Genomic DNA, 57671 nt, shown 5'->3' on the forward strand with positions numbered 1-57671 from the left:
AGGCGAGAGAAGCTGTCTTGGAAGCAGTCGGAATCTACAACACCGAGCGTCCACACTTGAGTCTTGCAATGATGACACCTGAAATGCGCTTTGCAGCGTGAACACTAAATCAACTCTGTCAACTTCTGGCCGGACGATACAGAAGACGTGAGACGAGACAGTGGGGGCAGTTGACTGAAATGCGAAGGGCCGCTCACTTGAGTGGCCTTTCTTGTTTTGTACTGTCAAAGAGTTTCGCACCTACGGCGCTCAATGAGAATTGGAGAGATTTGGTTATTGATATTGCACTCCTAACGGAGTGCTGCACCGGGCCTCTATCTCCGTGGTGGCGAAATGCCATTGACCGCGAGACAACACTCAGGTCTCGCCCCTTCGGAGCCTGCAAAGGCTTGCCAAAGCTTGGTCATGCCCGCAACGCTCGTTGCGGAGCGCGCCCGTGGGCCTTGATCGTAAGACTCTCACCTTCAAGCCTACAGGCCCGTAGGGGCGAAATGTTGTTGACCATGTCATGCCATTTGATCGAGCTCCGTCAGGAGCGGAATTTCATCGATCAACAGATGACCCCCCGTCGTTCTTCACCAAACTCTCAGGTTCGGACCCTGACATGTCCGGCTGCCAGCCCCGTAGGGGCGAGATGTAACTAACCATGACATGAGACTCGATCGAGCTCCGTCAGGAGCGGCATTGCGGCACTTTCGATCGAGTTCATTCTTCGCCGGAGACGCTCTTGCGGAATCTTCGATATTTTCTGATATTGTTCGTCCATTTCACCGATTCCTCACCTTCACAAACAGGCAAAATCATATGAGAAACATCTGGTCAGTACTGCTCCTGAGTCTGTGTCTCCTTACTATTGGATTTGCAGGCGAGAAGAAATTTGGAAAGAAGATCACACTGAAAGAGAAAACCAAAATCTCCGACATCATGGCCAATCCAGAGAAATTCGACGGCAAGAAGGTCCTTGTTGAAGGCGCAATTGTCGATGTATGCCAGATGAAAGGGTGCTGGATCAAGATCGGGAGCGACAAGGAATTCGAATCGATGACCTTCAAAGTCGAAGACGGGGTCATCACCTTTCCGATGGATGTGAAAGGGAAATCTGCACTTGCGCAGGGGATTGTCTCGGCGAAGGTCTACACCGTTGAGCAGTTGATCGAACAGGGGAAAGAGACAGCGAAAGAACAGGGGAAAGAATTCGACCCCAAGTCGGTCAAGGGTCCAAAAACCGTCATCCGGATCAACGGTGAGGGTGCGATCGTTCGATGAACTGGAGACGCTGGAACAACGTTCTTCACCGGGATGTCGGATATTTTCTCGTTGGAATGACCCTGGTCTACAGCATCTCGGGTATCGCGGTCAATCACAGGGCGGACTGGAATCCGAACTATGAGCGCGAGCAGCAACTACTCGTGATCGAGCCGACATCGAAAACCGCGAGCGATGAAATTCTTGCAGAAACGCTGACGAAGCTTGCGATCGACAAACGTGAAGTGCGAAACTCGTTTAGGCCCGATGCCGAGACCCTTCAGATTTTTTTAGAGGGGAAGACGTACTCCGTAGATCTTCCAACCGGCCAGGTCCTCGTCGACAAGGTTCATCCCCGTCCGGTGCTCTTTGAGTTGAATCAACTTCATCTGAATGCCCCCAAGGGAGTCTGGACGTTTATCTCTGACTTCTTTGCGTTGTCGTTGATCCTGATCGCGATCACGGGGATGTTTGTTCTGAAGGGGCGCAACGGGATCCTGGGGCGGGGGATCTGGTTTGTCGCGGCGGGGATCCTTGTGCCCGTTGCTTATTGGGTGTATTACCTGAACTTTTGAATTGCATGCAGTCAACGTCTGGGTGGGAGAGTCGGCATTGGGGCCGCTCGCCTGCCCGGGCGTTCCTATGTACGATGCGTCGCGTGCACAAGAATCCTCACCCTTCTGCATTGCTATCCATTATCCGATGAATCCTGATGGGTCTTACGGGCTGCCTCCGGCATGCTCAAGGTGACCGTCGCCGGCGAAGTCCTGTCCTCATGGTTTTTCTTCACGTTGTTCTCTTCACTTGATCCCCGGAATCCGTCTCAACGACACCTTCGAAGGAGGGTTTGTCATTCTCGCTTGTTCAAGGTGGATCAGTAGAAGCTGTCACACGAGGAAGTGGTTGCCATCTATGAAGGATGTTTCTGAGTAATTAGCGCGGGTAGCGATTCACTCAAGGCTGGCTCACCGATTGTCATCCCTCGATGCAGCCGCCTTTTTTTTCTATGCGGTCGACTACGGTGATCCTCGGCTGGCTGCTCCGTTGGAGGTCCCCAACTGCCGGTATCGCTTCGCGAGGCGAACAGGAAAAGAGTGACGTCCCAGGCAATCTCGCTTGCGAATGACATCGGGGTTTTTTACTTTTTCCAATCCAATCGTGCACCGTGCTCCGGCCGCCTAGCCGGTTCTGAGACAGGGAATTTCCAGGATGAACATTCGATAGTCCACTTGTCGGCAGCTGTCCCCTGACGATGTGATGCGCTGTTCCGCATGCATTCCATCAGTGACAGGTCTTCATCACAAGCGGACAACAATAATTGATTCAAGCCCGACGACGTCATCGACCTCGACGAGACGAACGCGTGTCTCAGTGCAGAGGCCTGTTCATGCGTTGCCTCGAGTTCGGGAATCGAACAAGATCTTGACCGGGTGTTGCCATTCGCATCGCCTATTAATTCAATGTTCTATCTGTTTTTGCGTGCGGTACTGGGCAGAAGTCCTTCGTCCCCTTTGTCGCAGTAGGAGTGGATGCGCGCATTTCTTCTCGAAAGGCAGGAAGTATGAAAGCAATAACGAGAGCTGTCCATCATTTCACGCTTCTCTTCTTGTTCGTTGCCATGCCGTCGCTCGGGCAAACCTCGTCTACGTCCGGTTGGGAACCGATCGGGCCGGCGGGTGCTGGCCTGGCGGATCTGATACGGTTCCCCGAGACCGGTACACTGTTGGCAGCAACAAACGCAGGTCCTTCACAGATCTACAAATCTACTGACGATGGATCCACTTGGACATGGTTCTCAGAGGTCAAAACCCCGGACGGATGGTACTGTGCCTTTGCATCTCTAGTGTATAACCCACGCGACACCAATGAAATTGTGGGATTTCCAACTGGGCCAGTGTGGGCTTGGCCCAAGGATCGTTCCATGGACACCAACTGTTGCTTCTTCGCCAGAAGCACAGATGGCGGCAAGTCATGGGAGCGGCACAAATTCCGCGGCGAGTTTGGATGGTCATATACACCTGCTCGAATGCGAGTGGATGCATCAGGCGCGATCACCATCGCTGGCTATGGTGTCAACGAGTTGGACGCAACATTGGGGAGGCAACCGTTCATCGCAAGATCCACGGACGGGGGCAAGGCCTGGAGCTTTCGAAGATATCCGAATTCGCTCATTGGAGAAACAATTATCTACGCTGTTACCGTGGACCCCTCGGACTCGAACATCGTCTACGTGGGGGGGACTCTGTCCCATGGCGACGGATCGGCCGAACCAGTGCTCCTCAAAACAACCAACAATGGTGTCACATGGTCAAGCCTCCTCATGTTCCAGGGGACGACGGTGTACGACGTACGGTGCCATCCACAAACTCCTTCCACGATCTATGTGGCCACGGATGCTGTAACGTTTGTGAGCACCGATCGGGGGATATCATGGAACCCGAAGGTTGCAGGCTGGTTGAGCAGACCGGCGAGGGATATCGGGCTCGATCCTACAAATTCTTCCGTGGTGTACGCCTATAATTATCGCGAGCGAGTGACACGGAGCACCGATGGTGGTTCAACCTGGACGGTGCTCGGTACAGTTGCACTTGGGAGCAGTGTTTCAAAAATCATAATACACCCGGCGAAGGGCTACAAGCTCTACGCTGCAACGGCCGAAGGGTGCTTCAAATCGGAGAATGCTGGACAGAATTGGTATCCAGGGAACGGAGGGTTGTACAGTGCTGAGATCAGAGCCATACGATGTGTGCCGGATAATCCGCAGGTTGTGTATCTCTCCAAGTTTGGTACGGGCATATTGCGCACAGCAAACGCGACAGCCCCAGTCGGTAAAGGTGGGCTCACGTGGGAACGACTGCCAAATTTTCTCACCGCTGACAACATAGATCACATTGCAGTCACGGGAGGGACATCGCCAACGATCTACACCCTGCAATCCGACAATGGGGGGGCGAACGTTGTCACGAAGAGCACGGATGGTGGATACATGTGGCACGAAATTGACCGAACCATCGCAAGCTTCGACATCAATTGTACTCGTTCGCTGTACCTGGCAGGCGCAGGAGTCTTTCAATCGGAGCCGGTCAAGCGAATGGCATTAAGGTGGAGTTCCGATGATGGCCGCACTTGGCAGCAATCGACGATCCTGGATTCACTCAGCGTGGCGAACGCAGTGTTGCCCGACCCTGTAAACGACAGTATAATCTACGTTGGCGGTCTTCAATTCTTTCCTCAACACGTTCGAATAATGAAAACCACGGACAAAGGGGCTCACTGGAAAGCAATGGACGCGAACTATCCGCAGCCAACCAGTTGGGTCGTTGCTTTGGTGAGCGACAAAGCCCATCCGAACCGCATCATCGCAGGGAGTGCAGGCGAGATATGTCGGTCAACGGATGCCGGGGAGACCTGGTCGATGGTGCGGAGTTTGACATCACTTACCTGCATCGTCAATGACAAATCCAACCCGGACTTGATGTATGCGGGATGCCACACGGGCGTGATTGTGCGGTCCACAGATGGTGGAGCGACCTGGAACGATTTCAGCGAAGGTATCCGTGGTCTGGACATCACGTCGATGGATCTGGATTCTCAAAACCAGGTACTCTATGCCGGAACACGAACAAACGGTGCCTTTCGGCGGCAGCTGCCGATAAGTGCAGGTGGCGGAGCCGTTACCCATCGCGTTGCGCTTCCCCCGGGCTGGAACATGATCTCGAGCTATGTCATGCCAAAGGACTCAACTATTGATTCAGTGATGGTTCACCTTCACACGAAACCACTGGTCATGAAGAACGGTGCCGGCCAGGTATATTGGCCCGCGTTGGGGATCAATACAATCGGCAAGTGGAATTATCGTTCAGGGTATCAGCTCTTCATGAACGCACCGGATACGATTGTCATGACCGGTCCAGAAGTCGCCCCCCAGTCGACTCCGATCCCTCTCACAAAAGGATGGAGCATGATCAGCTATTTACGTAATAGCCCGATGCGCGCAGACTCTGTTTTTGGCATTCTTCAAGACGCAGGCGTCGTGGTCAAGGATAATGCGGGAGAAGTCTACTGGGCGGGTATGGGATTCAATACTCTATTTACAGCGAAGCCCGGCCAAGGGTATTGGATCAATGTGCGGTCTGATGTCACGTTCACCTATTCTCAGAATGCCTGGCCGGCACCGGCGGATCAAGTCTCAAAAAGAGGTACCACTTCGCTTGCCGCAAACGGAAACACAATCCATTACACTCCACCTTCAACCAGCACAGGTTCAAATGCTCTTCTCGTTGTTCGCGGCGACGAACTGCGCGAGGGGGATGAGATCGCGGTCAGAACGAGGTCTGGCCTCATCGCTGGCAGCGGCCGGGTCTCCAATGGCAGTGCGCTCGTGACGATCTGGGGAGACGATCCAACGACAGAGAATATCGATGGCGCAATCGCCGAGGAGCCGCTCACACTGGTATGTTGGTCCGTGGCCCGTGGCTCTGAACGAATTCCTCAGGTTCAGACTGTTGTGGATGGCCTTGGCACGCAGGAACAACGAGCGCTCAGGTACAGCAAGGACGCGGCACTGATTATGACGATCGCGGGGGAAGAAACCGCTCTCCCGCAGAATTTCGAGCTCGGGCAAAATTATCCGAACCCCTTCAATCCATCGACGAGCATCACGTTCGCGCTTCCTGTGGCGTCCAGCGTCTCCCTCAAGATATTCGATGTACTTGGCAAAGAAGTCGCCACGCTGGTGCAGGAGAGCCGCCAACCCGGCATTTACACGGAACGGTGGGATGCATCGGCGATGTCCAGCGGCATCTATTTCTATCAACTCCGGGCAGGGAACAACATCGCAATCCGCAAAATGCTCCTGCTGAAGTGAACATTGTCGCAGGACTCGCGAGCAACAGGGAGTTCCCTGTTGTGAACAGTTCTGCATCGTCATGTTTTGAACGACCCCCTCATTCGTTTCATGGGGCGCAATCGATCCTGTGAACAGGAAATACGAAGGCAGCCTATGCGTAACAACCACACCTCGACTTCCATCCTGAAACGCTTCAGTTTGACATGTGCGTTCTTTCTCAGCCTCATGTCCTCGCTGCACGCCCAGCAGTGGATTTCTTCCTACAAGGAGGCGATTCAGAATGCCGGGGTCATCGTCACGGCAAGTGTTGGGAAACTTCAATCCGAATGGATCGAAGATGCTCGCGGCAAACACATTTATACCCACGTCGGACTTCGCGTGATGTCCACACTCAAAGGGGAAACATCCGGGCAGGATATCGTGCTCACCGTTATCGGCGGCACGGTGGGAGACATCACCGAAGAAGCGATCCCGTCCCCCACGTTCAAGGAGGGGGAGCAATGCATGGTCCTTCTCCAGCAAGGGGGAAATGCCCTCGTCAGTGGAGAATTTGGGAAGATCGAGTTCGGTCACGGGGTCGCGTACTGCGAGAATATGGTAGTCTCGATCGATGCCCTCACGCAAGCAGTCGAAGAAATCATCCGAACACCTGCCCTTCACGCTTCATTGCGTGAAGTGCTCGAGCAGAAAGTATTGTTATCCACCCTCCCCATGAACAGCACTCCCCGCCAATCCGGACTTCAGGATGCTGCGCCGGTGATTTCATCGATCACTCCTCCGAAGGCATCGTCAGGGACCTCGACGCTAGTGACGATCAAAGGAAAGAACTTCCTCACTGCGCAGTCATCCGGCAATGTCACATTCTATGATGTCACCACGGGGGGCACGCTGGGAGAGATCACGGCCTGGAGTGATACCCAGATTGTGTGCGTGGTCCCGGGTGAGGGAATGATTTGCAGCGGTCCACTGGTCGTGACGAATGGGAACGGAGTGAAGAGCAACGACTTCAATTTCCTCGTCTCCTTTTCGTACCGCCAGATGAGATGGCCGGGGCTCCAGCCGGTCGTCAAGTACTTTGTCAACCCGAATGCGCCTGATTCAACCGGACTCATTGCAGCGGTCAACAGCGCTGCCGCAACATGGAACAAGTTGGGGTCGGCCATGACTCTTAAGTATGGAGGGACTCATACCTCGACTGCGTCGTCTTTCAATGGTGTCAACGAAGTGTTGTGGGGTGAGCCCCTTCCCGGGGCCACTGCAAGCGTCCTGATCTGGCATCGCGGAGCAGACATCCTTGAAACCGACATGACGTTTTCTTCAAAGATGTCGTGGACCACGAACGGCAACGGAACATCAACGGTCGATGTGCAAGCTATCGCACTCCATGAGTTCGGTCATTTCATTGTCCTCGGAGACTTGTATGGTCGTGTCGGAGACGGGATCAATGATGACGCAAAAACGATGGGAGGCGGTGCTGATTCAGTGTCAACCACTCTCCGCAGCAGGTCTGTGTTTTCCGATGACGCGGCAGGCTCACTCTGGACCTATGGTCCCCCGGGAAGCATGGTCCCTGCACCTGTTATTGCTCCATCGAGTTTTTCGAATCAGACCCCATTGAGCATCAAGATGTTCTGCTCGTCACCCGATGTGACGATCCGGTATTCGACGGACGGGAGCGAGCCGACAGCACTTTCTGACGTCTATTATGTCCCCATTTCCCTCAATGCCTATGCAGGCGGGACGATCAAAGCGAAGGGGTTCAAGGATGGCTGGGTCGCCAGCCCGACAACTTCGATACAGTTGACTTCAGCGATGCCGCAACACAAGCCTCAGTTCACCCTCAAGCTGCGCGATACGAGCATCGTGGCAAATCAAAACTTCACGTTCACGTACCGCGCTTCAGATTCCAACAACGATACTCTCGTATATTCTCTGGTCAATGCACCTTCGGGCTCTTCACTCACCAAGACCGGTATGTTCACGTGGACGCCATCGTACAAGCAATGGGGGTCATTTCTAATTACGGCTGTGGTGAGCGATGGAAGATGGACCGATACGGCGCGAGCCACGATCACCGTCACAAAAGTGAATCTGAAGCCAACGATCATCTCGCGAACGCCTGCTGTCATTGCTCAATCGATCATGAACAAGAGTGTGACGTTTGGTGTGAGCGCGAGCGATCAAAATGGTGACGCACTTGCGTACACATGGCGTGTCAACGGGCTCACCGAAAAATCGGGTCTGGATTCAACCTTCTCACGTATGTTCAGTGGAACTGCGGGAGATGCTGAGAATGTGATATGCATTGCGACTGATCCGGGGGGCCTGAAGGATTCGACGATCTGGAGTTTTACGCTGATCACGGACACCGTCCTTGCACCCCCGGCAAGCTGGGCATTTCGGTCGAAGACAGGACGGACCTGCACCATCGCCGCCTACAATGGTATGCGTCCCACTATCGGGACGCGGGCATTCAGAAGCGGCGACGCCGTGGGCGCATTTTTCCAGCGCAACGATTCTCTCATTTGTGGCGGCTATGGCACATGGCAGGCTCAGAGCACGATTAACCCGCAAGCCGAAAGTGTGGTTATCACAATGTGGGGAGATGATGATCAAACGACGATGAAAGACGGTTTTGCGGAAGGGGAAAATATCATCTTCAAGATATGGGATTCGAGAGCGGGTGTTGAATACAAAACCTCGGCCGCATGGAAGGACCCGTATGCGGCGGGCCCCCCTCAGAATTCCACATTCTCCACAAACGCGGTGTACATGTTTTACCAGTTGGAAACAGTTCTCAATGGTAAGCCCTCGTTTGTGTCCAAGTTGGGAAACGTTACAGTGGCACAGAATCAGACGCTCAGTTTCACCTACACCGCCACGGATCCAAACAACGATGCCGTGACGTTCAGCCTCGTCAATCCCCCTGTCGGTGCCTCCATCACAACCCTTGGTGTCTTCAACTGGAAGCCGACGACATCGCAACTTGGAGGTTATTCAATCATTGCGGTTGTGAGTGACGGATCGCTGACAGATACCGCACTGGCGACGGTGACGGTGAAGATGCTGAATGTGAAGCCTACATTTGTATTGAAAATGCGGGATACATCGGTTGTGCAGAATCAGACACTCAGCTTCGCCTACACCGCCAGCGATGCGAACAACGATACGCTGAGATACAGCCTGGTCAACCCGCCCCCGGGGGCGACGATAACGACGGCAGGGGTCTTCAGCTGGAAACCGACAACGACACAACTGGGGGCATATTCTATCGTGGCGGTTGTGAGCGACGGTTTGCTGGCGGATACAACACAAGCAAAGGTGGCAGTGAAGATGTTGAATGTGAAACCGACATTTGTATCGAAGCTGCAGGACACAACGGTAGTGCAGAACCAGACGCTGACATTCACTTTCATGGCGACAGATCCGAACGGTGATACGTTGAGATTCAATCTGGTCAACCCTCCGAGCGGAGCAACCCTCACTCCCTTGGGGGTTTTCAGTTGGAAGCCGACGTCCGACCAGATTGGTGTCCACCCGATCGTAATCATGGTGAGCGACGGAGCACTGGCAGACACGGCCCGGTCAACAGTAACAGTTACAGGTATGTCCGTTCCCTCCTCATGGAGTTATGGAAGCAACACTGGCAAGAATTGTACTATTGCAATCAATACATCGATTGACCCGAAGATCGGGTCACAAGCCTTCCGGATGGGGGATGCTGTAGGAGTATTCTACAAGAGAAACGATTCATTGATCTGCGGGGGTTATGCGGTGTGGATGAGACAGAATGCGGCGATCACGGCTTGGGGGGATGACAGCCAGACGTCTATAAAAGACGGCTTCTCTGAGGGTGAGGCTCTCACGTTCAAGGTATGGGATTCGAAAGGGGGTAAGATCTTCGATGCGACGGTACAGTTCTCGCAGGGCACGCCAACGTACACGACAAACGGGCTCTGCATCCTGAGTTCGCTCGTTGCCTCAACAGCAGTCTTCGTCGAAGACCAGAATCCTGTGATCCCCGGTTCATTCATCCTCTATCAGAATTATCCTAATCCCTTCAACCCGGCAACATACATTAGCTACGCGGTGGGGGACCGAAGTTCTGTGTTGATGGAAGTCTTTGATATGCTTGGTAGACGCGTCGCTGTTTTGGTCGATGGAATTGCTCTGCCAGGTGTCCATACCGTGCGCTGGGATGCCACATCATCTCCAAGCGGCGTTTACACCTATCGTCTTCGGGCAGGAGAGCTCACTCAATCCAGGCGAATGACGTTGATGAAGTAGAACAGCAGAGCGGTCGTGACATGCGCGGCCGCTCCTTGCGGCTCTTCGTTGATTGTCGTCGATAAACGCCCGGGCGGCACATCACGCCGTTCCTGTTACTCTCTCACCGCAAAGCAGCTTGCACCACAACACATCCTTCCGTACATTACCTTTGAACTTGTTCGGGGTGTAGCGCAGTCCGGTTAGCGCACCTGCCTTGGGCGCAGGGGGTCGCAGGTTCGAATCCTGTCACCCCGACGAAACAGCAATCCGCTTCATGATTCAGTATTGGATAATCCCGCACACCAACGAGAAGGGGAGTCAGATAACTCTGAAAGTGCCGCTTCTTTGGTTCCGATCACGGCGATCTCCGCATCATTTCACGAGTTCCCACTGTTAAGAATGACATAAATCACGCCTGCGTATTGCCTTTCGCCAAAGTAATTGATAAGTTTCTCCGTCAAGTTGGCAGAAGCTCAAAAACATGTCTTCCCGGAGAAGACATTGTGGTGTTCTGCAATTTCGGGAGCGGATTATCCAGTGAATCAAAAGGCTCTAATCGTCGATGATGAGGATTTCTTCCGCAAGATGGTCGTGATGGGCTTCGAGCGGAATGGGTACACCGTTTTTCAGGCAGACAACGGCGAGGATGCCGTCAAGATTGCCGGAGCCGAATTGCCCGATCTCATCCTCCTCGATCTTGTCATGCCCAAACTCCTCGGTTTCGAAGTCTGCCAGATGCTGCGCAACGATGACCGGTTCTCGAAAACAGCCATCATCATCATGTCTGCGAAATCGTATCAGCCAGACATGGACAAAGCTGCTGAATTGGGGGCTGACGCATATGTCGTCAAGCCATTCGAGCTCAACGACCTGCTGAAGACTGCCAGTGACCACGTGAACAAACGCAAGAACTCGAAATGATGAAGGTCCGTTTCTGGGGAACCCGCGGTTCCATTGCAACACCCGGTTCTTCGACGATGCGGTATGGCGGAAATACCTCGTGCGTTGAATTGCGTGCAGGGTCCCACGTCCTCGTGTTCGATGCCGGCACAGGCATGCGGGAGCTCGGCAACCAACTCATCAAGGAGTTCGCGTCCAAACCGTTGACCGTGCACGTCTTCATCAGCCACACGCACTGGGATCACATCCAGGGGTTTCCTTTCTTCCTTCCTGCGTACGAAAAGAAAAATACCATCCACCTCTACGGCCCCCCGGGGCGCGACAAGTCGCTCGACAAGATTCTCACAATTCAGATGGACTCCGATTACTTCCCTGTTGAACTTGGGGCGATGAGCGCAGACCTTCACGTCCACGAATTGCGTGAAGATTTTACCATCGATGAACTCTCTGTGCGGCACTTCTACCTGAATCATCCTGCACTCTGCCTCGCGTACCGGGTTTCGGACGGGAAATCGAGCGTGGTGTACGCAACCGACAACGAGCCGTATCAGGGAACGCTGTTCAAGCATACCCAGAATCCAGCGACCGCGTTGGACTTCCCGACCTACCTTGACGAGAAGTTCGTGGATTTTCTTTCTGACGCAGACCTTCTGATCGGCGAGGCTCAGTACACATCCGATGAGTACGAAGAGAAACGTGGGTGGGGACATTCCCCGTTGGAATCGGTTGCGCGGTTTGCCGTCCAGGCCAACGTGAAGAAGTTCGCTCTCTTTCATCACGATCCGCTCCACGACGATGCGTTTGTGGATACCATGGTCAAAGAGGCGGGCCAGATCACGAAACACTATAACGGGACGACCGAATGTATCGGCGCCCGCGAGGGACTCGAACTCGATCTCCCGTAAGACATCCACGCGCCTCTCCCCGGTTGCAGCAAATTCCTGACATCACTCCTTCACTTCGGGGATTTCCATCCTCATGAGAACCTCGCACTCATTTGCAGTTCTTTTTGTGTTCATTCTTGCATCGGACCCTCTTCCCGCGCAGCTCAAATTCTCGGAACACTCTCTGCTCAGCAGCCCGGAATACGTCAAACACCAGATTCAGATCATCGATGACGCCGGCCTTTTCAACGCGTTGCGGCTGGATCAGCCGGCGTTGGGGGACGTTGATGCTTCGGTACGGCAGAAGGACTACGCCGGGGCCTTCCGCGCCTGGGGATCATACTGGGACTCCAAACAGCAGCCGAAGTACGCAACCCAAACCTACCACCTGCTCACCGATACAGAAATGTTGATGGGTTATGAAGATGTCCGGGCTTATGCATCGCGCCATAGGGACGAGAGCGATACAGTTCTGGTCCGAGCATCGCTCATTCTCAAGAACATTTTCCGGCCATGGGGGGACGTTGTTGTCGAGTTCGGGCCAAAGGTGGATTTCAACAGAGAGGTAGGACAATCAGGGAAGTACGGTTTTCACTACTGGGGCTGGTCGAAGGCTCTGATACTCGCTCATCTGAATACCGGCGATCAGCTTTATCTCGCCAAGTTTGATGAACTGTTCCATCAATGGTATGAGCAGCGGAACGACATCACGCGGGGTTTTCCCGAACTCGACGTCGTGTACTACGAGCTGGGACTGGGTGTCAGGAACAGGATGTTCATCGAGTACTATTTTCTGCCATATGCGCAGCGGTCGACGCGTACCCACGAACGGATGTTGAAGACGATTCTTGCCGCAGGCCGGTGGCTCTATCAGCTCGAACAATGGGAGGGATATCGCCCCGGAAACTGGCAGATCCACGGGAGCTACATGCTCGCTCAGCTCGGTATGGTGTTTTCTGAATTCAAGGAATCGCAGGAGTGGCTGAAGCTCGGGCTGCAGAGGCTTGAAGAGCATTTGCGACAGGATTTTTTTGTCGACGGCGGTCACTCGGAACGGGCGCCGAGGAACTACACGCAAGCAACATATCTTTCGTATCGCAACCTTTACTATTTGCTCTCAGTCTATCGCAATCGGAAGGACCTCGAGCGGGAAATCCGCCAGCGAATGGGAAACACGATCGACTGGTGGATTACCATGCTGGCTCCAACAGGGGAGATTCCGGCGATCAACGACAGCCATCGAGGGCTTTTTCCGGCCTTTATTCTTCAGGATGGAGCGGAGTTTTATAATAAGCCGTATGTCTATGGTGTCCTGAATAATCTTTTCGGCATCGCCTCCAATGCAGCGGCAAGCACACTCCCTCCGTTTGCGTCGCGTCATATGCCTGCCTCGGGCTTCACCGTCATGAGAAGTGACTGGACGCGCGATGCGCTCTATATGAACATCAATTACGGAAAATGGAACGGCGCTCATACACATAGCGATATGCTCGATGTTGAGATCTACGCGTACGGAAAAGCCTTTGCTGTGGACGCCGGCATTGGACTGACATATGATGACCCTCTCTATATTCCATGGTATAAGTCCTCCCGGGCGCACAATATGGTAACGGTCAACGACAGGAATATGGACCGCGAGGGGATCGAAGGGGAAAACATCACGTGGAGTGCAAACCCGCTGCTTGAGTATTTCTCAGGCGAACACCGCGGATACGAAACACTTGGAGTGCATCTCCGGCGCCAGATCCTTTTTGTGAACCATCGCTATTGGGTGGTTCTTGACGAGGCCAGGTGCCGGAAGGGAGGAGATACACTTTCGTGGTACTTCCACACACCGGCAATCCCGGTCCGTGACGGTCGGGAGTATTACTGCGCCGGTCAGCCTGGTTTGCTTGTCTATCCGCTTACAGGCGGGGAAACTCCACGCGTCGGTACTTCGATGGCCGCCAGCACGCGCGACTTCACGCCGGGAAAGACCGAGCAAATCAATTGGATTGCATTCGATCAGATGTCGAAAGCCGCCAGCACGATGCGGTACAATATTCTTCTCTATCCATACCGCAATCAGCGTGCTGCTGTCGAGTATTCCGCAATATCGGAGACACACTTCCGCATCACGTCGCCCGAGGGAACAGACGATCTCTATGTTTCATCGGGCCTCACAGGGGACGGGGAGATAGAGACTGATGCCTCGGTGCTGCTCCTTCACCGGGAAGGAAACCAGCCCGTCCGCTACAGTCTTGTCAATGGGACGTACCTGCGGGTTCATGGAATGAAGGTGTGGAGTTCAACGCAGCGAGTTGGCGCAGAAGGCATTGTGCCGGATTAGGCGGGGTGGTTCTTCCTTCAACTGAGCGGGGGGCTGCTCTTCCACACTTCTGCATTCAAAGTTCAATTGTTCGGTGTTCGATGTTTTTCTGAACATCCGATATCGAACTCTGAATGTTAAAGGTGGCGTCAGGTATGCAGCGCCTCTCTAGTGTTGTGTCTCGGAAGGACCTTGAAGAAGTTCACACCAAGTCCGAGAGATCAAGGGAGAGATCAACGTAAACTCTCATGCAAAAAACACACACCCCTCGGTCCCCTCTCGCGCCCCACGTCCCCGCACACGAGAGGGGACGTGTGATTCCTTGGTTCAAGCCTGCATTTGATCTTTTTCGAAGTTTGAACAGTCCCCTCTGTGCGGTTGCTTGTGTGTCAGGGAGAGGGGATGTATGGGGTGTGTGCTTTTTCAGCAGTCTTCTACAGCCCGGTGAGCCGTGCACTGATCTCCCACAATCGCGCGCGGAGGGGAGCATCATGGGTGACCGGCGATGACGGTGATTCCTGTCTCTCCTGGAAGTACTTCCCTGTCACTCCGTCGACCTCCGGTGAGGTGACCAGATAGAGGAGAGTCTCAGCCCCATCCGCTGTGCTCGCACCGGTGATATTGAACCCGGTCCTCAGGAGCTTCGTTCCTATGACGCCTGGGTGGAGACAATTGGATGTGACGCCGGTGCCTGCGAGCGCGTCGGCAAGTCCATATGTGAACAGCACGTTTGCGAGTTTTGAAAGAGCATACGAGCTGTACCCGCCGAAGCTTTTCTCAGCCTGAAGATTATCGAAGTCCAGTTTCCCCCTTGTGTGAGCCACAGAGCTGACGGTGACGACGCGCGCCGGAGCGCTCTTTTTGAGGAGATCGAGAAGCAGGTTTGTCAGGAGAAATGGGGCGAGGTGATTCACAGCGAAGGTTGTTTCAAATCCTTCTGCGGTCAATCGTTTCTCGTTCATGAAGACGCCCGCATTGTTGACCAGGGTGTGGAGTACCGCGTGGCGCTGTTTCACTTCGGCAGCAAGCTGACGGACATTGGCCATCGAAGAAAAATCTGCGATGAACAGTTCAACGTTCTTGTTCCCGGTTGCAGAGCGAATCTCTTCGACGACATTCTCCCCGCGGCGGGCATCTCGGCCGTGGACCAGGACCGTCGCCCCTAATGCTGCAAGCTCGAGCGCCGCCTGCCGGCCGATCCCATCGGTAGAGCCTGTGATAAGGATGGTCTTATCCTTCATGTACTACCTGCTTTCAATGACAACCAGAAGAGAACTCAAAGGTCTATTCGAGCGACAGGATCTCGGCGAGCCAGAGGGCGGTGTATCACACCGCCGGCATCGCCGACGGTGAATATACAGGAGGATGATGGAAACAGCAAGAGGCGGGCCGGACCAAGAGAATTCTCTGATCCGGTCCCGCCCCCAGTAGAACGTCAACAGTGATTACATCAATTGCGCGGCGGACGACCCATCCCTCGCTGCTGCTGTTGTTTTAGGATTTCATCGTACTTCGTTGCTTGTTCTTTTGTCAGCAAAGCTTTGATGTCCTTGGTCTGATTGTCGCGGAGCTCTGTCATGGCCGCGCGCATGGCATCCATATCGCCCTGGAGTTCGTTTCTCTTGTCCATCATTACCTTCTGGTATTTTTCCATGACGGCAGCTACTTTGGCAATCGTTGCAGTATCGAGTGAAAGCTGTTTCCCAAGTGTATCTGCGCGCTGCTTTGGAGACATCCTCATGCCTTGTCCCTGTGGCTGGGCAAATGCGACCTGCATCAAGCCGGCGATGATAACCATGACCGCAAGGGTAAAGAGGCGGTGTGTGAGTGATTTCATATGTGTGCTCCGTTCTAGATGGTTGTAGAATGTGTGAATTAAAAGTACGAACAATACAGGAAAGACTTCAAACAGGTTGTGAAATTATGACTTCGATTCAGCCTAGGAAGATCCTGAAAAACGAAAGAAGACCGCCACGAAGACACCAAGTCACAAATTCAATTATTGTGAAACGGCTTCGTGCTTCCGGAATTGAAACTTCTTGATTCAAACCCTTCCAGTCTTTTACGCCAGAGGCGCATGAGCCTTTTGCTCAGTGCCTTTGTGGCGAAAGAAATCGGTTTTTCCGCACCCTGCTCTAGTTCGGAAATGTAAGGTGCACGATCAGCCAGTGCTTGAGAGGTTCCGGTGCGTCTCCGCCCAGGCTGCTCGAACTTTGCCCGCCCCCCCCGCGTCCGCCTCTGCCGCCACCGCCCGAGCCGCCAGACGCACGCCCCGCTCCGCTCATTTGAGCCCGCATCGCGTCAGAATATTCCCCCGTCTCCACGCCGATCGTGAGCGGGTTGAGCGGGTTTGCGCCAACCGCGTACGGATGGTCAGCAGATTTCTGCAAAGGGATTTTCAACTCATACGTGAGCGTGCCGTTGGTGTAGCCGAGATGCACATCGATTCCTTTGTCCTGCTTGTCAGTCATCCGATGGCGTTCACCTTCGCCGGGACCGACGATGTCATATTGCCGCTGCGCTGCTTCAATGAGTCGCTTCAAATCCTCCGGGTTTTGCTGTACCGGAAACCTGCGTCCCTGCATCAGCCCGCTCACCGGAAAGTCGATACCGAACATCTTGCTCTTTCTTCCTGACGTATCAAACCACACCGACGTTCCAAGCGCAAGCATCTGCATCTGTGTCATACGATTGGAGGTGCTCAGGCAAAGATACAGGTTCTCTTTGTCGTTTTTGACCCCGACAAAAACCTGGGGTCCTGCGAGCAATGTCGTCGCATCCTTCCAATCTTCCCCGGTGCCGTTGATTCTCAGCTCCTGGTTGGTCCATCGACTGGTCAGTTCGACGGTTTTGCTGCAACCGGAGAATACAATTCCTGCGAGAAGAACAACGAAAGACAAGAGAAAGTTTGAGAGCCCGTTACTGGTTTCATGTGCGGTGCCGGTCAAACGACACTCCATCGAACGATGCAAAATCATGAACAGTTTCCTCCATCAATGCATAAGTCAAGTCGGGCGGTCAATCAGGACAAGATACCAAGATCCCTACTGACAATATAGGACGAACGAAACCCTGTTTTGTCTCGCTCTTTCTCATTGTTTTAGCAGGTTGAAGGGGGGGGGGATAATGAAAAAGGGAGCACAAGAACGAGCTGCTAAGCTCTGTGCTCCCCTTCCTAAGAGTGGGAAATCCTCGGTCTCTATCGGATCAACCGTCGCCTTACGCCGGCTCGCTTCCTTCTTGGGAATCCCTGAAGCGTGCGAAGAACCGGGAAATTTTGTTGGTCCACTGATCGAACAATGAATAGACAGTCGGCACGATCACCAGCGTGAGGAATGTGGAAATCGTCAGACCAAAAATGATGGTGACTGCCAGCGGGCGCCAGAATTCTGCGCTCTCTGCGCCAATGATAAAATGCAGCTCGCGCCAGTCGAAATCGATTCCCGTCGCCAGAGGCAGAATGCCCAGCACAGTTGCGGCGGCGGTCAGAACCACAGGACGCAGACGAATTCTCCCTGCTTCCAGCAGCGCATCCTCGAGCGAGTGTCCGCCTTCTCCGAGCTTATGCTTCACGAAGTCGAGGAGCACGATGCCGTTGCGAACGACAATCCCCGCAAGTGCCACCACGCCGACACCTGTCATGACAACGCTCGCCGGCGTCCGCGTGATCACGAGACCCAGCATCACACCGATCAACGAGAGGACAACGGAGATCAGAATGACAAACGGCACTTTGAGTGAGTTAAACTCCGCGACCATGATCAGGAAGATCAGCAGCAACGTAATGATGAATGCCTTGCCGAGGAAGTCCGAGGCTTTCTGTTGTTCCTCCTGCGATCCCGTCATCTTGATACCGTACCCGGCAGGAAGCGCCAATCCAGCGAGGCGAGCCCTGACATCGTTGATCACATCCGATTGGACCCGTCCCTCGACGTCACCAGACACGGTGATGACCCGCTTCTGGTCCTTTCGCTTGATGTCCGACACGGCCGTTGTCCGTTTCAGGTTGGCGACCGACGTCAGCGGGATCGAAAGCAGTTGTCCGCGACGGTTCATGAACGTAATGCGCAGATTCTCAAGGTCCGTCGGCGATGTGCGCTGGTCTTCCTTCAAACGAACGCGGATGTTGTACTGGTCCTCGCCAACCCGGTATTTGGATGCATCGACACCGGCGATGGCAGCACGGACCGTTGAAGCGATTTGACCCGTGCTTGTGTAGTACATGCCCGCCTTCTCGCGATCGATCCTTATTTCAACCTCGGGGCGTCCGGTGTTGTAATCATCCTTGAGATCGACGAGGCCGGAAATGTCTTTGATCTTTTCACGCACAAGCAGACTGAGAGACGCGAGCTGGCCATAGTCCTCGCCCGAGATCTCGACGCTGACCGGTGACCCGACCGGCGGACCCATCTGCTGTTTCGCAACGCGAAGGTCAGCACCTGCGATGCCCACCGTGGTCTTGCGCACCTCGTCGAGCGTCTCAAATGTGCTCTGTACGCGCAATTTCTTCTCATAGAAATTGATGGCCACCTGGGCCTTGTTGGGAGTACCCTGGCCGCCGAAATCAAACGCATTGTCGGATGTTCCGACGCTCGACGCGATGAATTCGATGTCCTTCCGTCCAGGGATCTGCTGGAGACGTTCCTCCATGACCTGCGCGAGGCTATTGGTGACGTCGAGCGATGTTCCGGCGGGCATCTCGATGTTCATCGTCACCTGGGATGGCTGAGTATTCGGAAAGAAATCGACTCCCTTGTTAAACAACCCGAACAACACCATGATGAGGAGCAGCAAACCGAAGGATATTCCCATCGTCAGCCCCTTGTTGTCGAGTGTCCATTTCAGGGTCTTCACGTATTCGGTTTGAAGCCATGGGAAAGCAACTCCGTCCACCTTGTGGTACAAAATCGTAAAGGGATTGTACTTCTTGTACCAATGGGGATGCTCGAGGTTCTCTCTTGCTTTCTTGATATCACGCTTGTAGTTGATCCACCTTGCAGCCTGCACGGGGCTGATCACATACGCCACGAACAGGGATGCTGTAAGAGTGATGATCAGGGTGTACGGGAAGTACTTCATGAAGTCTCCCACGATCCCAGGCCAGAATGCCAGCGGGAGAAAAGCCGACATCGTCGTGATTGTGGACGTGAGAACAGGGATGAACACTTCTCCCGCTGCCTTTTTTGCCGCAATTTCGGGATGTTCTCCGTATTCCTGCTGATGCCTGTATGTGTTTTCAATGACGACGATAGCATCATCGACCAGGATTCCGAGCACCAACACCAGGGAGAACAACACAACCACGTTCAGCGTGATGCCAAGCGCAGACAGCACGACGAATCCCACGAACATTGAGAGCGGAATAGCCGTGGAGATCAGAATTGAATTCTTGAAACCGAAGAACATGAAGAGAGACATGACGACCAGGAACATGCCGGTCAAGACGCTGTTTTCGAGTTCTTTGACCATTCTTGTCACGAACTTCGACTGATCATTCGAAATATCGATGTTGATGCCCTGTGGCAACTGCGTGCGCTTTTGCTGGACGATGTTCTTCACTTCATCCGCGATGCGGAGAAGATTTTCGCCGGCGCGCTTCCGCACATGAATCGATACGACCTCTTTCGAGTTCAATCGGGCATAGGTCTTGCGGTCTTCAAAGGAGTAATTGACCGACGCGACATCGCGCAGGTAAATTGGCTTGTTGTTCTGCATCTTCAGGACGAGGTCCTCCAGGGGCCGCACCTCTTTGAATTCCCCCGGTATGCGAATCGTCAGGTTCTTTTCTTTCGTGTCAATGGAACCACCGGGGATGGAGAGGTTCTCCGCCCGGATGGCGTTCGCGATGTCGTCAAAGCTGATCTGGTATGCGTTCATCCGGTAGACATCGGCATTGACCTGCACCTCCGGTTCAAGTCCGCCCGCGATGTCTGCCCCGATGACGCCGGGGATGGCTTCGATTTCATCTCCCAGATCATCCGCGATCTTCTTCAACCTTGCCAAACCAACCTGCCCGCTCACGTTGATGTACATGATGGGGAATTCGCTGATGTTGATTTCGTTGATGACCGGATCCAGGATGTCGTTGGGAAGCTGAGACCGGGACGAATTGACCTTGTCGCGGACACGCCGGAGCCCTTCGTCAAGATCGATGCCGGTGTTGAATTCCACCTGGATTGTGGAAAGTCCCTCTTTGGAGACCGAAGTGATATGTTTGATATCTTTAAGGCCCTTGAGTTCTTTCTCAAGCGGCTGCGTTATCAATCCTTCGATATCGACGGGAGACACGCCGATATAGGGCGTCGCCACGATGATCAATGGGATCTTCACATCGGGAGCGGCCTCGCGTGGAAGGGCGTTGTAGGAGCTCCAGCCGAACATCACGATGAGGACCATCAGGATGTAGACCGCGGCTTTGTTGTCAACAGCTATACTCCAGATTTTCATGGTCAGGTCTCCGCTATTGCGTAACGATAACTAGTGAACCGTTGATCACTTTTTGGTAGCCGGTGACAATGAGATGATCTCCCGGATTCAATCCCTCGAGAACCTCGATCATGATTCCCTGGCGCGCGCCGAGTTTCAATTTCCGTTCTTCCGCCTTGCCGCCATTTTCAACAAACACGATTGTACGATCTCTGTCAACAAGCTGGACAATGTTCTCGCTGACGAGAAGCGCATTGGGTTTCGTTATGCGGAGCACCCTGACTTTTGCCACCATTTCGGATTTGATCTTCCGGTATGGATTGGTGACAACGACTTCCACCTGCAACGCACGGTTTGCCGCCGACACAGTCGATCCGACAAAACTCACCTTACCGCGGAGGGTGTCACCCGGAAGCGCGTCAAACGTGATGATGGTAGGGCAGCCGACAGGAACTGAACCGGAATAGAGTTCGGGAATGTCCGCCTGGATCTTGACGATCGATGTATTGACAATCCTCGCGGCTGGGACTCCGGGAGGTGCGAAATCACCCACGTTCGGTCCGATATTGTCCACAACTCCGTCGAAGGGCGCCCGAAGCTGCGTCCGCTCCCAGCGGGCTTTCATCAGATCAGCATTCGCTTTGGCGGCATCCCGGCCGTACTCCAGGTTTTTCAACTGAAGTTCGCTGATACCCTGCTCGTCGAACACCTTCTTCTGTTTCTCGAGATTGAGTTCGGCCATCTTGTACTGTGCGTTTGTTGCATCGTACCCGGCTTTGATCACCTCGTCCCTGAGTGTGATAATCAGGTCGCCTTTCTTCACGCTCTGGCCCTTTGAGGCTTTCCACTCCTTGACAACTCCGCCTTCTTCCGGGCTCAGGTTCGCGTCTTCGGATGCCTTGACTGTGCCGGCAACCTGGATGGCATCGACAAGGCGTGAAGGCTTGAGGATCTCAATCCGGACATTGACCGGCTGGATCTTTGTGGTATCGTTGGGTTTCTCCTGCTTGCCGCATGAGGAGAGAAACAGGGCGGTCACCATCATCAAAAATGCCGCAAGAAATCGTGTTATGCTGGTCATGGTGTATTCCTTCAGTAGTTTACTTTTCTTCAGTTTCGAGGAGATAGCTGGGAAGCCGTCCGATCAAATGATCCAAATCCGCAGAAGCAACCAAGTAATCGTAGATTGCCTGGACGCGGTTGACCTTTGCCTGTGTCAGCGCGAGTTGCGCGTCATTCACTTCGAGTTGTGTCGCCGAGTTGTTCAGAAATCGCGTTGTCACAATTTTGTAACCGCGCTCGGCCATCTCCACCGTCTTGCCTTGCGCTGCAACGCGTTTACGTGCCTGCTGCAGGTTCCCGAGTATGGAGTGAAGCCCGGTTTGCAGCGTTCTCTCGAGGTTCACCCGCTGTTCTTCGCTCTTGCGCTGTTCGAGCTGTGCCTGTTCGACGCGTGCGTATGTCTGAAAACCCTGAAAGAGGTTCATGGAAAGCGAGAGCCCAAAGGTTGATCCCTTGTAAAAGTCGTTCGTCGAAAAGTTGAATTGATTCTTCGCTGCCTGATACTGATACTGCCCGAACGCGACAATCGTCGGGAGATAGTTCGACCGCTCGGCATTGATAATCGCACCATTGAGCTCGATCTGCCGTTTGACCGCGCTCAGGCCTGGGTTCATTTCCATGACAAGTGTTTCCGCCCGTTTGAGAATCTCCTCATCAATCGATTGGAATGCGAGGCTGTCTGTGAGAACGAACTCTTCCTTGTTGGTTACGCCTACCGTATTGCGGAGATTATCGATCGCAAGGCTGAAATTTGTCTCGCTCTGAATGACCATGGGGCGCACGTTTTCCACGCCCACCGAGGCGCGCAGTTCATCGTACTCAGAAACGATTCCCTGTTTCGCCATCACGCGGACATTCTTGAGATTGTCCTCTGCGTTTTGGAGGCTTGAGCGCATCATGTTCAATGCTTCCTGGGCAAGGAGCGCACCATAGTAAGCTTTGCTCACCTTTGTCGCCGTCTCTACCTGTTTTGCCTGGTAGAGGTCACGTGCCAGGTGCGAGTAGATGCCCGCCGCACCGACACCGATAAAGACGGCGCCGTTGAAGAGGATCTGCCGCACGTTCAGCGTTGCGCTTGCCGAAAAACCTGGTGCAAAGGAAACAGGGACCAGCTGTCCTGTCGGTTTCGGAATTGTGGAATCAATATCCTTCATGAAGCTGTAGAGGAAGACGTCCGGAAAGAACGTGACCGGCTTGTCGATCATATGGGTGTATTGGCCCGAGACGTCGACCGCCGGGAGAGCGTTCCCCCATGCCTCAAGAACCCGCGCATCGGAGCGCTTGACCTCAAGCCGTGCCGACGTGAGGTCCGGGTTGTGTTTCATAGCCAGACGCACCGCGTCATGAAGCGAAAGGCGTTGTGGAAGTGTGTTCTGAGATTCTGCCGGCGTCGTCTTGAGTACGACCGCAAGCGCGAGGCAGAATGCAATCAATGGTAATCTATGATGCAGATTCATGTATCCCTCGATGAGATGTTCAGTGGTTCGCTGCTGCTGTGATCATTGTTCTTCCGTGTTCGGTACAAATTGCATCAAACAACAGGTTGTTGGTGAGCTTCAATGTCTGTGACAGATCGATATGGAAGGTTTCTTTCCACATCGCATACTCGCTGTCGATCCGAAGCATCAGGGCCGTGGCGCTCGACCAGAGAATAATGCCGACTTCAGCCGGATTGAGATTCTTGCGCAGGATACCTTCATCAATGCAGCGCTGAAGGATCGCGGTTACCGGCTCCCACACCTGTCGGTTCAGGATGCCGCAACTCTGCTTCATTTCTACGGTAACCTGTTTGTGGAACTGCGGAGACTGCAGAAAGTGCACCATCCTGAAGTACTCACGATGGTCGTTGAAGTAGGACAAGTATGCATCGCCGAGCGCCACCAGCATGCCGGCGGTAGATGTATCGCTCTGCGTCACCTTCGAGAACAAATCTCGCAGAATTTCCATACCGCGCATCATCACAGCGAGATAAAGATCTTCTTTGCTCTTATAGTAGAGATACAATGTTCCCTTGCTGAGTTCCGCTTTCTCCGCGATCTCGTCCATCGTGGCGACGTGCAGTCCCTTTTCAAAAAACACCTTCTGCGCAGCGTCAAGAATCTCTTCCCTGCGGTGGCCCTTCTCCCGTTCTTTACGCTCTTGGATTCCCATTTCTGACTCTCGTATAGTTAATGACTGATGGTCATTTAATACGTATGAGTTTAGGAAAAAGTTCCGTCCGGTTCAACTTTTTTCGAATCTCATCTATGGTGCACCAGTATTGAAGTTGGCGAGATGGCATGAGAGCCGTTCTCATGCCGGAAGTCATTGGAAAATAAGGCGTTTTGAGCTTTTGCCTTTCGGGCGAAAAATGAATACTATTTGCTGAAATGAGCAGTCTTCGCTATAAAATCGGATTCAGCTATTTCCTTCTGGTGTGCGTGACACTTGCCTCCAGCGTGGTGGCCCTGTATAACTTCCTCGAGATCCAGAGTTCCGTGGGTCAGATGATGCGGGAAAACTACCAGGGGGTGCTCGCCGCACAGCAAATGTCAAAGGCACTCGACCAACAGCAGCAAGCCCAAGAAGCGCTGATCTACGTGAGCGTGCCGCTCCAGCTTGGAGGGGAGCCAGTTCAGACCAGTTGGAAAGATGAACTCACTTCTGCACACAACGTTTTTGTAAAGAACCGGGATGATTTCATTCTCTCGTTTCGTACGGCAACAGAGAGTGTGCTGGTAGCACCCAAGTCGCCCGTACTCGATACCATTTTCGTGGCATACAGGATCTACCTCAATAATTCCGATTCGCTCTTCAAGATTCTCGAAGCAAGTAGCAGAAGGCGTGTCGCACGCGGATACTATGAGAGAACTCTCAAACCCCTCGTGCAGACGTTAGCAGGGGAATGTTCACGCTTTCTGCAATTCAACCAGACGGCTGTTGCCTCGGCAGACATAAGGGCAAGGGAAGCATCGAACAGCGCGGCCTTCGCCGTGTTCTTCACATCGATCTTCGCTATAGTTCTGATCCTGGTCGCCAGCGTGCAGATTTCCAGGACTATCATCAGGCCGGCAGAAAAACTTACAGAGGCCGCCCGCAGGATTGGCCAGGGCCAGTTGAACCAGAAAATTGATATCACGACGAACGACGAAATCGGCGAACTCGGCATGGAGTTCAACAAGATGACGGAGCGGTTGAGGACGTATGAGGAGATGAACGTCTCTCAGCTTATCGGCGAGAAAAAGAAATCGGAAGCTATTGTCGCGAGCATTCCCGATCCCGTCATCATGGTGGATCAGGGAAACAACGTGCTGCTGATGAACCAGGCAGCGCTCAGGCTTCTGCAAGTTCATGGAACAGATTGGCAGGGGAAGCCACTTGATCAGATTGTGACCGATGAACGGTGGTTGACGCTCCTGCGCGGCGGCGAAGGGGATGAGCTGGCGAAGCAGGACGCCATTCTTTCCATCCATCGCACCGGACAACAGGCTCTCTATTTCCGTCCGCGTCAGACAACCATCATCGATGAATCGAAAAACATGCTTGGCGTTGTCACGCTTCTGCAGGACGTCACGCGTTTCAAGAATCTCGATCGTATGAAGTCGGAGTTCATCGCCACCGTCTCCCATGAGCTGCGCACGCCACTGACGTCCATCAACATGGCGGTCGACATCTTATCACAAGAGGTCCTCGGGAAAGTCAACGATCCGCAACGCGACATGTTGGCAACGGCAAAGGATGACTGTGAGCGGCTCACCAAGCTCGTGAAAGAACTTCTCGACATGTCCCGGCTGGAATCCGGAAAATACGAGCTCAAGAGCGAGCAGATCAACCTGCGATTGGTTGTCGAGGAAGCATTGAAACCACTTCGTCTGCAATTCCGTGAAAAGGCTATTCACCTGGACACAGACATCGCGTTGAGTACACCCGAAGTTCCCGGCGACAAGCAACAGCTCTCCTGGGTCATAGCGAACCTTGTCAGCAATGCCCTGCGGTACACGCCAACAGACGGGACTGTCACGATTCACTCAGATCTCTTCGAGGATTCGGTTCGTATTTCGGTGAAGGATTCGGGGCGGGGGATTCCGCCAGACGCTGTGGAGGTCATATTTGACAAGTTCGTGCAGATAAAGCAATCAAACGATGCAACCCCCGGGAGTGTGGGACTCGGCCTCGCCATTGCGAAGGAAGTTGTTGAGGCGCACGGGGGGAAGATCTGGGTTGAGAGCAGTGTGGGGCAGGGAAGCACGTTCTTCTTCACCATTCCGCGATCGGAGAGAAATTCCTGATGACGCAATCGAATCCAAAAGTTCTTGTTGTCGATGACGAAGCGAACATCCTGAAGACGATGGGGGTATGTTTCAACGCGATCGGTTATCAGACGCAGCTATTTTCCAAGCCGCAGGAGGCCCTTGAAGCCCTCCACAGGGAGGCTTTCGACCTGGCATTCGTCGATCTCAAGATGGCGCCGATCGACGGCATGGAAGTGCTCGCGGAGATCAAAAAATTCTCACCGGACACGACCGTCATTATTGTCACAGCCCATGGTTCAATCGATAGTGCCATTGAAGCGGTGAAACGCGGCGCGTACCACTATCTGCAGAAACCGTTTGATTTCAAGGAGCTTCAGCTTTTTGCGCAAAGGGCGTGGGAATATCACCAGCTCGCGCACGAAGTACGGGAGCTGCGCAGTCAGCTTAGCCGGGAACAGGGAACAGGCGATCTGATCACGCGCAACCGCGAGATGCTCGCTCAGATTGATCTGGCCGGGCGCGTGGCGGACAGTACGATCTCGGTGCTCATCGAGGGGGAGAGCGGGACCGGAAAGGAACTCTTCGCGCACTTCATTCACGGAAAGAGTTCGCGATCGCAATTGCCGTTAGTGAAGGTGAATTGCGCCGCCATACCCGAACAGCTTCTGGAAAGTGAGTTGTTTGGTCATGTGCGTGGAGCATTCACGGGAGCGGTAAAGGATCGTCAGGGGAGATTTGATCTGGCGAACGGGGGAACCATTTTTCTCGATGAAATCGGGGATCTCTCACCGGGGATCCAGGGGAAGCTGCTCCGCGTTCTGCAGAGCAAGGAATTTGAACGTCTCGGCGAAAGTGTTTCCCAGAAAGTGGATGTCCGGGTTATCGCGGCGACGAACAGAAACCTCGAAGAGGCAATGAAAGAAGGGACGTTCCGTGAAGATTTGTTCTATCGGCTCAATGCTGTTCGGATGAAGCTCGTTCCTCTGCGCGAGCGTCCAGAGGACTTGCCGCTCCTCATCCAGCATTTTCTGAAGAAGTTCTCGAAGGAATCTTCAGTGGATCTTTCTCCGGATGCGATGAAGGCTCTCCGTTCTTACCGTTGGATGGGCAATGTGCGCGAGCTCGAACACGCCATCGAGCGATCCGTCCTGCTTGCCCAAAACGGAATGGTGGAACTGATCCATTTGCCTGAAGAGGTCCGGTCCGCGCTGGAACAGCCGGGGGACACGCGCTCGCTGGAAGAAATGGAAAAGGTGCACATCAAGAGAGTTCTGCAGCAGGCGAAGGACTATGACGATGCTGCGAGGATTCTGGGAATTGATCCGGCTACGCTTTGGAGAAAGAGAAAGAAATTCGGCCTTTGATCTTCCGCTCCACCCGTGCATTCTGCAATGCGATCCAACTGCTTATCAAAAAACAACTTATAGTCGTTACGCCTCGTTCTTCGGGAATGACAGTGCATAATACAACTTTTGCCCTTCTGTGCGAAGTCATGGACCCCGTGAGGGGGCGATTCGAGCCAGAATTCGCCGGTTTACTTGGCATAGTCATTGCCCTCCTCTGCGATGAATAATCAACCGGACCCCGGTACAGTGCTGGGCGTTCACCCCGAACACTAGATGTGGGAGGAGGTATGGCAGTCAAAGTTACTACCATGAACAATCTGGAAATTGCCGTCATTGAACCGCGTGGATCGCTCATTGGCGGTGAGGAGACGGACGAACTCAAAGCCAAGGCCCGCGATCTGCTGGAGCAGGGGAATCGGAAGCTTGTGCTGGATTTGGGGGGTGTCTCCTATATCAACAGCTCCGGAATCGGCGCTCTGGTTGGGATTCACACGATGTATACGAAGGCAGGCGGCAAGATCAAGTTGTGCGAAATGGGTAAGGGTGTTCAAAATGTTTTTGTCATCACGCGTCTGGCAAGCGTCTTCGATCTCGAAGAAACCCGTGATGCGGCAGTGAAAAAGTTCTAGCATCATGTACCTGTAGTCGTTCACTCACCACATACTCAAAAGGAGTACATATGAAACAAGGTGTCTTCATCTCAGTCGTTCTGGTTCTCGCATTGGTAGCCTCGTATTTTATCTTTGAATACGGACTTCCCGATTACATTCGGGACGGTGGTCCGCTGGTGATCGGTTTGATCGCGATGACGATTATGGTCGTCACGTTCATTTTCGAGCGTATTTTCTCTCTGCGCAAAGCCCAGGGTCGCGGCTCGCTGGCAGTCTTCCTGAAAAACGTTACGCAGGAAATCAACAAGAGCAACATCGAAGGTGCCATTGCCGCATGCGACAAGCAGCGGGGATCCTGCGCCAACATCATCCGCACGGGCCTTGACAGGTACAAACAGCTCATGCACGAAGGCGATGTGAAGGGACAAAAGGAGATCATGGCGGAAGTTCAGCGCGCCATCGAAGAAGCTATGCTGCTTGAAGTACCATTGCTCGAAAAGAACCTCGTTGCGCTGTCGACGATCGCATCGGTCGCCACGATGTGGGGTCTGCTCGGCACGGTCATCGGTATGATTCGTGCATTCCGCGTGATGTCCAAGGGAACGCCGGATCCAATCCAGCTGGCCCTCGGTATCTCTGAAGCGCTTGTGAATACGGCGGGTGGTTTGATAGCGGCTATTTTCGGTATTCTCGCGTACAACTTCTTCACCACCAAGGTTGACAACTTCACCTATATGATTGACGAAGCCAGCTATTCGATCGTTCAGTCACTGGCAGAGAAAGTCCCTGCTGGTAAATCCAAGTAAAGTGAGGGCACGCCATGCCAAAAATCAAGAAAAAACGCATCGGTTTTAAGATTGATATGACGCCGATGGTGGACGTGGCCATGTTGCTGCTCACGTTCTTCATGATGACAACGGTGTTTCGTCCGGACGAAGCGACAGCGATCGATCTGCCATCTTCCCATGCTCCCTTCAAGATGCCCGAAACGGACGTCATGATCGTGACCGTCAACAGGGTAGGGCGTACCTACCTGGGAGTGGATTCTCAGAAGCTTCGTGCACAGCTTTTTGGCGAAGCCAACAAGCTGGCGACTGCTGTCGAGGTTGATCGGAAGCAGCTGCATGACCTTCTTATTCAGGCTCGGATTTCGAATCCGAAGCTGCGAACGCTCGTCAAGGCGGACAAGGATTCGCCGTTTGGTCCAGTTGAGGACATCCTCGACATCCTGCGTCAAGTAAAAATAACAAGGTTCAACCTTGTCACCGAAATGGATAAATCCTAATTAATGGAGTCTGGTTATGTCAGCACTTGACAGTGGTGGAGAATCGAAAAGTCATGCTCGCGGAGGAAAGAAGCACAAGAAAAAACGCCGCCTGAGCATACGGATTGACATGACGCCGATGGTGGACGTTGCGTTTCTGTTGTTGACGTTCTTCATGCTCACGACATACTTCAGCAAGCCTCAGACGATGGAGTTGAACCTTCCGCCGGACGAGAAGTCGCAGGTAGAGGTCGCTGAGTCGAACCTGATGACGCTGCGTGCAGCTTCTGACGGCGTGGTGTTCTGGAACATCGGAACTGAGCCCGCAAATCGCGTCGAAATGAAGGATCTGAAAAAGTTTCTGGAAGACAAGAACAAAGAGAATCCGAAACTGATCACCCTTCTGAAGATCGACCGGGAGGGCAAGTACCACATGATGATCAAACTGATGGACGTCATTGCCATCGCCAAAGTAACGCGATTTAGTCTGGCGCCGATGAATGAGTACGACAAGCGCCAGATCCAAAAAGCAAGGGCATCGTAAGGGAAGGAGCATGCCTATGGAACAATTCGAAATAAAATATAAAACCGACTACGGTGCGGCCGAGCTGAAAAAGATCTACCGAAAGTACCTGTCGATAGCGCTCATCATCGGACTGGCTTTCCATTTTCTGGGAATCGGTGCGTATTGGGGAGCGATCTATATGGCGCAGGAGAACGAGCCGGCGGGCACCGTGAAGTTGATTATGAAGTACAGCGATCTGGGACCACCCCCCTCCATGACTGACGCTATGGCCGCATCTGTAACGGCTGCGAGCGCCGGCGTGAAGCCGAGTGTTGGCATCCCGGTTCCTGTGCCTGATGCAGAAGTAAGCCCGGAACAAACGATCGCCACACAGGCGGAAATGAGCGCCCAGACGGCGCCGATCGATCAGGGTCCGGGAGGTGGAGCCGGTGACAAGGAAATCAAGATCGAGGAAGACGAAGCACCTCCGGCAGACTACGTCCCATACGAGAAAGCCCCCGAAGCCGTGAAGCAGATTCAGCCGAAGTATCCTGATCTTGCGACGCGCGCCGGTCTGGAAGGCACCGTGTGGGTGAAGATCTGGGTCGATAAGGAAGGCAAGCCGAAGAAGGCGGTTGTTCAGAAGAGCGATGCTGAGATCTTCAACCAGCCTGCGACGGAAGCAGCCATGCAGTGGATCTTCACGCCGGCAATGATGAAGAACGGCCCGGTTTCAGTCTGGGTCTCGATTCCATTCCGGTTTAAGCTGCAGGGGAAGTAAGCGTTGAAGTTGGCTGATGTGTCAACGATCATGGGCTATGGCATGTCCGGGATCATGGGAGTCGCAGGTGTTCTCGTCTTAAGCGGCGTTCTCATGAACCAGGGGGTGTCAACGCAGATTCGAGTGAGCTTCGGGCTCGTTCTGGTTCTGTACAGTGTCTATCGTTTCATGATGACACGGACGCGCTCCAAAAAAGCTGAAAGCCCCGAAGAATGAAACCCGCGATCCTGTTCTCAGTCATTGTTGTCTTCAGTCTTGCTGGATGTACGATGCGGCAGGGGTCAGATATTCGAAACGGGACGCTGCATGTCCTGGCGACGGAATCACACCTGCCGCTCGTACAACAGCTCGTGAATGATTATCAGAGTATCTATCCCGGTGTGTCGCTGACTGTCGGCGGTGCGACCACGCGGGGTGCGATTGTTGAGCTTGTCAATGACAGTGTGCACTGCATCATGGTTGACCGCCGGCTGAACGACGAAGAGAGACGGGTAGCGCACGACGCCAAGCTCATCATCGGAGAATCAGAAGTTGCACGCGACGCCCTGGTTGTGCTGGTTCACCCGCAGAACAAGCTGGCGTCGCTTTCGACATCGGAGCTTGGTTCGATTCTCTCAGGGCAAACGACCCTGTGGAGCAAGTTTCCCGGCTCGAAGCTCCATGGTGTCATCGAGCTATGCCTGACCGGCAGGAATTCAGGCTTGTATGAAATGGTGACGCATCGCTTCTTCTCGATTCAGAACGATGTGCCTCTTGCAGCCGTCGCAGCGTCACAGGACAGTGTGCTGCACTATGTAGCGGCAAACCCGGAAGCGCTTGGGGTTATTTCGTTCGCCGTGTGGAAGGATACCACACTCGAGGCTTCCCAGCGCTGGAAGAAAAACATCCGAGCTTTAGACCTGCTGGGAAAGAACGAAGACGGGGCTGTCACGGCGGTGAAAGCAACGCAGCGCAGCATATACGACCAGGTTTATCCATTGACGTACTCCCTCTATATCTACACATCGGAGAAAACGCCGGGCACAGCGTATGGGTTCAGCGCATTTGTTTCAGAGGATATCGGACAGAGAGTCTTTTTGTACGCTGGACTCGTTCCCAAAACCATGCCATATCGGACTATACAACTTACACAGGAGTAGGTGTAGAATGAAAAAGCTCATAGCTGGCGTCATTGTCTTATGTGCCGTTTTTGTGTCGGGGCTCTCGGCACAAGTACAGATTGACAACGCAAAAGAGCTGCTCAAACAAGGCAAGGCAAAAGAAGCCATTGGCCTTGTTCGTCAGGTGCTTGAGACCGCGCCGAAGAACATAGAGGCGTGGCATACGCTCGCGGATGCATACCTCAAGCTTCCCAATATTGATTCTGCGAAGATCGCTGGTCAACGCATGATCTCAATCGATGAGAAGAACTATAATGGATATCTCATCGTTGCAAAGATCGAAGAATCGCAGAAGGACATCAAAGGCGCCTACGCGACATTGACAACCGGCCTGCAGGAAAAGAAGGGAGAGGCACAACTCCTGATCGCTCTCGGAGGATTGTTGTTGCGGGCAGATTCTGTCGACCGGGCCATTGTCGTTCTGAGCCAGGCAAAGGAAGCCGCTCCCAATTCTGCCGTGATTTTCGACAACCTCGGGGATGCGTACAACAAGCAGGGAGTTCCGAGCTTCGCTCTCACCCAGTATGAGAAAGCTGTCGAGTTGGATTCCATGAAGACAGATATTTACATCAAACTGGGGAAGCTCTATTATAAGGAGCGCCGGTACAACGACGCCGCGAAAGCCTATGCGCGTGTCGTGACCCTGGACCAGAACAATAAAGAGATCCTGTTGGAGCTGTGCAGGATGTACATGGCATCCAGGCCGAAACAATTTGACAACGCTTCGAAATATCTGAAATTGTATACACAACGTTTCCCAAAAGAAACCGAACCATGGGGAATGTACACTGAAGCACTGTTCAACTTGCGGCAGTTCCCCGAGGCGCTGGATGCAGCGGCTCAGGTCCTGAAGGCCGACCCGAAAAACGGAAAGGCGCTGCGTTACCAGGCGACGTCGCTGTTTGTTCTCAAGAAATACAAGGAGAGCATTGATTCGTTCAAGAAGCTGCAAGCGGTCGACACGATGAAGGTGGACGACAATATGAGGTTGGGCGATGCGAATATGGAATTGAAGCAGACGCAGGCGGCCATGACAGCATACGAAGAAGTTCTTAAGCTCGATCCAAACAAGAAAGACGTGTTCAGCAAAGCCGGAATGGCCTTCATGTCTGAGGGCAAGTACGCTCAGGCGGCTCCCTTGTTCCAACGAAGGTTCAGCGTTGATTCTTCAACGGCGGCATTGAGCTCGTACCTCAACTATGCCAACTGTAAGATTGCGCTGAAGGAATACGACTCAGCACGCGTGGCTTACCGTGCATTTATCGCCAGGAAAGCAGATTATCCGGCAGCGTGGATAGGCCTTGCGCACGCCCTCCTCCTGATGTCTCCCGATTCGCTGCAACGTGCGAAAAGCGCATACGAGGAATGGCTGAAGCTGATTCCTCCCGCCGAAGAGGCGAAATACAAGAAAGACCTTGCAGAAGCATACAAGAATATTGGTGTCGCATTTCTTGTGGATAAAAAATATGAGCAGGCTATTGCACCGTTGAAGAAATCGTTGCAATATATTGACAATGATGATGATACGCACCTCCGGTTGGGTCAGGCGTACGCCATGACAAGCAATAAAGAGGAAGCGATCAAGGCATACCAGAAAGCGTTCAAACTCAATCCGAAGAACAAAGATGCCAAGAAGGGTCTCGAACTGCTCGGTATTCCTGTTGATTAATCCATAAAGTCTTTCACTGAAGGGGATTTGTGTATGGCAGATCAAGAAATGGGACAGAAGAGTGAAGGCCGCCCTGTCACGGGGTACTACGTCTTCATGGGTTTGGTTCTTGTCGTGCTGGTAATCATCGTAGGATACGTAGTTCAATCATATCTTGTCCGTTGAGAGAATACACTCACACCTCATCTCACAAAGAAAGGGCGCATACGATGAAGCACAGATTGCTCGGCATTGCAATGATTTTCATTCTTGGGCTGACAGGATGTGCCAAGAAGGAACCACTGCCACCGATCAAGGAGTGGGACAGGAATCAGGATCCGTACTTCAAGGTGCAGTTCGATTATCCGAAGGGATGGTCCAAAGGAGGAGAATCTGGAAAGATGACCTTCACGTCCTCCAACGAGGCGGTGGGCAAGTTTTTCGATCCTACTTCTAAGGAAGCACCAGACGGCGCTCAGATCATGGTGAGCTATGAGAAAGAAGACACGTTGAAGACGCTGGACGGATTTCTGCAGGAAGAGCGGACGGATCTGGGTGCTTCCGGATTTGACCTGAAGCCCGCAGAGCCCGTCACGGTCGACGGTACTCCCGCGATGAAATTCAGTTATAGCGGCCGCTACAACAACAAGACCGTCATCGCTGCGACACGGGTGTTCATTCTGAAGGACTCTGTGCTTTTCAAGGCAACCTTCTGGGCATTCAATGACTACTTTGAGCCTTACAAAGCTGCTCTCGATACGTTTATTGCGACCGCCCGGCTGCCAAAAGCGAAAGGTGTCAAGGTTGACGAGTCCATTCCGTCGTCAACCTATGAGACTTTGAAGAACGACGTCCTCGAAATCGCCTATCCGAGCAATTTCAATCCGGTACAGCCTGCACCGAAAGGAGAAGTGACGTTCACCTTGATGCTTCAGGGCTACAGGAACGATTCCAATGTCCTTATCGATGTGCGTCCGGCGAAGAAACTGACGCTCGAAAAGGTGATCGAGCAGAATACGAAGTTCTACAAGCCGACCTCTACCGGCCAGGCAACGATTGACGGCAACAAGACGACGTACCTCAGTTACTCGACGACGAAGGACGTTGCGAGCAGGGCTTATTTTGTTGTCAAGAACGACAAGATCTATCGTGTTATCATCAATTATTACAAGCCCTCGGAGAAGGACTTCCTCCCTGCATTCGAAAAATCTGTTGCGTCACTTCGCATAAAGTAGTAAGATAGTCCCGCCTCTGGACGGAAAGCCGGGGTAGCGATACTCCGGCTTTCTCTTTTCTTCAGCAATGAGCATGTGCGTTGTCTTCTGAAAGTGTTGACATCTCATCGACTCCTCACGGAGTCGCCCGACTAGCGACCAGCCGTCCACGCGTTCTCGGTTGGCTCCGAAGTGCCGCCATCCTCGATGGAGATTGGGGTACGAGCGTCGCCTATGTCATGGGCATCGGGTTTGCCCTGGCTGGGTACAGCAGTTTCTGGCACCTCTCGGCAATGATGGGGCTGACCTCTCTCGTCGCCATCAACTACATCACGATCTGCCGTTTGTACCCCAATGGCGGCGGTGTCTATGGGTCTGTCTACCATCGGTCACAACTCCTCGCCGTAGTCGGAGCGCTCCTTCTCGCAGCAGATTACATTATCACGATGGCCTTGTCGATCCTGGACGCGTGCCATTATTTTGGCGTTGAAAGCCCCGTTCTGTGGGCGATTGTCATTATTTGTGTAATTGCCGCTCTCAACTGGTTTGGCCCGAAGCACTCCGGCGGACTCGCGTTACTGATCACGGCGATCACAGTCATTGCGCTCCTCGTTATCGTAGTCATGTCTGCACCCGCAGCACTTTCTTCTCCGAGAATCGACCTGCCGAAGGGAGGATTCCTCCACAACTGGGGAATATTCACCGGGTTTATTCTGAGCCTTTCCGGCATCGAGGCTATCTCAAACATGACGGGTTTGATGAAGGATCCGACGAGAGACTCGCGAAGAGCCATTCTTTCGGTTCTCATGAAGGTTCTCATCGTGAATGGCTTCCTCGGACTTGCAATGCTCGCCGTTCAGGGTTTGACGCCGGGGGATCATCTTGAGGACATGATCCGGTTTCTCGGTGAACACTACGTTGGTGAATGGTTCGGATGGGTCATCGCAGCGTCTTTGGGCGTCCTTCTGATCTCAGCAGGAAACACGGCGTTGAACGGACTCATCTCTGTGCAGTTCCTCATGTCGGTCGATAGTGAGCTGCCGCCATCGCTCAGAATTCTGAACCGGCACGGTGTCCCCATTGTCCCGCTTCTCCTGTCCACCGCAATCCCAATCGTGGTGTTGCTCCTGGTCGGGAATGTTGAAACGCTGTCCCATCTCTATGCAATCGGGCTGGTCGGAGCGATGACAATCAACCTCGGATCGACGGCCACGGACAAATCCATCAAGCTCCGCACTATGGTGCGGGTGTTCATGGCAATCTCTGCAACCGTGCTCCTGCTTATTGAAATCTCGATCGCAGTCAACAAGGTCCAGGCTGCGTTGTTTGCGTCCGCTATTCTTGTTACAGGTCTGAGCGCCCGTGCGATCGTGAAGGCCCGTGCGAAGATTCCGGTGCCGGCAGTGGAAGCAGTGCCGGAGGCCGCGGCACCTGCCCGGCGGCGACGCCGATCTATCCCCAGCAGGAAATATTTGCTGGCGCTGAAAGACGTCAATGAAAAACTGATCAGGTTCGCGATTGACGAGGCCAAGGCGCGTAATGCATTCCTGTTCATCCTTCGAGTGAAGGAAATAGCTGTTGGTACGTTGCCGGCACAGTTGGAGATGCCGACGAACGGTCAGGAGAAGTTGATCGACCGTATTTGTGCGGAAGCCGGGCTCGATTATCAATCTGTCCAGATCCCAAGTTATGACGTGGGCTATACGATCGCCGAGCAGGCAGCGACCTTCGGTGTTGAGCGGGTCATCATCGGAGCGCAACAGCGGAGCCGGCTTGAGTATGTGCTGAAGGGAAGTGTCATGCGCGCTTTGAACAGCCTTCTCCCGGAGGATGTTCAACTTGTCATCTATGGCGGTTAGCACGAAAAAGGTCACGATATTCCACATCGCAATGATCATTCTGACTGATTTTCGAATAATTGTACTTCAAGAAATCATCCTCGCCCCCATTGTCTGACTCCCGAGATCTGCCTGGCTTCCATTGAGATACGAATGACGAAATCGCCAAACGGCCAAATCTATTTGATTTGATGGCCGAAAATGGTCGATTTTCGCCGGTTCTTCAATTACTTATTGCGGAATAAGAGATAATAATGTAAGATAGACCCGCCTCAGGAAGGAAGGCCGGGGTATCAAAACCCTGGCTTTCCTATTTTTATAGTATTTCGCATTGACGTTGTCCTCTGAAAGTTCTGACATCTCATCGACTCCACACGGAGTCACCCGTCTAGCAACCAGCCGTCCGCGCGTTCTCGGCTGGCTTCGCAGCGCCGCCATTCTTGATGGAGATTGGGGTACCAGCGTTGCCTATGTTATGGGCATCGGGTTTGCTCTGGCTGGCTATAGCAGCTTCTGGCATCTCTCTGCAATGATGGCACTGACATCTCTCGTCGCCATCAATTACATCACCATTTGCCGGCTTTATCCCAATGGCGGAGGAGTGTATAGCTCCGTCTACCACAGGTCGAAACTTCTGGCTGTTGTTGGAGCCCTTCTTCTCGCTGCCGACTACATTGTCACAATGGCGCTTTCGGTTCTGGACGCCTGCCACTATTTCGGGCTTGAGAACCCGGTTCTGTGGGCTATTGTCGTCATCCTGGCCATCGGGGCGTTGAACTGGTTTGGTCCAAAGCATTCAGGAGGATTGGCTCTTCTCATCACCGCGTTCACTCTCGTAACCCTTTTCGTCGTGATCGTTGCGTCTGCACCTACTGCAATCGCATCCGCCAGAATCGATGCTCCCCAGGGTGGACTCATGCATAACTGGGGGATTTTCACAGGGTTCATTCTGAGCCTCTCGGGAATTGAAGCAATTTCCAACATGACGGGCTTGATGAAAGACCCGACCCGGGATTCTCGCAAGGCCATACTGGCGATACTTGTGAAGGTTTTGATCGTCAACGCGTTTCTTGGGTTGGCGATGCTTGCCATTCAGGGATTAAAACCTGGAGACTACCTCGAAGACATGATCAGGTTCCTTGCAGAACACTATGTCGGGAAGTGGTTTGGTTTGGTTATCGCCTCGTCACTGGGGGTATTGCTCATCTCGGCTGGCAATACAGCACTCAACGACCTGATCTCCATACAGTTCCTGATGTCGGTAGACAAGGAGCTGCCTTCTTCGTTGAGGATTCTCAATCGACATGGCGTCCCGATTGTTCCACTTGCTGTCGCGACGCTCGTTCCCATCATAGTCCTTCTCGTAATCGGCAACATCGAAATGCTCTCCCACCTGTATGCGATCGGTCTCGTGGGGGCCATGACGATCAATCTTGGTTCGACGGCTACTGACAAGAGCATCAAGCTGAAATCACTGGTTCGCGGATTCATGATGGTTTCAGCGACCGTCCTTCTTCTCATCGAAGTTTCCATCGCGATCAACAAGACGCAGGCTGTGATTTTCGCTTCCTCCATTCTTGTCGTCGGTCTGGGGGCGCGCACTCTTGCCAGGCGCCGCTACCGTGAAATCCCAACCGTACCCGAGGTCGCCGAAGTCTCCGCCCCACGGCCGATGCGCAAGCCAAGGAAGATACCGAGCACCCGGTACCTCCTGGCGATGAAAGAGTTGAACGAGAAACTTCTTCGATTTGCGATCGAAGAAGCCGAATCGCGCAACGCGTTCCTGTTTGTTCTCAGGGTCAAGGAAATCGCCGTCGGTGCATTGCCGGCTCAGTTAGAGATGCCAACGAACGGACAGGAACAGAAGATCGAGCAGATCTGCTACGATGCAGGGATCGATTACCGGTCTGTCAGGATCCCCAGTTACGATGTCGGGTATACGATCGCCGAACAAGCGGCGACATTCGGCGTCGAACGGGTCATCATTGGTGCTGAACAACGGAGCAGGCTTGAGTATGCGCTGAAGGGAAGCGTCATGAGATCGCTCAGCAACCTGTTACCTGAAGATGTTCAGCTTGTCATTTTTGGCGGCTGATCCACACTCTTCATCCCATCTTCTTCCCCTCAGTTCAAATTCCTCTTGGACATTCGCATAATAATTGGTATCGTTTTCGATCAGAACCGTGGAAGCTTGGAGGAAGACCTCATTCTTGCCACAAAGTCACCCCGCCAGAACGCGTAGCCTGCCCGCCTCTGGTGGCTCCAACTGGCAGGCGGGCGGGCTGGCTGGCAAGCCACGAAGGATTCGATGTCGATTCTTCTACTCTTTGCGCTTCTTTGAGTCTTGTGGCATGACTTTCCGCCCACATCTCTAAGATTTGCAGTTGTTCCATCGCTGTCGAAATTCTCAAATCCCCACCAACAAAGCGGGACACGGAATGGCGATTCAGATATTTCGCAGAAAGACCCTCGACCGCATTGCTGAAGATGCGGAGCGTTCGACCGAAACACACCTTAAGCGAACGTTAGGCGCTCTCGATCTCGTGTCGCTCGGCATCGGAGCGATCATCGGCACCGGCATTTTCGCTGTCATCGGCACGGCGGCGGCCGGCGGGCCGAGCCACCTCGGTGCCGGCCCCGGCGTCATGCTCTCCTTCATCATCACGGCACTTGCGTGCGGGTTTTGCGCGCTCTGTTATGCGGAGTTTGCCGCTCTTGTCCCCATCTCCGGGAGCGCGTACACGTATTCGTACGCGACACTTGGCGAGATCGTTGCGTGGATCATTGGATGGGACCTGATTATCGAATACGCAGTTGGCAATGTGGCTGTGGCTATTGCATGGGCTGCGTATTTTCATCAACTCTTTGCCGGACTGGGTGTGCACATCCCGGCCTGGCTCGCTGTAGACTTTCGTTCTGCCCACCAGGCGGCGGACGCGGTCGCTGCGGCCGGAGGTACCGTTTCCCTTGACCTCGTACTCCCCTTCGAGGCATGGCAGACCCATCCCACGATTTTTGGCGTTCCTGTGATTTTCAATTTCCTTGCGATCGGGATCGTCGCGCTCGTGACGTGGATTCTTGTCATCGGCGTCAAGGAGTCTTCCCGTGCGAACAACATCATGGTGGCCCTGAAACTGGTCATCCTTGTATTCTTCATCGGGGTTGGGGCATTCTATGTGAAGCCAGCCAACTGGACCCCGTTCATGCCCAATGGATTTGCAGGAGTGTGGACGGGCGCGAGTCTCATCTTCTTCGCCTTCATCGGGTTCGATGCAATCTCCACCGCGGCAGAGGAATGCAAGAATCCAGGAAGGGACATGCCGATTGGGATCATCGGTTCACTCATCGTCTGTACCTTCATCTATATAGCAACGGCAGCTGTCCTTACCGGTATGGAACCATGGAATCAGCTTGGTGTCGCTGACCCCCTCGCGGCTGTCTTCGCACGCCTCGGACTCAATTGGGCGGCAGGCATTGTTTCCCTCGGAGCCGTAATTTCGATGACTGCAGTGCTGCTTGTTTTCCAGCTCGGTCAACCGAGAATCTTCTTCTCGATGTCGCGGGATGGCTTATTGCCGAAATATTTCGCGAAAGTGCATCCAAAATATCAGACACCGCATGTGACAACCATTTGGACCGGCGTTGTTGTCGCTGTCGTCGCGTCGATCGCCAATATCAATGAAATCGTTGAACTCACGAACATCGGAACTCTCTTCGCATTCGTGCTCGTCTGTGCCGGCATCATCATCTTGCGACGCACCGATCCTGATCGTCCGCGCGTGTTCAGAACGCCCTTTGTCCCGTGGGTACCGCTGCTCGGTATCGCCATGTGTCTTTACCTGATGATGGGATTGCCTCTCATCACCTGGATCCGCTTCGGCATCTGGCTGCTGGTGGGTATGGTTCTCTACTTCACCTATGGGTTCTGGAAAAGCAGGATTCGAATTCATGAAGAGGGGATACAGAAATGAGTGATCCTATCACCCCTGGAGCAGCGAAATCGGGGCCTCCTCAATTGCTTCGTGTCCTTGGATTGCGCGAAGGCATTTCGATCCATATGGGAGTGATCATCGGCTCGGGTATCTTCATCGTCCCCGCCACCATTGCCGGCCATCTTCACGCGATGGGCCCGATCATGCTCGTGTGGGTAGTGGCAGGGATGCTGACGCTCTTTGGTGCTTTGACACTGGCAGAGTTGAGTTCGGTATTACCACAGGCAGGGGGACCGTACATCTATCTCAAGCACAGCTTTGGTCGCGTGTGGGGATTCCTCTTCAGCTGGAACGACTATTTCATCAACAAAGCCGGCTCGGCTGCTGCCATCGCTGTGGCATTTGCCACGTATCTTGGCTATTTCATTCCCGCCTTAAGTCCTGCCAACACCATGCTGAAAGGGGAGTGGTCCCTCTTCGGCCACCCCATGGAGTTCTCGTTCGGCTGGATTCAAATAGTGGCCATTGGGACGATAGCACTCGTTACGTTTATCAACGTGCGTGGCGTGAAGTTTGGCGGATGGGTGATGAATATCTTCACCAGCGCGAAAGTCCTGGCTCTCATAGGACTTATTCTGGCGGTCGTTTTCGCGGGTAAAGGGAGCAGTTCAAACTACCTTCCGTGGTGGCCCGAAGAGTGGACAAGCCATATGACAGCGGCATTCGGGCTTGCCATGATATCGGCACTGTGGGCTTATGACGGCTGGATTGACGTGACGCTCACGGCCGGAGAGTTTAAAAACCCGGAACGCAACGTCCCGATGTCTCTGTTGATCGGGACAGTCGCAGTGATCGTGCTCTACATTTCAGCGAATCTGGCATTTGCCTATGTGATCCCCATTGATTCGATGGCCGGTTCTCCCCGCATCGCTGCCGAAGTGGCGCAGACTGTGCTGGGTCCGGTTGGCGCCTCGCTGATTGTCATCGGCATCATGTGCTCCACGTTCGGAACAACGAACGGCATGCTGCTCGGAGGTCCGCGCTCGATCTACGCTGCCGGATCAGACGGCACATTTTCGAAATCGTTTGGAAAGGTGCATCCGCAATATCACAGCCCTTACATAGCAATCATCTCGCTCGGTGTCTGGGGATCTCTCCTTACATTCAGCGGAACCTATGAGCAGATCACCTCCTACGTTGTCTTCGGCTCGTGGGCTTTCTATGCAATGACTGCCGTGAGCGTGATCGTTTTGCGGCGCAAGATGCCAAACGCTGCCAGACCTTACAAAGCGTGGGGGTATCCGTATGCAACGCTTCTGTTCGTTGGAATTGCCACCTGGTTTATCTACAACACCCTGGTCGAGGATACGAGAAACGCCGTGATCGGCATTGTTCTTCTTCTCGTTTCTCTTCCTTTCTATTATTACTGGACACGTACCACACGGCCGGCCGACGGCGCGGGGGATACAACCTCTTCCACATAGCTGCCAAGGCTGTGAGTGCTACCTCAGATGAGTGAATCACAATGAAACTCCCAAAACTATCGCTGACTCAATGGATCTTCGTGGGAATGGCATCCGGCCTGCTCATCGGCTGGCTTGCCCCGGAATTTGCCGTTGAACTTCGTCCCTTCAGCACCGTATTTCTCAGGCTCATCAAGTCGATTGTCGCTCCGCTGATTTTCGCTACGCTCGTCGTCGGCATCGCCGGGCATGGCGATTTGAAACAGGTGGGAAGAATGGGAGTGAAGGCAATTGTGTACTTTGAAGTTGTAACCACACTTGCCCTGATCATCGGACTTGTTGTTGTCAATGTCATCAAGCCGGGAGTGGGGGCATCACTCCAGGCGGCATCGGGCGTGGGTGAGCTCGTTGCCAAGAAGCAGACGTTTGGGGATGTTCTCACGCATGTGTTTCCGCAGAGCTTTTTCGAAGCTGCCGCGAACGGAGAAGTGCTGCAAGTCGTGGTGTTCACGCTGATTTTCAGCATTGCTCTTGCGATGATTGCGAAGGAAAAACGGGAAGTCATACTGCAGTTCTGTGATTCGCTGGCCGAGACGATGTTCAAGTTCACAAACATCGTGATGAAATATGCGCCGGTCGGTGTTGCTGCGGCGATCGCCGTGACGGTTGGTAACAAGGGGCTCTCTGTTCTTGTCAATCTCGGACTCCTGGTGCTTTCCTTGTATCTTGCGCTCACGATCTTCGTCGTCTTTGTTTTCGGCGGCGTTGCGTTGATGTTCAGAATACCGATCCGCAGATTTTTCAACGCGGTCAAAGAACCGGCTCTCATTGCATTTTCCACAACCAGTTCGGAGGCGGCGCTCCCAAAGGCGATGCTTGCAATGGAGGCGCTCGGCGTCCCGCGACGGATCGTCTCGTTCGTCATACCAACGGGGTACAGTTTCAACCTTGACGGATCGTCGCTGTATCTCTCGCTCGCGGCCATGTTCGTTGCACAAGCAGCAGGCATCGATCTCTCCATTGGCCAGCAATGTGTGATCGTGTTGACTCTTATGCTGACAAGCAAAGGCGTCGCAGGTGTCTCGCGGGCTGCTCTTGTTGTTCTTGCGGGCACGCTGGCCAGCTTCGGGTTGCCCCTGGAGGGAGTGGCAGTGCTTCTGGGCGTTGATCAATTGATGGATATGGGACGGACGATGGTCAACGTTGTGGGCAACTGTCTGGCGACCGTGGTTGTTGCAAAGTGGGAGGGGGAGTTCAAACTGTCCGAGTCATGAGGATTCTGCAATTTTCCCGATTTTGGGATTTCGAGTTGGTAAAGTATTTTGTAAATTACTCCCGCCTACTTTACGATTACCCCCCTACGTACACCATTTGTAAGAAAGGATACAGAGGGATATATGGAATTGTATCTCGTTCTTGGCATTAGTGTCCTCGGGCTTCTGTTTGCGCTGTACCTGATGCGCGATGTGCTGCGGCGCGACGTTGGAACAGAACGGATGAGAGAGATCTCAGACGCGATCAAGGCGGGCGCAGAAGCGTTTCTCCGGCGCCAAAACCGGACGATCGCGATTCTCGCTTTCGCACTTGCCGCCCTTATTTACATCCTGTACGCCTTTGTTCGAACGCCGACTGTGCATGATCCGGCGGGTCCCGCAGCGCTCGCATTTTGGACAACGCTCTCATTTGTTCTCGGCGCTACGTGCTCCGTCGCCGCCGGTTACATGGGAATGTGGATCTCGATTCGCAGCAATATCAGGACTGCATCTGAAGCACTGAAGGGCATCAACGGTGCTCTCCAGACGGCGTTGCGCGGAGGAGCAGTATCGGGATTCTTTGTCGTCGCGATGAGCTTGCTTGGTGTTGCCGGACTTTTCGCCATTGTAAGCTACTACGACGTGACAAAAGACCTTTCGAAGATCCCGCTTCTCATCGTCGGATATGGATTTGGGGCGAGCTTTGTGGCGCTCTTTGCCCAGCTCGGCGGGGGAATCTACACCAAGGCAGCCGATGTCGGCGCTGATCTTGTCGGCAAGGTGGAGGCTGGAATTCCCGAAGATGACCCGCGCAATCCGGCGGTGATCGCGGACCTCGTCGGTGACAATGTCGGAGATTGTGCGGGCCGCGGTGCTGACCTTTTCGAATCGACTGCTGCAGAAAATATCGGTGCGATGATTCTGGCTGCGGGACTCTACACATCGAACGCGAGCTATTTCGAGAGCCGTGGTATGACTCTTGTCAGCGTTCTTCTGTTCCCGCTGGTTGCCCGTGCGTTTGGCATTATCGCATCGGCAGTTGGAATCATGGTTGTGAAGACGAACGAACAGGAAGATCCGATGCAGGCCCTGAACCGCGGGTACTACGTTGCCGCGGGACTCGCGATGGTCGGGTTCTTCTTCTCCTCGCGGTGGCTGCTGGGAAGCGAATACTACTTCAACTTCTTCCTCTGCGGAGTCATCGGCGTGCTGACCTCGATTGCGTTCGTTTACATCACGCAGTACTACACCGACTATACACATCGCCCCGCGATCTCCATTGCGGAAGCCTCACAGACCGGACCGGCCACGACGATCATTTCTGGTCTGGCGGTTGGGATGGAATCGACGGGGTTGCCGGTACTTGTCATCGGCGCTGCGATTGTCTCCACATATTATCTCGGCCAGTTTTCGGGCTTGATGCACGCAGGATTGTTCGGGACTGCAGTTGGGACCATGGGCATGCTGGGAACAGCCGCATATATTCTCGCGATGGACACGTTCGGACCCATCACGGACAATGCGGGCGGCATCGTTGAAATGAGTCAGCAGTCCGAGGAAGTCCGCAAGAAGACAGACCGCCTGGATGCAGTCGGCAACACGACAAAGGCCTTGACGAAAGGATACGCTGTCGGTTCAGCCGGTCTTGCTGCATTCCTGTTGTTCAGCGCGTTTTTCGATGAAGTGCGCAACTACGGATTCGACTTGCGGGGTATCGACCTGTCGAAACCTGCAGTGTTTGTCGGTGCGATGTTGGGGGCAATGCTCGTCTTCCTTTTCTCTTCGCTGGCTATTCGTGCTGTCGGACGAGCGGCGTATGCGGTCATTAATAATGTCCGTGAGCAGTTCAGGAACAATCCAGGCATCATGCAGGGAACATCGAAGCCCGACTACGGTCAGTGTGTCGATATCGTGACGAAATCGGCATTGAAGGAAATGATCCTTCCAGGTCTCCTCGTTGTCTTTATGACGCTCGCGGTTGGAATCGGTTTCCGATGGCTTTATGTGCTGACAGGCAGCCCAGCTGACGGTGCGACGGGCGCAGAAGTGATAGGGGGCTATCTGATGGTCGCCACGATCACAGGAATCCTCATGGCACTGTTCATGAACAACGGCGGTGGCGCATGGGACAACGCAAAGAAGCTCATAGAAACCGGAATGTTCGGCGGCAAACGGTCAGAAGCTCACAAAGCTGCGGTCGTCGGCGACACGGTCGGTGATCCATTCAAGGACACAGCAGGCCCATCGCTCCACGTTCTGATCAAATTGCTGAGCACGATCACACTTGTTCTCGCTCCGTTGTTCATCTAGACCAGAAGCTCAGAAGGAAATTCGAATGAGAAAGCCGTCCCGAGAATTACTCGGGGCGGCTTCGCTGTTTCCAGGGGCAGTATTCGCTTGTTTCCGAGTGCAAAAACAATTAGAATTGACAATTGAATTCTCCCATTTGACCAGCTTTTTCATCAACAAAGGAGGTTCGTCGTATGAGTAATCGGAGTCCTTGGTTATCTCGTCTCTTGGTCAACAAGCCGCTCGATGTATTGCTCAAAGAGTCGCAGGAAAGCGGTGAGCACAGCCTGAAGCGCGTTCTTGGACCGGTCAATCTCATTACACTCGGCATCGGAGCGATCATCGGCGCAGGGATTTTCGTCCTGACTGGTTCAGCTGCCGCAAACTACGCCGGCCCCGCGATTGTTCTCTCATTTGTGCTTGCAGGCACGGCCTGCCTGTTCGCGGGCTTGTGCTACGCCGAGTTTGCGTCGCTCATACCCATTGCTGGTTCGGCCTACACCTACGGTTATGCAACCCTGGGCGAGTTGTTCGCGTGGATAATCGGGTGGGACCTGATTCTCGAATATGCTTTCGGCGCCGCAACAGTTTCCTCGGGATGGAGCGGATATTTCCTCAGTTTCATGAGCGATATTGGTGTCCACATTCCAGCTGCATTGACCGCTTCACCCGGAACTGCGCTGGTTCAATACAACGGAAACTGGGAGCACCTGGCGCGCATGCAGAATACCTTTCAAACGCTCGGTATCGATGCCGCAACGCTCCCGCAGATGACGGCCTCCTTCAATCTCGTTGCATTCATCGCTGTACTTGCCGTTACAACGATCCTCGTCATCGGCATCAAAGAATCAGCCAACTTCAATTCGGCAATTGTGATTGTGAAGGTTGGTATCGTGCTGGTGTTTATCGCCATTGCCGGTGCATATGTTATCCAGCATCCGGATACAACGATAAATGTGAACTGGAAGAATTTCATTCCACCCAACACAGGTGATTGGGGAAGTTTCGGTTGGTCAGGAATTGCACGTGCGGCCAGCGTTATCTTCTTTGCTTATATTGGCTTCGACGCAGTCTCGACGGCGGCTCAGGAAGCGAAGAATCCTCAGAAAGACATGCCGATCGGCATCATGGGATCGCTGCTTATCTGTACGATTCTCTACATCGTAGTCTCCGGACTTCTCACAGCGATTGTTCCATACTCAAGCTTGAATGTCGCAGAGCCGGTCGCAGTCGGGATCGATGCAACAGGCGTGAAGTGGGGAAGCTATCTCGTCAAGGTCGGGGCGATCTTCGGACTGGGCACGGTCATGCTCGTTATGCTTCTCGGTCAATCGAGGGTGTTCTACTCGATGTCGCGTGATGGTCTGCTTCCGAGGTGGGCTGGCAAAGTGCATCCAAAGTTCCGGACTCCGTATGTTTCCACAATCCTCGTCGGAGTCTTCGTAGCGTTCTTTGGCGCATTGCTGCCGATCAACATCCTTGGAGAACTGGTGAGTATCGGCACGCTCCTGGCGTTTGTTATCGTCTGTGCAGGAATCTTGATTCTCAGGAAACGCCGGCCAGATTTACACCGACCATTCAAGACTCCCTGGGTACCATTCGTGCCAATCATGGGGATCGTGATCTCGGGTCTGTTGATGTTGAGTTTGCCATTCGATACCTGGCTTCGCTTGATCATTTGGCTGGTGATTGGGCTCATCATCTACTTCTCATACGGGCGTCATCACAGCGTCCATCAAAAAGCGTAGCACGAAAAGCACACAACAGTAACCGACGGAGTCATGCCAAACCAGGAACTGCCGCGTGAGTTCAAGCACGGACTTGGACTGCTCGATTCCACCATGATCGTCATTGGTTCGATGATCGGATCGGGCATCTTTATTGTCAGCGCTGACATTGCGCGGACCGTAGGTTCCCCCGGGCTTCTCCTGCTTGTCTGGCTCATCACAGGTGTGATCACAGTAATCGGCGCGCTCAGCTACGGGGAGCTCGCCGGGATGATGCCTCACGCAGGAGGACAGTACGTCTATCTGCGCGAGGCATATAATCCGCTCGTTGGATTCCTATACGGATGGACCTCGTTTCTTGTTATTCAAACCGGCACCATAGCTGCTGTTGCGGTTGCCTTCGCCAGATTCACCGCGGTCCTTATTCCCGGTCTCGGTGAAAACAACACCCTTCTTCACCTGTTCGGCCTTCGTATCTCGGCTGCCCAGGTGCTTGCCATCGCCTGCATCGCGCTGCTGACGTTTATCAATTCGCGGGGTCTCCGCGAAGGAAAGATTGTCCAGAATGTCTTTACGATTGCGAAAACGGCGGCGCTCGTCGGATTGATTCTGCTTGGCATTATCGTGGGGCGCAATGCCCACGCGATCGATGCCAACCTGGCCAACTTCTGGGCGGGAACATGGACGCATGTCTCAAGCGGCAAGATCGTCTCTGTGGAATCTCTCTCCGGATTTATGCTGCTCGCCGCCATCGGGACCTCGATGGTGGGCTCCCTGTTCTCGAGCGATGCCTGGAACAACATTACATTCACTGCCGGAGAAGTCATTAATCCAAAGCGCAATATCCCTCTCAGCCTCGCGCTCGGAACGGGAGTGGTAACAGTTCTCTATCTTCTTGCGAATGTCGCCTATATTCTCGTGCTGCCGGTAGTCGGTTCGCCGGATGCGGCAGACCTGGTCGGGAAGGGGATTCAGTATGCCAGTTCGGACCGGGTTGGGACCGCTGCTGTGACGATGGTCTTTGGTGAGCCCGCTGCAGTCATCATGGCAGTGCTTATCATGGTCTCCACGTTCGGATGCAGCAACGGGCTCATTCTCGCAGGTGCGCGTGTATATTATGCCATGGCGAAAGACGGGGTCTTTTTCACCAAGGTCGGCACACTCAGCAGCAGGTCTGTTCCCACGACGGCCCTTGTCGTTCAGGGAATTTGGGCAAGCCTCCTGTGCCTCTCGGGTACCTACGGTGACCTTCTCGATTACGTGATCTTCGCGGTTCTGATCTTCTATGTTCTCACGGTGATCGGCATATTCATACTCAGGAAGAAACGCCCTGACGTGGAGAGGCCGTACAAAGCATTTGGCTATCCGATCCTGCCGGGTCTGTACATTTTGTGCGCCTCCGCGATTGCCATCGATCTTCTGATCTACAAGACCGAGTACTCGGGGTCCGGACTGGTCATCGTTCTTCTCGGAATTCCGGCGTTCTATCTCTGGAAGATGTTCTCCGGTTCAAACAAAAGGCAACCACTGTGAATCTGAAATACCTCCCGATTGGTGACGAATCTCCCCGCGTCGTCAATGCTGTTGTTGAGCTTCCCAAGGGGAGTCGGAACAAGTACGAATACAACATGGACCTGGGCGTCTTTCAGCTGGATCGTGTTCTCTATTCATCCATGCATTATCCTGAGGCCTACGGGTTTATTCCCAGCACGTTGTACGAAGATGGAGATCCCATGGATGTGCTGATCGTTATCGACCAGCCATTGCAGACCGGGATCATGATCGAAGTGCGCCCGATTGGTATCCTGAAGATGGAAGACGAAAAAGGAACCGATGACAAAGTCATTTCTGTCGCGAAAGGGGATCCGACGTATTCCACGATCAGGTCGGTAAAAGAATTGCCGCGTCATACACTGATTGAGATCGAGCATTTCTTCACAAGCTACAAAGAGCTCGAAGGGAAACATGTCAAGAGTTTTGGCTGGCACGGAGTGGTGGAGGCGCGTCGGGCGGTCACAAGGGCCTCGAAAGCCTTCTCAAAGACCGTGCAGCTGAAATACCGCGACGGCGAGCCGGGACGTTGACCGTGATGTGCCTTTTGAATTTTAACGAGATGTTCATGCGCCAATTCTCATCGTCTCAAACGGCAGACCTATCCCCGCACCGGACTGGAGCGAACTGAAGCCATGGTTCCGGCCACACCTCTTCTGTACTTTATATTCACGGTCTTCATCATCGCCCTCTTGCTGGTCGACCTCGGACTATTCCAGCGCAAGGAACGTGAAATCAAGATCAAAGAAGCGCTCGGCTGGAGCGCCGTGTGGATTTCACTGGCACTTCTCTTCAATGTGGGGCTGTACATCTGGCATGGCAGGGAACCCGCGCTTCAGTTTTTGACGGGGTACCTGATCGAGCTTTCGCTGAGCGTCGACAATCTCTTCGTGTTTCTCCTCATCTTCATGTATTTCAAGGTACCCATGCAGTACCAGCACAAGGTCCTGTTTTGGGGAATTGTCGGCGCGCAGGTGATGAGAGGACTCCTCATCGGACTCGGTGTCACGCTGATCATGAAATTCCATTGGGTCTTGTATCTCTTTGGGATCTTTCTTGTGTTCACGGGTGTCAAGATGGCTTTCCAGGACGAGGCGGCAGAGATCAAACCGGAGCGTAATATCCTTGTCCGTCTATTCAGGAAATTTGTCCCGGTCACTTCAGGCTATCATGGTTCCCGGTTTTTCCTCAAGATCGAGGGACGCCGCTACGCGACACTGCTCTTCATTGTTGTTCTCGTCGTAGAAACCACCGATCTTCTCTTTGCGCTCGATTCCATTCCTGCGATTTTTGCGATCACCACCGACCCTTTCATTGTCTACACTTCGAACATCTTCGCGATTCTTGGACTTCGCTCGCTCTATTTTGCCCTCGCGGGGCTTATGAACCTCTTTCATTATCTCCGGATTGGCTTGGCGATCGTCCTGTCATTCGTTGGATTGAAGATGCTCCTTGCGGAAGTGTTTCCGATTCCAATTGCCATTACCCTTCTCATCGTCGGAGGCGTGATTGCCCTGTCGGTCGCCGCGTCCTTGATGTGGCCCAAAACGGAACAACCCTGATACTGTGCGGCAATGGAGCTTTGCACCGCTTCGTTGTACATTGCGACTGGGGCGCTATAATTCACACAATTCTTCTTCTTCTCCCTGATCCTTGCCACCGTCAACTATCGAGTATTCGAATCGCTCCCAGACCTGGCCGGGGGCTTCGAATCCAAGGGCAAGTCTGCCGGCTATCAGGCGTCTCTGCTGACTCCGCATTCAGAAAAACACTTCCAATTCAGGCTGTTTTATGTTAATTTTACGTTATTGTTTTTTTCAGGATGTGATGTGCGGCACTTTGGGCACATGCATACCTTCTTTGTGCTCAGCGAGAAAGTCTGATGAGACGTCGAAGTGAGAGCCGCATCGTGGGAAGATTCATGCTTTGTTGTTTCTTTTTTTTCATGCACACCGTGGCATGGTCTCAGCAACAACCCGTTGATTCATTCAAGAAACCCGCTGATACTCTTCTGGCGACAGGCCGTCAGGCGGTAGTAATTTCTCCGGCAGACTCAACGACGCTTCCGTTGCAGCAGCCGACCCTGAAATGGCACAGCATGATTACCAACCTGCCAGGCGATTGGAAGCAATACTTCACGCTCAAGTTTCAGACGAACAGAATCCCGGAGTTTGTCGGCTTGGGTGTCCTGACTGCGGGTTTGATTGTAACCGATGCCGCGACGTACGAGGTGTCCGACCGCTGGTACAAGAACTCCCAGACGGTTTCCGATGTCAGCAATTTTTTTGTGAGCCTCGGTGACGGAAAGTCGCAATTCGCATTGGCGGGCGCGTTTGCCGCATACGGATTGTTGAAAGATGACAATCGTGCTCTGCGGACAGGCAGCCAGATTGTACAAGCCGTTCTTGCTTCCGGCGCGGTGGTACAGGTTCTGAAGCACATCACGGGACGCGAGAGCCCTTTTGTCCGGACATCGCCCCTGGGCACGTGGCGGTTCTTCCCGGACCAGATTGACTACCACAAGCGCGTCCCGGCGTACGATGCGTTTCCTTCGGGACACATCTGCACAGCACTGGCGACCGTGATTGTCATAGCAGAGAATTACCCGGAGACGACATGGATCAGGCCTGTCGGATACATCATCAGCGGCCTTGTCGGTGTCGGAATGGTGAACCGCGGAATCCATTGGTATAGTGACTATCCACTTGGATTGGCGATTGGGTATGCGTTCGGCATGATTGCCGCACATCCGGAGGGAATTCTCTCGGCCGGTCCCGTGAACGAGAATGCTCCCCATGTGAGCATTGCTCCCGCGGTCAATGGAAATGGTGTAGGTTTGTCAATGGCGATTGTTTTCTGAGCAGCGGGGCTGGGAGCGGAGAGAGCGTACTTTCATTCAATTCAATCCCCACGAACACTATGATCCTTGCGACAGCTTCTTTTACGCTCGTCCGGATTTTCTCCATCACGCTCCTCGTGATCGCACTCACGCATGCCTGCATGAGCCAGGAGTTTGAGCGGCAGCCGGTGTTCTTCGATGACGATCTCCAGCAGATCAACCTGAACCTTCCGCTTGAGCAGCAACTCAATCTTGACATTCTCAACCGGCAGGAACCACTACGGTGGCACAGCATGTTCACGCAGCTGCCGAACAACTGGGCACGCAGCGCGGGCATATCACTGAAGATGGAGAGCGTTCCCGCCCTCGCCGGCATCGGTGTGTTGACGTTTTCGCTGATTCAAACAGATGAACACACATGGAGAAGCACTCGCAGACTCTACCGAACGTCGGAGACATTCTGCGAAGCGAGCGATTATGCCGTTGCGCTGGGGGATGGTCGGGTGCACCTGGGGATCGCGACAGCGTTTGCGGGATACGGATTGCTGGGGGATGATCCGAAAGCACTTCGTGTTGCCAGCCAGACTGTCGAAGCATTTCTTGCCACCGGGATTGCAGTACAGATCTTGAAACGTGTTACCGGCAGGGAAAGCCCCGCTGCCGCCTCAGCACACCGCACGGGCCGATGGAAATTCTTCCCACACCCCAGTAATTACGAGAGTTCCCCGCCCAGCTATTATGCTTTTCCATCGGGACACATCTCAACGACGATGGCCACGCTGACTGTCATTGCCGAGAACTATCCACAGGCACGGTGGATCAAGCCCGTTGGCTATACGCTCGTCGCCGTTCTCGGAGTGGGCCTGGTTGCAAAGGGCATGCATTGGTACAGCGATCTGCCGCTGGGTATTGCGCTTGGGTATATCTTCGGTAAGGTTGCCGCAAATCCTTCAATCCCCGACTTTGTGAAGGGACCGAATGAAAAAGGTGTCGATATTTCGATAACACCTCTTCTGGATGGAATGGGGGGCGGAGGGGTTCACCTCGCTATGGCATTCTAGCATCAACATCAAAGCAATACCACGAAGTCACGAAGACGCCGAGGTTCGGGTAAATCCTACATGTGCAGATGTTTCTCGTGATGCCGCGGTGCCTTTGTTGCTCACTGCGGGTCTTCATCTACGCTTCCAGCCAACGTTTTTCGCTTCCGAATCCCGCTTCTTCATCAGCCGCGCCCGCGCTATATCCTGATCAATTTCATCTGAGCAGTCATACGTGCGTCAATTTCCAGGACCTGCGGCGTATCCGCACTGAAGGAAAGACTCTGATCCGAGTAGAGGACGAAATGGGCCTTGCCATCGGGAGTGGGGAATGAACCGTGATTGCGGGCGGATGACTCGTTCAGACTGATGAATGATTGCAGTTCCTCGTTGACACCGTCGGCGGAGTGAACCTGCCCGGCGTATCCCATCAGACCGGAGAGTCTATCAATGATGTCGAGTGTCCGCATACCGTTGGCGGGATCACCAATCGGGTTTGTTCGCTGCTGCAAACCAAACCAGTTTGTCAGGTGACCTTCGGATTCCATGTATGCCGAGAGGGGCAGGAAGACATCCGCTGCCTGCGCTGTCTCCGTGAGAAACATGTCTGCGACGACGAGAAATTCCAGATTGCTGACGAAGTGATGATAGTCTGGTGCAATCGACGGATTCTCACCCACGATTACCGCAGCGCGTATCTTGTCTTCGCGAATCTTGCGACCGATGTTCGTACCGGATGTCCCGAACAATTTCTTCATGTCCGTCTTCCAGAGTTTTCCCGCCGCATCTGCAATCTGATCACTCTCTATCGGCCCGCCACCGGGCAGGAGGCGTTTGTCGAACCCCGCAAGACGCATGCCAGCATTGTTGCACTGACTCGAGGTGAGTGCCAGGCCGGAGCCTTCCGTGCCGATCTTCCCGAGTGAGAGCATCAGCGTGGCCAGAGCCCTCAGGTCATTCGCCGACCGGTCTATCCGGCTTTCCACATTGTAGCATGCCACGATCTTCTTGGACGGATCGGACAACAGCTCGACAATTTTCAGGATGTTGTCGATTGCGACGCCTGTTACAGCGGAGACCTCAGCCAGATCATGCTTTGCAAGGCTGGCAAGCACCTGCTCGGAATTCACAGTGTTTTCGAGGAGGAACTGCTGGTTGAGTTTGTTCCGCCGCGCCAGTTCCGCAATCACGCCGTTCAGAAGCGTCGTCGCGGTCCCGCGCCGCGGATCTGCCCACACTGTCGCATATCCCGTCACATCGATTTGACCCGAGTTAATGACGATCGCCTGCGTGCCTTTCTTGATGCGGCGCTTTATCTGCCAGCCGAGCACCGGATTTTCCGATGTCGGGTTGCCGCCGAGAACTATAAACAGGTCCGCCGACTCGATATCCTTCGCGCCAACTGTTGACGCCGTGGAACCGAGCATCGCATCCAGGGCATGATAATCTGCTTCGTTGACCATGCGGTGGAATGAAGCGATGTTGTTTGTACCTATGGCGGCCCGGGCATACTTGCCGGCGAGGTACAACTCTTCGTTGCTCAACTTCGGAGAGGCGGAGACGAGAATATGATCCGGGCTGTGGTCTTCGATGACCTTTGCCAGGCCTGCTCTCACCGCTTCGAATGCCGCTTCCCATGATGCCTGCCGGAGTTTTCCGTCCTTGCGGACCATCGGCTGCAGACGGCGTGATCCATCGAGGTAATGCTCGTATCCGAAACGTCCCCGCACACAGAGTTCGCCGCGGTTGGGTCCAACGTCCGGCGGAGCTCCGGAGACATAATACAGATCTGGTGTCTTGACCATGAACGTGATGTTGCAGCCCACTCCGCAGTAATTGCAGACATTGTTCACGGGGTCCATGTGCCAGGGCCCGCTCCGGCGGAATGGCATTTTCTCGACCAGGGCGCCGGTCGGGCACACGTCGATGCAATTTCCGCAGGAGACGCAGTTCGTTTCGTGCAGCGCCTTTTCCATGGCCGGCTTGACAATCGTGCGGAATCCACGATTGACAAATCCGAGCGCTGCGACATTCAGAATCTCGGAGCATGTGTTCACGCACCGTCCGCAGCGGATGCACTTGTTCATGTCAATCTTGACGAACGGATGGCGCGTATCGACCTTGTACCGGTTGAATGCCCCGACAAACCGTTCCTGGTCGACACCGTACTCCGTGCAGTAGTCCTGCAAGGCGCATGAGAGACCGACATCGCATCCGCATTCCGCACAGCGGAGGGCTTCGACTCGCGCCGTCTCATCGGTGTACGCCTGTTCGACTTCATTGAACCCGAGAATGCGCTCGATGACGGGCACTTCATCAGGGTGATGACGATGCACAGGCTCCAGCGGTGGGATGTCCTGCGGTGCGAGCTTATGGAACGCATCCCGCCGGCTCTCGAACCGCGGAACAAGAGGTTCGACGACCCCGGTCTGGAGATACTTGTCGATCGCACGGGCGGCCTTGCGTCCCGCTGCGATCGCGTCAATGGCGTCGGCCGGCCCGGTTACCACATCTCCGCCGGCGAAAACGCCCGGTCGGGAGGTATCGAACGTGCCCGATTTGGCGTCGATCGTCTTCCACTTTGTGACTTTGATGTGCGTTCCGCCGTCCACGCCGTCGAGGTTCGCTTCCTGTCCAATCGCCGAAATGACCCAGTCGCATTGCAGCGAGTATTCAGATCCCTTCATCGGCACCGGTCTGCGCCGCCCGCTTGAGTCCGGCTCGCCCAGCTCCATCTTAATACACTCGACGGACGTCATTCGTCCATGTTCGACGTTTACTCGAACGGGGGCCGCGAGATACTGAAGTTCAACGCCTTCCTGCTCGGCGGCTTCGATCTCGACATGATTTGCCGGCATTTCCTGGCGCGTCCGGCGATAGAGAAGAATGACCTTGTCCGCTCCAAGACGAAGAGAGGTTCTCGCTGCATCAATGGCAGTGTTGCCGCCGCCGACCACGACGACGCGTCCTTTTACGGGCGGATTGGTTTTCATCTCAACCTGTTTCAGGAGCTCGACTCCACTGAGGACGCCTTCCGCTTCCTCGTTCTCTACCTGCATCGGTTTGCCAACCTGAGCGCCAAGACCAACAAAGATGGACTTGAAACCCTGATCGAACAAGCTGTCAAGCGTGAAGTCCTTGCCTAATGTGCGGCCTGTATGGACTTCGACGCCGAGGTCAGTGATCCACTTGATCTCCTTATCCAAAACCTCCTTGGGAAGCCTGTATTCCGGAATGCCGTACCGGAGCATGCCGCCCATTGCCGGCAGTGCTTCGAAAATTGCAGGCTGATATCCTTCGGTGACAAGATAGTACGCGCAGGTAAGTCCTGCTGGTCCGCCGCCAATGATTGCTACACGGTTGCCATTCGACGGTTTCACTTCGGGCTTCCACATCTCGCCGATCATGTCCTGGTCTGCAACATAGCGTTTCAGGAAATCAATCCCGACCGGTTCGTCAATCATTGACCGACGGCAGTTCACTTCACATTTTCGCGTGCAGACGCGGCCGCAGACTGACGGAAGAGGATTCTTCTCTTTGATGAGAGCAATCGCCTCCTTGAATTTGCCGAGGTGGATGAGCGACATATATCCCTGGATATCGACATCGGCAGGACAATTCAGGCGGCATGGTCCGAAACAGTCGGCATAGTGATCCGAGAGGAGCAATTCCAGACACGTTTTTCTTGCACGCTTGACTTTTTCTGACCGCGTGTGGATCTTCATTCCGCCGGCGACCTTGGTGGCGCAGGAAGGGAACAGCCTGGTCTGCCCCTCGAGCTCGACCACGCAGAGGAAGCACGAGCCGAACGGAGGGAGCTTCTCATCGTGACAGAGCGTCGGGATGGTGTCGAGCTTTTGCTCCCTGCAGACTTCAAGAATCGTCTTTTCAGGCGATGCGGTGATTTGTTGTCCGTTGATTTCGAGAGTCACCATTGCTGTCCTCAGTCTTTCGTTACGGCATCAAAGCGGCACACCGTGTAACACTTCTCGCATCTGATACATTTGTCCTGATCGATGAAATGGATCTCGCGCTTCTTGCCTGTAATGGCTCCCGTGGGGCAGGCGCGGGCGCACACCATGCAACCGGGGCACTTGTCGTTGATCGTGAATGTCAGGAGAGGGGCACACACGTGCGCCGGGCACTTTTTCTTCTCGATGTGCGTAACATATTCGTCCCGGAAGTACTTCAACGTCGTGATAACAGGGTTCGGTGCCGATTGACCGAGCCCGCACAGGGAGGCGTTCCGGATCTGATCGCTCAGTTCGCTGAGGTTGTCGAGATCCTCCATCGTTCCTTCACCGATCGTGATACGTTCGAGGATTTCAAGCATGCGTTTCGTGCCGATGCGGCAGAACGTACACTTCCCGCACGACTCAGCCTGTGTGAAGGTGAGAAAGAATTTCGCCACATCGACCATGCATGTGGTCTCATCCATCACGATGAGGCCGCCCGAACCCATGATAGCGCCGGTCTTCGGGATTTGCTGGTAGTCGATCGGCGTGTCGCTCATTGATGCCGGGATGCAGCCGCCCGACGGGCCCCCCATCTGCACGGCCTTGAATTCCTTGTCGTGCATGATGCCGCCGCAGACGTCGAAGATGAGGGACTTGATGGAGATTCCCATCGGCACTTCAACGAGGCCGGTCCGTTTCACCTTGCCCGCCATCGCGAACACTTTGGTCCCTTTGCTGTCGGCCGTTCCGTACTTCGCGAACGCCGCTCCTCCGTTCATCACAATCCAAGGTACGTTTGCGAAGGTCTCGACATTGTTGATATTCGTCGGTTTGCCCCAGAGGCCGGAATTCGCAGGAAAGGGGGGACGGAACCGGGGCATTCCACGACGACCTTCGATCGAGGCCATCAGAGCGGTTTCTTCGCCGCAAACGAACGCGCCGGCCCCTTCTTTGATAGTAAGCTCGAAATTGAATGATGTCCCGAGAATGTTCTGTCCGAGGAACCCGTTTTTGCGGGCCTGCCCGATCGCCTGCCTGAGCCGGGTAACAGCCTTCGGATATTCGGCCCGGCAGTAGAT

General features: G+C 53.8%; 40 protein-coding genes and 1 tRNA gene (1 of these 41 running past the window's edge). 32 read left to right on the top strand and 9 right to left on the bottom strand.

The window, feature by feature from the left end:
* Nucleotides 1–804 precede the first annotated feature (804 nt).
* The 8 genes from NTU47_01945 (at nt 805) to NTU47_01980 (ending at nt 14476) form a co-directional block, all read left to right on the top strand.
* Nucleotides 805–1266, top strand: a complete 462-nt coding sequence (locus NTU47_01945; GenBank protein MCX6132551.1) for a DUF4920 domain-containing protein — start codon at nt 805–807, stop codon at nt 1264–1266.
* Nucleotides 1263–1820, top strand: a complete 558-nt coding sequence (locus tag NTU47_01950) for a PepSY-associated TM helix domain-containing protein (protein MCX6132552.1) — start codon at nt 1263–1265, stop codon at nt 1818–1820. Before NTU47_01945 ends, NTU47_01950 begins: the two co-directional genes overlap by 4 nt.
* Before the next feature lie 986 nt (nt 1821–2806).
* Nucleotides 2807–6112, top strand: coding sequence for a T9SS type A sorting domain-containing protein (locus NTU47_01955; protein MCX6132553.1), 3306 nt, complete (start codon nt 2807–2809; stop codon nt 6110–6112).
* A gap of 135 nt (nt 6113–6247) precedes the next feature.
* Nucleotides 6248–10381 (top strand): Ig-like domain-containing protein, encoded by a 4134-nt coding sequence (locus NTU47_01960; protein MCX6132554.1) that lies wholly within the window; start codon nt 6248–6250, stop codon nt 10379–10381.
* A gap of 162 nt (nt 10382–10543) precedes the next feature.
* Nucleotides 10544–10618: transfer RNA gene (locus NTU47_01965), tRNA-Pro, on the top strand.
* 282 nt (nt 10619–10900) lie between these two features.
* The gene (locus tag NTU47_01970; GenBank protein ID MCX6132555.1) at nt 10901–11284 is read left to right on the top strand and encodes a response regulator; all 384 of its coding nucleotides are present in this window, start codon (nt 10901–10903) and stop codon (nt 11282–11284) included.
* Complete coding sequence (locus tag NTU47_01975) at nt 11281–12168, top strand: MBL fold metallo-hydrolase (protein MCX6132556.1); 888 nt, start codon at nt 11281–11283, stop codon at nt 12166–12168. Before NTU47_01970 ends, NTU47_01975 begins: the two co-directional genes overlap by 4 nt.
* Nucleotides 12169–12241: 73 nt before the next feature.
* Entirely contained in the window at nt 12242–14476 is a 2235-nt protein-coding gene (locus NTU47_01980) for an alginate lyase family protein (GenBank protein ID MCX6132557.1), read from the top strand.
* 413 nt (nt 14477–14889) lie between these two features.
* Here NTU47_01980 and NTU47_01985 read toward each other — a convergent pair whose 3' ends face one another.
* From NTU47_01985 to NTU47_02015, 7 genes are all read right to left on the bottom strand, one after another.
* A complete protein-coding gene (locus NTU47_01985; GenBank protein MCX6132558.1) occupies nt 14890–15696 on the bottom strand; it encodes an SDR family NAD(P)-dependent oxidoreductase in 807 nt (268 codons plus the stop codon).
* 209 nt (nt 15697–15905) lie between these two features.
* Nucleotides 15906–16292: a hypothetical protein gene (locus NTU47_01990; GenBank protein ID MCX6132559.1), complete on the bottom strand. Its 387-nt coding sequence runs from the start codon at nt 16290–16292 to the stop codon at nt 15906–15908.
* A 298-nt stretch (nt 16293–16590) separates the two neighbouring features.
* Nucleotides 16591–17433 (bottom strand): hypothetical protein, encoded by an 843-nt coding sequence (locus NTU47_01995; protein ID MCX6132560.1) that lies wholly within the window; start codon nt 17431–17433, stop codon nt 16591–16593.
* Nucleotides 17434–17674: 241 nt separating this feature from the next.
* Entirely contained in the window at nt 17675–20902 is a 3228-nt protein-coding gene (locus NTU47_02000) for an efflux RND transporter permease subunit (protein MCX6132561.1), read from the bottom strand.
* A gap of 13 nt (nt 20903–20915) precedes the next feature.
* Complete coding sequence (locus NTU47_02005) at nt 20916–21962, bottom strand: efflux RND transporter periplasmic adaptor subunit (GenBank protein MCX6132562.1); 1047 nt, start codon at nt 21960–21962, stop codon at nt 20916–20918.
* A 19-nt stretch (nt 21963–21981) separates the two neighbouring features.
* Complete coding sequence (locus NTU47_02010; protein ID MCX6132563.1) at nt 21982–23400, bottom strand: TolC family protein; 1419 nt, start codon at nt 23398–23400, stop codon at nt 21982–21984.
* Between the two features lie 19 nt (nt 23401–23419).
* On the bottom strand, nt 23420–24094 hold the full coding sequence (locus NTU47_02015) for a TetR/AcrR family transcriptional regulator (GenBank protein ID MCX6132564.1): 675 nt from the start codon (nt 24092–24094) through the stop codon (nt 23420–23422).
* 218 nt (nt 24095–24312) lie between these two features.
* On the opposite strand from NTU47_02015, the gene NTU47_02020 reads away from it, so the two are divergent.
* The 24 genes from NTU47_02020 (at nt 24313) to NTU47_02135 (ending at nt 52657) form a co-directional block, all read left to right on the top strand.
* Entirely contained in the window at nt 24313–26211 is a 1899-nt protein-coding gene (locus NTU47_02020) for an ATP-binding protein (protein MCX6132565.1), read from the top strand.
* The gene (locus NTU47_02025; protein ID MCX6132566.1) at nt 26211–27539 is read left to right on the top strand and encodes a sigma-54 dependent transcriptional regulator; all 1329 of its coding nucleotides are present in this window, start codon (nt 26211–26213) and stop codon (nt 27537–27539) included. Before NTU47_02020 ends, NTU47_02025 begins: the two co-directional genes overlap by 1 nt.
* A gap of 269 nt (nt 27540–27808) precedes the next feature.
* On the top strand, nt 27809–28150 hold the full coding sequence (locus NTU47_02030) for an STAS domain-containing protein (protein MCX6132567.1): 342 nt from the start codon (nt 27809–27811) through the stop codon (nt 28148–28150).
* Nucleotides 28151–28200: 50 nt separating this feature from the next.
* The gene (locus NTU47_02035; protein ID MCX6132568.1) at nt 28201–28938 is read left to right on the top strand and encodes a MotA/TolQ/ExbB proton channel family protein; all 738 of its coding nucleotides are present in this window, start codon (nt 28201–28203) and stop codon (nt 28936–28938) included.
* 14 nt (nt 28939–28952) lie between these two features.
* A complete protein-coding gene (locus NTU47_02040; GenBank protein ID MCX6132569.1) occupies nt 28953–29417 on the top strand; it encodes a biopolymer transporter ExbD in 465 nt (154 codons plus the stop codon).
* Between the two features lie 16 nt (nt 29418–29433).
* A complete protein-coding gene (locus NTU47_02045) occupies nt 29434–29940 on the top strand; it encodes a biopolymer transporter ExbD (protein ID MCX6132570.1) in 507 nt (168 codons plus the stop codon).
* A 16-nt stretch (nt 29941–29956) separates the two neighbouring features.
* Complete coding sequence (locus NTU47_02050) at nt 29957–30682, top strand: energy transducer TonB (GenBank protein ID MCX6132571.1); 726 nt, start codon at nt 29957–29959, stop codon at nt 30680–30682.
* Between the two features lie 3 nt (nt 30683–30685).
* A complete protein-coding gene (locus NTU47_02055; GenBank protein ID MCX6132572.1) occupies nt 30686–30898 on the top strand; it encodes a hypothetical protein in 213 nt (70 codons plus the stop codon).
* Entirely contained in the window at nt 30895–31821 is a 927-nt protein-coding gene (locus NTU47_02060; protein ID MCX6132573.1) for a substrate-binding domain-containing protein, read from the top strand. Before NTU47_02055 ends, NTU47_02060 begins: the two co-directional genes overlap by 4 nt.
* A gap of 7 nt (nt 31822–31828) precedes the next feature.
* A complete protein-coding gene (locus NTU47_02065) occupies nt 31829–33511 on the top strand; it encodes a tetratricopeptide repeat protein (GenBank protein ID MCX6132574.1) in 1683 nt (560 codons plus the stop codon).
* Between the two features lie 33 nt (nt 33512–33544).
* Entirely contained in the window at nt 33545–33676 is a 132-nt protein-coding gene (locus NTU47_02070; protein ID MCX6132575.1) for a hypothetical protein, read from the top strand.
* 44 nt (nt 33677–33720) lie between these two features.
* The gene (locus NTU47_02075; GenBank protein MCX6132576.1) at nt 33721–34725 is read left to right on the top strand and encodes a hypothetical protein; all 1005 of its coding nucleotides are present in this window, start codon (nt 33721–33723) and stop codon (nt 34723–34725) included.
* Between the two features lie 80 nt (nt 34726–34805).
* The gene (locus NTU47_02080; GenBank protein ID MCX6132577.1) at nt 34806–36563 is read left to right on the top strand and encodes a universal stress protein; all 1758 of its coding nucleotides are present in this window, start codon (nt 34806–34808) and stop codon (nt 36561–36563) included.
* A 316-nt stretch (nt 36564–36879) separates the two neighbouring features.
* On the top strand, nt 36880–38637 hold the full coding sequence (locus tag NTU47_02085; GenBank protein ID MCX6132578.1) for a universal stress protein: 1758 nt from the start codon (nt 36880–36882) through the stop codon (nt 38635–38637).
* 343 nt (nt 38638–38980) lie between these two features.
* Complete coding sequence (locus tag NTU47_02090) at nt 38981–40513, top strand: amino acid permease (protein MCX6132579.1); 1533 nt, start codon at nt 38981–38983, stop codon at nt 40511–40513.
* Nucleotides 40510–41958: an amino acid permease gene (locus tag NTU47_02095; protein ID MCX6132580.1), complete on the top strand. Its 1449-nt coding sequence runs from the start codon at nt 40510–40512 to the stop codon at nt 41956–41958. Before NTU47_02090 ends, NTU47_02095 begins: the two co-directional genes overlap by 4 nt.
* Before the next feature lie 41 nt (nt 41959–41999).
* Nucleotides 42000–43211, top strand: a complete 1212-nt coding sequence (locus NTU47_02100) for a cation:dicarboxylase symporter family transporter (protein MCX6132581.1) — start codon at nt 42000–42002, stop codon at nt 43209–43211.
* 123 nt (nt 43212–43334) lie between these two features.
* On the top strand, nt 43335–45500 hold the full coding sequence (locus NTU47_02105) for a sodium-translocating pyrophosphatase (GenBank protein MCX6132582.1): 2166 nt from the start codon (nt 43335–43337) through the stop codon (nt 45498–45500).
* A gap of 173 nt (nt 45501–45673) precedes the next feature.
* Nucleotides 45674–47227 (top strand): amino acid permease, encoded by a 1554-nt coding sequence (locus NTU47_02110; protein MCX6132583.1) that lies wholly within the window; start codon nt 45674–45676, stop codon nt 47225–47227.
* A 33-nt stretch (nt 47228–47260) separates the two neighbouring features.
* The gene (locus NTU47_02115; protein MCX6132584.1) at nt 47261–48739 is read left to right on the top strand and encodes an amino acid permease; all 1479 of its coding nucleotides are present in this window, start codon (nt 47261–47263) and stop codon (nt 48737–48739) included.
* On the top strand, nt 48736–49290 hold the full coding sequence (locus tag NTU47_02120; protein ID MCX6132585.1) for an inorganic diphosphatase: 555 nt from the start codon (nt 48736–48738) through the stop codon (nt 49288–49290). The genes NTU47_02115 and NTU47_02120 overlap by 4 nt, the downstream gene beginning before the upstream one ends.
* Before the next feature lie 102 nt (nt 49291–49392).
* Nucleotides 49393–50319, top strand: coding sequence for a TerC family protein (locus tag NTU47_02125; GenBank protein MCX6132586.1), 927 nt, complete (start codon nt 49393–49395; stop codon nt 50317–50319).
* Between the two features lie 320 nt (nt 50320–50639).
* Complete coding sequence (locus NTU47_02130) at nt 50640–51617, top strand: phosphatase PAP2 family protein (protein ID MCX6132587.1); 978 nt, start codon at nt 50640–50642, stop codon at nt 51615–51617.
* Between the two features lie 59 nt (nt 51618–51676).
* Nucleotides 51677–52657 carry a phosphatase PAP2 family protein gene (locus NTU47_02135; GenBank protein MCX6132588.1) on the top strand — a complete coding sequence of 327 codons (981 nt, stop codon included), beginning with the start codon at nt 51677–51679 and terminating at the stop codon, nt 52655–52657.
* A 179-nt stretch (nt 52658–52836) separates the two neighbouring features.
* On the opposite strand, the gene NTU47_02140 is transcribed toward NTU47_02135, so the two are convergent.
* Together NTU47_02140 and NTU47_02145 are read right to left on the bottom strand one after the other, a co-directional pair.
* The gene (locus NTU47_02140; protein MCX6132589.1) at nt 52837–56571 is read right to left on the bottom strand and encodes a molybdopterin-dependent oxidoreductase; all 3735 of its coding nucleotides are present in this window, start codon (nt 56569–56571) and stop codon (nt 52837–52839) included.
* Nucleotides 56572–56579: 8 nt separating this feature from the next.
* Nucleotides 56580–57671, bottom strand: the 3' portion of a protein-coding gene (locus NTU47_02145; GenBank protein MCX6132590.1) for an NADH-quinone oxidoreductase subunit NuoF. 666 nt of this gene lie beyond the right edge of the window; only the last 1092 of its 1758 coding nucleotides appear in the window; its start codon lies off the right edge, out of view; the stop codon is at nt 56580–56582.

The sequence above is a fragment of the Ignavibacteriales bacterium genome (assembly GCA_026390595.1).
Classification (GTDB): domain Bacteria; phylum Bacteroidota; class Ignavibacteria; order UBA10030; family UBA10030; genus UBA9647.

Coding starts and splice junctions, on each gene's coding strand:
- NTU47_01945 (MCX6132551.1), top strand. CDS start 805: ATGAGAAACATCTGGTCAGTACTGCTCCTGAGTCTGTGTCTCCTTACT.
- NTU47_01950 (MCX6132552.1), top strand. CDS start 1,263: ATGAACTGGAGACGCTGGAACAACGTTCTTCACCGGGATGTCGGATAT.
- NTU47_01955 (MCX6132553.1), top strand. CDS start 2,807: ATGAAAGCAATAACGAGAGCTGTCCATCATTTCACGCTTCTCTTCTTG.
- NTU47_01960 (MCX6132554.1), top strand. CDS start 6,248: ATGCGTAACAACCACACCTCGACTTCCATCCTGAAACGCTTCAGTTTG.
- NTU47_01975 (MCX6132556.1), top strand. CDS start 11,281: ATGATGAAGGTCCGTTTCTGGGGAACCCGCGGTTCCATTGCAACACCC.
- NTU47_01980 (MCX6132557.1), top strand. CDS start 12,242: ATGAGAACCTCGCACTCATTTGCAGTTCTTTTTGTGTTCATTCTTGCA.
- NTU47_01985 (MCX6132558.1), bottom strand. CDS start 15,696: ATGAAGGATAAGACCATCCTTATCACAGGCTCTACCGATGGGATCGGC.
- NTU47_01990 (MCX6132559.1), bottom strand. CDS start 16,292: ATGAAATCACTCACACACCGCCTCTTTACCCTTGCGGTCATGGTTATC.
- NTU47_01995 (MCX6132560.1), bottom strand. CDS start 17,433: ATGATTTTGCATCGTTCGATGGAGTGTCGTTTGACCGGCACCGCACAT.
- NTU47_02000 (MCX6132561.1), bottom strand. CDS start 20,902: ATGAAAATCTGGAGTATAGCTGTTGACAACAAAGCCGCGGTCTACATC.
- NTU47_02005 (MCX6132562.1), bottom strand. CDS start 21,962: ATGACCAGCATAACACGATTTCTTGCGGCATTTTTGATGATGGTGACC.
- NTU47_02010 (MCX6132563.1), bottom strand. CDS start 23,400: ATGAATCTGCATCATAGATTACCATTGATTGCATTCTGCCTCGCGCTT.
- NTU47_02015 (MCX6132564.1), bottom strand. CDS start 24,094: ATGGGAATCCAAGAGCGTAAAGAACGGGAGAAGGGCCACCGCAGGGAA.
- NTU47_02020 (MCX6132565.1), top strand. CDS start 24,313: ATGAGCAGTCTTCGCTATAAAATCGGATTCAGCTATTTCCTTCTGGTG.
- NTU47_02025 (MCX6132566.1), top strand. CDS start 26,211: ATGACGCAATCGAATCCAAAAGTTCTTGTTGTCGATGACGAAGCGAAC.
- NTU47_02030 (MCX6132567.1), top strand. CDS start 27,809: ATGGCAGTCAAAGTTACTACCATGAACAATCTGGAAATTGCCGTCATT.
- NTU47_02035 (MCX6132568.1), top strand. CDS start 28,201: ATGAAACAAGGTGTCTTCATCTCAGTCGTTCTGGTTCTCGCATTGGTA.
- NTU47_02040 (MCX6132569.1), top strand. CDS start 28,953: ATGCCAAAAATCAAGAAAAAACGCATCGGTTTTAAGATTGATATGACG.
- NTU47_02045 (MCX6132570.1), top strand. CDS start 29,434: ATGTCAGCACTTGACAGTGGTGGAGAATCGAAAAGTCATGCTCGCGGA.
- NTU47_02050 (MCX6132571.1), top strand. CDS start 29,957: ATGGAACAATTCGAAATAAAATATAAAACCGACTACGGTGCGGCCGAG.
- NTU47_02060 (MCX6132573.1), top strand. CDS start 30,895: ATGAAACCCGCGATCCTGTTCTCAGTCATTGTTGTCTTCAGTCTTGCT.
- NTU47_02065 (MCX6132574.1), top strand. CDS start 31,829: ATGAAAAAGCTCATAGCTGGCGTCATTGTCTTATGTGCCGTTTTTGTG.
- NTU47_02070 (MCX6132575.1), top strand. CDS start 33,545: ATGGCAGATCAAGAAATGGGACAGAAGAGTGAAGGCCGCCCTGTCACG.
- NTU47_02075 (MCX6132576.1), top strand. CDS start 33,721: ATGAAGCACAGATTGCTCGGCATTGCAATGATTTTCATTCTTGGGCTG.
- NTU47_02090 (MCX6132579.1), top strand. CDS start 38,981: ATGGCGATTCAGATATTTCGCAGAAAGACCCTCGACCGCATTGCTGAA.
- NTU47_02095 (MCX6132580.1), top strand. CDS start 40,510: ATGAGTGATCCTATCACCCCTGGAGCAGCGAAATCGGGGCCTCCTCAA.
- NTU47_02100 (MCX6132581.1), top strand. CDS start 42,000: ATGAAACTCCCAAAACTATCGCTGACTCAATGGATCTTCGTGGGAATG.
- NTU47_02105 (MCX6132582.1), top strand. CDS start 43,335: ATGGAATTGTATCTCGTTCTTGGCATTAGTGTCCTCGGGCTTCTGTTT.
- NTU47_02110 (MCX6132583.1), top strand. CDS start 45,674: ATGAGTAATCGGAGTCCTTGGTTATCTCGTCTCTTGGTCAACAAGCCG.
- NTU47_02115 (MCX6132584.1), top strand. CDS start 47,261: ATGCCAAACCAGGAACTGCCGCGTGAGTTCAAGCACGGACTTGGACTG.
- NTU47_02125 (MCX6132586.1), top strand. CDS start 49,393: ATGGTTCCGGCCACACCTCTTCTGTACTTTATATTCACGGTCTTCATC.
- NTU47_02130 (MCX6132587.1), top strand. CDS start 50,640: ATGAGACGTCGAAGTGAGAGCCGCATCGTGGGAAGATTCATGCTTTGT.
- NTU47_02135 (MCX6132588.1), top strand. CDS start 51,677: ATGATCCTTGCGACAGCTTCTTTTACGCTCGTCCGGATTTTCTCCATC.
- NTU47_02140 (MCX6132589.1), bottom strand. CDS start 56,571: ATGGTGACTCTCGAAATCAACGGACAACAAATCACCGCATCGCCTGAA.